52 protein-coding genes, 2 tRNA genes, 1 pseudogene and 1 riboswitch (1 of these 56 only partly in view) are annotated in these 56,343 nt (G+C 66.7%); of the genes and pseudogenes, 21 read left to right on the top strand and 34 right to left on the bottom strand.

Annotated elements, in window-relative coordinates; all coding sequences use genetic code 11:
• Both AC1D3B_RS05625 and rnr read right to left on the bottom strand, forming a co-directional pair.
• Positions 1–529: the 5' portion of an SDR family oxidoreductase gene (locus AC1D3B_RS05625; protein WP_478189680.1), read on the bottom strand. The gene continues 233 nt to the left of window position 1, outside the view; 529 of the gene's 762 nt are visible here — the first part of the coding sequence; its start codon is at positions 527–529; the stop codon falls past the left edge of the window.
• A 13-nt stretch (positions 530–542) separates the two neighbouring features.
• On the bottom strand, positions 543–2,795 hold the full coding sequence (rnr, locus tag AC1D3B_RS05620; protein ID WP_478190002.1) for a ribonuclease R: 2,253 nt from the start codon (positions 2,793–2,795) through the stop codon (positions 543–545).
• Positions 2,796–2,879: 84 nt separating this feature from the next.
• On the opposite strand from rnr, the gene AC1D3B_RS05615 reads away from it, so the two are divergent.
• A tRNA-Leu gene (locus tag AC1D3B_RS05615) sits at positions 2,880–2,964 on the top strand.
• An 87-nt stretch (positions 2,965–3,051) separates the two neighbouring features.
• Here the strand turns inward: AC1D3B_RS05615 and rimO are convergent.
• The 5 genes from rimO to AC1D3B_RS05590 all read right to left on the bottom strand — a co-directional run bounded on the left by rimO (position 3,052) and on the right by AC1D3B_RS05590 (position 7,945).
• Positions 3,052–4,458: a 30S ribosomal protein S12 methylthiotransferase RimO gene (gene rimO / locus AC1D3B_RS05610; protein ID WP_478189679.1), complete on the bottom strand. Its 1,407-nt coding sequence runs from the start codon at positions 4,456–4,458 to the stop codon at positions 3,052–3,054.
• Between the two features lie 40 nt (positions 4,459–4,498).
• Positions 4,499–5,032: a polyhydroxyalkanoate synthesis repressor PhaR gene (gene phaR / locus AC1D3B_RS05605; RefSeq protein ID WP_478189678.1), complete on the bottom strand. Its 534-nt coding sequence runs from the start codon at positions 5,030–5,032 to the stop codon at positions 4,499–4,501.
• Positions 5,033–5,129: 97 nt separating this feature from the next.
• Positions 5,130–5,498, bottom strand: a complete 369-nt coding sequence (locus tag AC1D3B_RS05600) for a hypothetical protein (protein WP_478189677.1) — start codon at positions 5,496–5,498, stop codon at positions 5,130–5,132.
• A gap of 179 nt (positions 5,499–5,677) precedes the next feature.
• Positions 5,678–5,754, bottom strand: a tRNA-Val gene (locus AC1D3B_RS05595).
• A 49-nt stretch (positions 5,755–5,803) separates the two neighbouring features.
• A complete protein-coding gene (locus AC1D3B_RS05590) occupies positions 5,804–7,945 on the bottom strand; it encodes a RelA/SpoT family protein (protein ID WP_478190001.1) in 2,142 nt (713 codons plus the stop codon).
• Between the two features lie 249 nt (positions 7,946–8,194).
• Here AC1D3B_RS05590 and AC1D3B_RS05585 point away from each other — a divergent pair, with 249 nt between their 5' ends.
• Positions 8,195–8,965, top strand: coding sequence for a 3-hydroxybutyrate dehydrogenase (locus tag AC1D3B_RS05585; RefSeq protein ID WP_478189676.1), 771 nt, complete (start codon positions 8,195–8,197; stop codon positions 8,963–8,965).
• Between the two features lie 13 nt (positions 8,966–8,978).
• Here AC1D3B_RS05585 and AC1D3B_RS05580 read toward each other — a convergent pair whose 3' ends face one another.
• Positions 8,979–9,641, bottom strand: coding sequence for an SIMPL domain-containing protein (locus AC1D3B_RS05580; RefSeq protein WP_478190000.1), 663 nt, complete (start codon positions 9,639–9,641; stop codon positions 8,979–8,981).
• A 95-nt stretch (positions 9,642–9,736) separates the two neighbouring features.
• On the bottom strand, positions 9,737–10,087 hold the full coding sequence (locus AC1D3B_RS05575; RefSeq protein ID WP_478189675.1) for a hypothetical protein: 351 nt from the start codon (positions 10,085–10,087) through the stop codon (positions 9,737–9,739).
• 171 nt (positions 10,088–10,258) lie between these two features.
• Between AC1D3B_RS05575 and ompR the strand changes: the two genes are divergently transcribed.
• Positions 10,259–10,990: an osmolarity response regulator transcription factor OmpR gene (gene ompR / locus AC1D3B_RS05570; protein ID WP_028250078.1), complete on the top strand. Its 732-nt coding sequence runs from the start codon at positions 10,259–10,261 to the stop codon at positions 10,988–10,990.
• 80 nt (positions 10,991–11,070) lie between these two features.
• Positions 11,071–12,501: a sensor histidine kinase gene (locus tag AC1D3B_RS05565; RefSeq protein ID WP_478189999.1), complete on the top strand. Its 1,431-nt coding sequence runs from the start codon at positions 11,071–11,073 to the stop codon at positions 12,499–12,501.
• Positions 12,502–12,505: 4 nt separating this feature from the next.
• Here AC1D3B_RS05565 and ispF read toward each other — a convergent pair whose 3' ends face one another.
• Together ispF and ispD are read right to left on the bottom strand one after the other, a co-directional pair.
• Positions 12,506–12,991 (bottom strand): 2-C-methyl-D-erythritol 2,4-cyclodiphosphate synthase, encoded by a 486-nt coding sequence (ispF, locus tag AC1D3B_RS05560; RefSeq protein ID WP_478189674.1) that lies wholly within the window; start codon positions 12,989–12,991, stop codon positions 12,506–12,508.
• Positions 12,988–13,698, bottom strand: coding sequence for a 2-C-methyl-D-erythritol 4-phosphate cytidylyltransferase (gene ispD / locus AC1D3B_RS05555; RefSeq protein WP_478189998.1), 711 nt, complete (start codon positions 13,696–13,698; stop codon positions 12,988–12,990). The genes ispF and ispD overlap by 4 nt, the downstream gene beginning before the upstream one ends.
• A 101-nt stretch (positions 13,699–13,799) precedes the next feature.
• Between ispD and mfd the strand changes: the two genes are divergently transcribed.
• The 3 genes from mfd to AC1D3B_RS05540 are packed head-to-tail and all read left to right on the top strand — an operon-like array spanning position 13,800 to position 19,245.
• Entirely contained in the window at positions 13,800–17,282 is a 3,483-nt protein-coding gene (mfd, locus tag AC1D3B_RS05550; RefSeq protein WP_478189673.1) for a transcription-repair coupling factor, read from the top strand.
• A complete protein-coding gene (serB, locus tag AC1D3B_RS05545) occupies positions 17,279–17,989 on the top strand; it encodes a phosphoserine phosphatase SerB (RefSeq protein WP_478189672.1) in 711 nt (236 codons plus the stop codon). The genes mfd and serB overlap by 4 nt, the downstream gene beginning before the upstream one ends.
• Positions 17,990–17,994: 5 nt before the next feature.
• A complete protein-coding gene (locus tag AC1D3B_RS05540; RefSeq protein ID WP_478189671.1) occupies positions 17,995–19,245 on the top strand; it encodes a cystathionine gamma-synthase family protein in 1,251 nt (416 codons plus the stop codon).
• 54 nt (positions 19,246–19,299) lie between these two features.
• Here the strand turns inward: AC1D3B_RS05540 and AC1D3B_RS05535 are convergent, their stop codons facing one another.
• Positions 19,300–20,490 (bottom strand): aminotransferase-like domain-containing protein, encoded by a 1,191-nt coding sequence (locus AC1D3B_RS05535; protein ID WP_478189670.1) that lies wholly within the window; start codon positions 20,488–20,490, stop codon positions 19,300–19,302.
• Positions 20,491–20,617: 127 nt separating this feature from the next.
• On the opposite strand from AC1D3B_RS05535, the gene AC1D3B_RS05530 reads away from it, so the two are divergent.
• The 5 genes from AC1D3B_RS05530 to nth all read left to right on the top strand — a co-directional run bounded on the left by AC1D3B_RS05530 (position 20,618) and on the right by nth (position 26,523).
• On the top strand, positions 20,618–21,487 hold the full coding sequence (locus AC1D3B_RS05530) for a hypothetical protein (RefSeq protein ID WP_478189669.1): 870 nt from the start codon (positions 20,618–20,620) through the stop codon (positions 21,485–21,487).
• Between the two features lie 14 nt (positions 21,488–21,501).
• A complete protein-coding gene (locus AC1D3B_RS05525) occupies positions 21,502–22,635 on the top strand; it encodes an AraC family transcriptional regulator (RefSeq protein ID WP_478189668.1) in 1,134 nt (377 codons plus the stop codon).
• An 82-nt stretch (positions 22,636–22,717) separates the two neighbouring features.
• Complete coding sequence (locus AC1D3B_RS05520) at positions 22,718–24,121, top strand: serine hydrolase domain-containing protein (RefSeq protein WP_478189667.1); 1,404 nt, start codon at positions 22,718–22,720, stop codon at positions 24,119–24,121.
• A 76-nt stretch (positions 24,122–24,197) separates the two neighbouring features.
• A complete protein-coding gene (locus AC1D3B_RS05515) occupies positions 24,198–25,871 on the top strand; it encodes a SulP family inorganic anion transporter (RefSeq protein ID WP_478189666.1) in 1,674 nt (557 codons plus the stop codon).
• Positions 25,872–25,884: 13 nt separating this feature from the next.
• The gene (nth, locus tag AC1D3B_RS05510) at positions 25,885–26,523 is read left to right on the top strand and encodes an endonuclease III (protein ID WP_478189665.1); all 639 of its coding nucleotides are present in this window, start codon (positions 25,885–25,887) and stop codon (positions 26,521–26,523) included.
• 7 nt (positions 26,524–26,530) lie between these two features.
• Here nth and AC1D3B_RS05505 read toward each other — a convergent pair whose 3' ends face one another.
• Genes AC1D3B_RS05505 through AC1D3B_RS05490 form a run of 4 tightly spaced genes read right to left on the bottom strand, consistent with a single transcriptional unit; the run spans position 26,531 to position 30,379 of the window.
• Positions 26,531–27,079 (bottom strand): histidine phosphatase family protein, encoded by a 549-nt coding sequence (locus AC1D3B_RS05505; protein WP_478189664.1) that lies wholly within the window; start codon positions 27,077–27,079, stop codon positions 26,531–26,533.
• Positions 27,076–27,873 (bottom strand): adenosylcobinamide-GDP ribazoletransferase, encoded by a 798-nt coding sequence (locus AC1D3B_RS05500; RefSeq protein WP_478189663.1) that lies wholly within the window; start codon positions 27,871–27,873, stop codon positions 27,076–27,078. The genes AC1D3B_RS05505 and AC1D3B_RS05500 overlap by 4 nt, the downstream gene beginning before the upstream one ends.
• Positions 27,870–28,913 (bottom strand): nicotinate-nucleotide--dimethylbenzimidazole phosphoribosyltransferase, encoded by a 1,044-nt coding sequence (gene cobT, locus AC1D3B_RS05495; protein WP_478189662.1) that lies wholly within the window; start codon positions 28,911–28,913, stop codon positions 27,870–27,872. Before cobT ends, AC1D3B_RS05500 begins: the two co-directional genes overlap by 4 nt.
• Complete coding sequence (locus AC1D3B_RS05490; RefSeq protein WP_478189661.1) at positions 28,910–30,379, bottom strand: cobyric acid synthase; 1,470 nt, start codon at positions 30,377–30,379, stop codon at positions 28,910–28,912. Before AC1D3B_RS05490 ends, cobT begins: the two co-directional genes overlap by 4 nt.
• A gap of 124 nt (positions 30,380–30,503) precedes the next feature.
• On the opposite strand from AC1D3B_RS05490, the gene AC1D3B_RS05485 reads away from it, so the two are divergent.
• The gene (locus AC1D3B_RS05485; protein ID WP_478189660.1) at positions 30,504–30,734 is read left to right on the top strand and encodes a hypothetical protein; all 231 of its coding nucleotides are present in this window, start codon (positions 30,504–30,506) and stop codon (positions 30,732–30,734) included.
• Between the two features lie 10 nt (positions 30,735–30,744).
• Here the strand turns inward: AC1D3B_RS05485 and AC1D3B_RS05480 are convergent.
• The 4 genes and pseudogenes from AC1D3B_RS05480 to AC1D3B_RS05465 all read right to left on the bottom strand — a co-directional run bounded on the left by AC1D3B_RS05480 (position 30,745) and on the right by AC1D3B_RS05465 (position 37,844).
• Positions 30,745–32,158: pseudogene (locus AC1D3B_RS05480) on the bottom strand (efflux transporter outer membrane subunit).
• Positions 32,159–32,197: 39 nt separating this feature from the next.
• Entirely contained in the window at positions 32,198–35,467 is a 3,270-nt protein-coding gene (locus tag AC1D3B_RS05475) for an efflux RND transporter permease subunit (RefSeq protein ID WP_478189659.1), read from the bottom strand.
• 24 nt (positions 35,468–35,491) lie between these two features.
• Complete coding sequence (locus AC1D3B_RS05470; protein ID WP_478189658.1) at positions 35,492–36,736, bottom strand: efflux RND transporter periplasmic adaptor subunit; 1,245 nt, start codon at positions 36,734–36,736, stop codon at positions 35,492–35,494.
• 247 nt (positions 36,737–36,983) lie between these two features.
• The gene (locus AC1D3B_RS05465) at positions 36,984–37,844 is read right to left on the bottom strand and encodes an alpha/beta hydrolase (RefSeq protein ID WP_478189657.1); all 861 of its coding nucleotides are present in this window, start codon (positions 37,842–37,844) and stop codon (positions 36,984–36,986) included.
• 165 nt (positions 37,845–38,009) lie between these two features.
• On the opposite strand from AC1D3B_RS05465, the gene AC1D3B_RS05460 reads away from it, so the two are divergent.
• The 3 genes from AC1D3B_RS05460 to AC1D3B_RS05450 all read left to right on the top strand — a co-directional run bounded on the left by AC1D3B_RS05460 (position 38,010) and on the right by AC1D3B_RS05450 (position 39,645).
• Entirely contained in the window at positions 38,010–38,924 is a 915-nt protein-coding gene (locus AC1D3B_RS05460; RefSeq protein ID WP_478189656.1) for a LysR family transcriptional regulator, read from the top strand.
• Between the two features lie 95 nt (positions 38,925–39,019).
• Positions 39,020–39,397, top strand: coding sequence for a hypothetical protein (locus AC1D3B_RS05455; protein ID WP_478189655.1), 378 nt, complete (start codon positions 39,020–39,022; stop codon positions 39,395–39,397).
• Between the two features lie 11 nt (positions 39,398–39,408).
• Positions 39,409–39,645 carry a hypothetical protein gene (locus AC1D3B_RS05450; protein WP_478189654.1) on the top strand — a complete coding sequence of 79 codons (237 nt, stop codon included), beginning with the start codon at positions 39,409–39,411 and terminating at the stop codon, positions 39,643–39,645.
• A 6-nt stretch (positions 39,646–39,651) separates the two neighbouring features.
• On the opposite strand, the gene AC1D3B_RS05445 is transcribed toward AC1D3B_RS05450, so the two are convergent.
• From AC1D3B_RS05445 to AC1D3B_RS05410, 8 genes are read right to left on the bottom strand one after another with little or no spacing between them, the layout of a single operon-like run.
• Positions 39,652–40,653, bottom strand: a complete 1,002-nt coding sequence (locus tag AC1D3B_RS05445; protein ID WP_478189653.1) for an aminotransferase class I/II-fold pyridoxal phosphate-dependent enzyme — start codon at positions 40,651–40,653, stop codon at positions 39,652–39,654.
• A gap of 2 nt (positions 40,654–40,655) precedes the next feature.
• A complete protein-coding gene (gene cbiB / locus AC1D3B_RS05440; RefSeq protein ID WP_478189997.1) occupies positions 40,656–41,672 on the bottom strand; it encodes an adenosylcobinamide-phosphate synthase CbiB in 1,017 nt (338 codons plus the stop codon).
• 5 nt (positions 41,673–41,677) lie between these two features.
• Positions 41,678–42,247, bottom strand: coding sequence for a cob(I)yrinic acid a,c-diamide adenosyltransferase (gene cobO, locus AC1D3B_RS05435; protein WP_478189652.1), 570 nt, complete (start codon positions 42,245–42,247; stop codon positions 41,678–41,680).
• Between the two features lie 20 nt (positions 42,248–42,267).
• A complete protein-coding gene (locus tag AC1D3B_RS05430; protein ID WP_478189651.1) occupies positions 42,268–43,059 on the bottom strand; it encodes an ABC transporter ATP-binding protein in 792 nt (263 codons plus the stop codon).
• Complete coding sequence (locus tag AC1D3B_RS05425) at positions 43,056–44,060, bottom strand: FecCD family ABC transporter permease (protein ID WP_478189650.1); 1,005 nt, start codon at positions 44,058–44,060, stop codon at positions 43,056–43,058. The genes AC1D3B_RS05430 and AC1D3B_RS05425 overlap by 4 nt, the downstream gene beginning before the upstream one ends.
• A 28-nt stretch (positions 44,061–44,088) precedes the next feature.
• Positions 44,089–44,952 carry an ABC transporter substrate-binding protein gene (locus AC1D3B_RS05420; protein WP_478189649.1) on the bottom strand — a complete coding sequence of 288 codons (864 nt, stop codon included), beginning with the start codon at positions 44,950–44,952 and terminating at the stop codon, positions 44,089–44,091.
• Positions 44,949–45,518, bottom strand: a complete 570-nt coding sequence (locus AC1D3B_RS05415; RefSeq protein WP_478189648.1) for a bifunctional adenosylcobinamide kinase/adenosylcobinamide-phosphate guanylyltransferase — start codon at positions 45,516–45,518, stop codon at positions 44,949–44,951. The genes AC1D3B_RS05420 and AC1D3B_RS05415 overlap by 4 nt, the downstream gene beginning before the upstream one ends.
• On the bottom strand, positions 45,515–47,398 hold the full coding sequence (locus AC1D3B_RS05410) for a TonB-dependent receptor domain-containing protein (protein WP_478189647.1): 1,884 nt from the start codon (positions 47,396–47,398) through the stop codon (positions 45,515–45,517). The genes AC1D3B_RS05415 and AC1D3B_RS05410 overlap by 4 nt, the downstream gene beginning before the upstream one ends.
• 82 nt (positions 47,399–47,480) lie before the next feature.
• Positions 47,481–47,718, bottom strand: a riboswitch (cobalamin riboswitch).
• A 39-nt stretch (positions 47,719–47,757) separates the two neighbouring features.
• Here AC1D3B_RS05410 and AC1D3B_RS05405 point away from each other — a divergent pair.
• From AC1D3B_RS05405 to AC1D3B_RS05385, 5 genes are all read left to right on the top strand, one after another.
• On the top strand, positions 47,758–47,982 hold the full coding sequence (locus AC1D3B_RS05405; RefSeq protein WP_286662689.1) for a DUF904 domain-containing protein: 225 nt from the start codon (positions 47,758–47,760) through the stop codon (positions 47,980–47,982).
• Positions 47,982–48,311 (top strand): cell division protein ZapA, encoded by a 330-nt coding sequence (locus tag AC1D3B_RS05400; RefSeq protein WP_478189646.1) that lies wholly within the window; start codon positions 47,982–47,984, stop codon positions 48,309–48,311. The genes AC1D3B_RS05405 and AC1D3B_RS05400 overlap by 1 nt, the downstream gene beginning before the upstream one ends.
• 281 nt (positions 48,312–48,592) lie before the next feature.
• Complete coding sequence (locus tag AC1D3B_RS05395; RefSeq protein ID WP_478189645.1) at positions 48,593–49,405, top strand: sulfite exporter TauE/SafE family protein; 813 nt, start codon at positions 48,593–48,595, stop codon at positions 49,403–49,405.
• 45 nt (positions 49,406–49,450) lie between these two features.
• Positions 49,451–49,894 (top strand): universal stress protein, encoded by a 444-nt coding sequence (locus tag AC1D3B_RS05390; RefSeq protein ID WP_478189644.1) that lies wholly within the window; start codon positions 49,451–49,453, stop codon positions 49,892–49,894.
• Between the two features lie 71 nt (positions 49,895–49,965).
• Positions 49,966–50,391: a universal stress protein gene (locus tag AC1D3B_RS05385; RefSeq protein WP_478189643.1), complete on the top strand. Its 426-nt coding sequence runs from the start codon at positions 49,966–49,968 to the stop codon at positions 50,389–50,391.
• A 3-nt stretch (positions 50,392–50,394) separates the two neighbouring features.
• Here AC1D3B_RS05385 and AC1D3B_RS05380 read toward each other — a convergent pair whose 3' ends face one another.
• The 6 genes from AC1D3B_RS05380 to AC1D3B_RS05355 form a co-directional block, all read right to left on the bottom strand.
• Positions 50,395–51,954, bottom strand: a complete 1,560-nt coding sequence (locus AC1D3B_RS05380) for a malonate--CoA ligase (protein ID WP_478189642.1) — start codon at positions 51,952–51,954, stop codon at positions 50,395–50,397.
• 7 nt (positions 51,955–51,961) lie between these two features.
• Positions 51,962–52,738 (bottom strand): enoyl-CoA hydratase/isomerase family protein, encoded by a 777-nt coding sequence (locus AC1D3B_RS05375; protein ID WP_478189641.1) that lies wholly within the window; start codon positions 52,736–52,738, stop codon positions 51,962–51,964.
• Positions 52,735–53,721: a Bug family tripartite tricarboxylate transporter substrate binding protein gene (locus tag AC1D3B_RS05370; protein WP_478189640.1), complete on the bottom strand. Its 987-nt coding sequence runs from the start codon at positions 53,719–53,721 to the stop codon at positions 52,735–52,737. The genes AC1D3B_RS05375 and AC1D3B_RS05370 overlap by 4 nt, the downstream gene beginning before the upstream one ends.
• A 71-nt stretch (positions 53,722–53,792) precedes the next feature.
• A complete protein-coding gene (locus AC1D3B_RS05365) occupies positions 53,793–55,229 on the bottom strand; it encodes a malonyl-CoA decarboxylase (RefSeq protein WP_478189639.1) in 1,437 nt (478 codons plus the stop codon).
• Positions 55,226–55,894: a GntR family transcriptional regulator gene (locus AC1D3B_RS05360; protein WP_478189638.1), complete on the bottom strand. Its 669-nt coding sequence runs from the start codon at positions 55,892–55,894 to the stop codon at positions 55,226–55,228. The genes AC1D3B_RS05365 and AC1D3B_RS05360 overlap by 4 nt, the downstream gene beginning before the upstream one ends.
• A 185-nt stretch (positions 55,895–56,079) precedes the next feature.
• Positions 56,080–56,343 (bottom strand): autotransporter outer membrane beta-barrel domain-containing protein (locus AC1D3B_RS05355; RefSeq protein WP_478189637.1); only part of this gene is annotated, 264 nt, incomplete at its 5' end.

Genomic DNA, 56,343 nt, shown 5'->3' with positions numbered 1-56,343 from the left:
GTCCGTCGAGCGACGCGGTCTTGGTGAGCCCTTCGACCGCATGCTTGGTCGACGTGTAGGCAATCGAATTGGGTCGCGGCGTCGTGGCGGAGATCGATCCATTGTTGATGATGCGCCCGCCTTGCGGCGTCTGGGCCTTCATCGTGCGGAACGCCTGCTGGATGCAAAAGAACATGCCGCTCAGGTTGATGTCGACCACACCGCGCCATTGCTCCGCCGTCCAATCCTCGAACGGGCCGGGCGGATTGCCGACGCCAGCGTTGTTGAAGAGCAGGTCCACGCGACCGAAGCGCTCGACCGCCGCAGCAAAAAGCGCCTGCACCGACTCCGGATTGGAGACGTCGGTCGGCACCGCGAAGACTCGCGCGCCGGCACCCGATTCCTCGGCCACTTGTTCCAACGGCTCAAGGCGGCGGCCCGCCAGCACCACGCTCCAGCCGTCGCCGAGCAGCGCCAACGCCGCGGAACGGCCGATGCCGGTGCCTGCGCCCGTGACGATCGCGATGCGGTTTCTCTTCTCAACGCTCATTCGTATCTCCTTTTCAACGGCGCGGCTTGCGCCCCTTCATCTTGTTGGCGGCCTTCTTGACCGCAGTCCTGAACGCCTGCATCGCCGATTGTGGCGCGCCGGCGGCGGCGCGATCGCCTCGCTCGACCGCGGCCTCGGGCCTGTTCCGCGAGCTGCGCTTGGCCGATGCCTTGGCAGGAACGCCAGTCGCTGAGACACCCTTGTCCTTCATGGCACGCGCGCTCAGTTCCTCGCCCTCCCGCACCAGGCGGAAGTCGATCTTTCGGCCGTCCAGGTCGACGCGACTCACCTGCACCCGCACCCGCGTGCCGATGGCGTAGCGAATGCCGGTGCGCTCGCCGCGCAGTTCCTGGCGCTGCTCATCGAACTTGAAGTACTCGCCGCCGAGTTCGGTGATGTGGACCAGACCCTCGACGTACATCGCATCGAGCGTCACGAAGATGCCGAAGGTGGTCGCCGCCGTGACGACGCCGCCGTATTCCTCGCCGAGATGCTCGCGCATGTACTTGCACTTGAGCCATGCCTCGACATCGCGGCTGGCTTCGTCGGCGCGCCGCTCGTTGGCGCTGCAATGCAGGCCGGCGGCTTCCCACGCCAACACTTCCTTGCTCGGCGCGACCGTGGCCTTCTGCGGCTTGGACGTCGGCGACTTCACGCGCGACGCGAGCCGCTTCGCCAGCTTGGCGTGCGCCTCGCCGGGCGTCGGCAGCATCGGCAACTGGTACTTGGTCCTGCCCAGGATGGCCTTGATCACGCGATGCACCAGCAGGTCGGGATAGCGCCGGATCGGGCTTGTGAAGTGTGTATAGGCTTCGTAGGCCAATCCGAAGTGGCCGCTGTTGATCGGCGTATAGATGGCCTGTTGCATCGAGCGCAGCAGCATGGTGTGGATCTGCTGGGCGTCGGGACGCTCCTTCGTCGCATCGGCGATGGCCTGGAACTCGCCGGGCTTGGGATCGTCCGTGATCGACAGGCCGACGCCCATCGCCTTGAGGTAGCCCCGCAGGATTTCCTTCTTCTCGGGCGTTGGCCCTTCATGCACGCGATACAGGCCGGGATGCTTGCCCTCGGCGATGAAGTCGGCGCTGCAGACGTTGGCCGCCAGCATCGCTTCCTCGATCAGGCGGTGCGCTTCATTGCGTGTGCGTGGCACGATCTTCTCGATGCGGCCGGCGTCATCGCAGATGATCTGCGTCTCGGTGGTCTCGAAGTCAACCGCGCCGCGCTTCGAACGCTGCTTCAACAATGCGCGATAGACGTCGGCGAGGTTCAGCAAGTCCTTGACGCGCTCCTTGCGCTTTTGCGCTTCAGGGCCGCGCGTGTTGCCAAGAATGGCCGCCACCTCGGTGTACGTGAAGCGCGCATGGCTCCACATGACCGCCGGATAGAACTGATAGGCGTAGATCTCGCCGTCGGAAGCCACCAGCATGTCGCACACCATGCACAGGCGTTCGACCTCGGGGTTGAGGGAGCACAAGCTGTTCGACAACTTCTCCGGCAGCATCGGGATCACGCGACGTGGGAAGTACACGCTGGTTGCGCGATCGTAGGCGTCGATGTCGATGGCCGAACCGGTCTGCACATACGCGCTGACGTCGGCGATCGCGACCAGTAGACGCCAGCCCTTGCCGCGGCCCACCTTCGCGGGCTCGCAGTACACGGCGTCGTCGAAGTCGCGTGCGTCCTCGCCGTCGATGGTCACCAGGGGGATGTCGGTCAGATCGATGCGGCCCTTCTTGTCGGCGGGGCGGACCTTGTCGGGCAATGCTTTCGCTTCGGCGAGGCACGCCTCGGAGAACTCGTGCGGCACGCCGTACTTGCGCACCGCGATCTCGATCTCCATGCCAGGATCGTCGATTTCGCCGAGCACTTCTTTCACGCGCCCGACCGGCTGGCCGAACAACGCGGGAGGCTCGGTCAACTGCACGACGACCACCTGGCCGACCTTGGCAGTGCCGGTCGCGCCCTTGGGGATCAGGACATCCTGCCCATAGCGCTTGTCCTCGGGCGCTACGAGCCATACACCCCCTTCGTGAAGGAGCCGGCCGATGATCGGTTGCTCGGGGCGTTCGACGATCTCGACCACTCGGCCTTCGGGACGGCCGCGCCGGTCCTGCCGCACGACACGCGCCTTGACGCGGTCCTTGTGCAGCACCGCACGCATCTCGTTGGGGGGCAGGTAGATGTCGGCTTCACCGTCGTCGCGTTGCACGAAACCGTGCCCGTCGCGATGTCCTTGGACCGTGCCTTCAACTTCATCCAGCAGGCCGCCGGGATGTCCTATATTTTTGATGATATGATCTCTTTCTTTCCTGAAATTCAAAACATAACTGCTTCGGCAGTTATGTGGGCCCAGATGGCGGAATTGGTAGACGCACTAGTTTCAGGTACTAGCGAGTAACATCGTGGAGGTTCGAGTCCTCTTCTGGGCACCAAGTTTAAATACACCCTTCCAGGGTCTCCAGATTCAAGCCACCGGTATCCGGTGGCTTTTTTCTTGGCCGTCTGGTTTGCCTGCGGCATCAGATGGGCAACGCGATCAGGTCGTGTCCCTCGGCACCGACGATGCGAGCCCGCGTGAACTCGCCGACCTTCAGCGTCTTGCTGATCTTTTCCGGCGGCAGCAGACGGACGATGCCATCGATCTCCGGCGCGTCGGCATAAGTGCGGCCCACGCCGCCCTTGCGCCCCATGCCGGGCGCCGAATCCACCAACACCTGCATCGTCGCGCCGATGCGCTTGCGCAGCTTGGTGATCGATACGGCTTCCGCCACTTCCATGAAGCGCGCACGCCTGGCTTCGCGCTCGGCCTCGGGCAGCATGCCGGGGATGTCGTTCGCGGCGGCGCCCTGCACCGGGCTGTACGCGAAACAGCCCGCGCGGTCGATTTCCGCCTCGCGGATGAAGGCCAGCAGATGTTCGAATTCTTCTTCGGTCTCACCGGGGAATCCGGCGATGAAAGTGCTGCGGATCACGAGCTCCGGGCACACCTCGCGCCAACGCGCAATGCGCTCAAGGTTCTTCTCCCCACTGGCCGGACGCTTCATTCGCCGGAGCACATCGGGATGGCTGTGCTGCAGCGGCACATCGAGATAGGGAAGCACCTGACCGCTCGCCATCAACGGAATGACTTCGTCCACGCTAGGATACGGATACACGTAGTGCAACCGCACCCACGCGCCGTACGGCTCCGCGATCTCGCCCAGCGTGCGCACGAGTTCGAGCATGCGCGTCTTGACCGGCTTGCCGTCCCAGAACCCGGTTCGGTACTTCACGTCGACCCCGTAGGCCGAGGTGTCCTGACTGATCACCAGGAGTTCCTTTACTCCGCCCTCGAACAGCGCCTTGGCCTCGGACAGCACATCGCCGACCGGCCTCGATACCAGGTCGCCGCGCATGGACGGGATGATGCAGAAGGTGCAACGATGGTTGCAGCCCTCACTGATCTTCAGGTACGCATAGTGGCGCGGCGTGAGTTTCAGGCCCGCTATGCCGAAGGCCTGCGGCACCAGGTCGATGAACGGATCGTGCGGCTTCGGCAGATTCGCATGGACCGCGTCCATCACTTCCTGGGTCGCATGGGGCCCCGTGACCGCGAGCACGCTGGGATGCATCTGGCGAACCAGGTTGCCGCCTTCATCGCCCGTCTTGGCGCCGAGGCATCCGGTCACGATCACGCGCCCGTTGCCCGCGAGAGCCTCGCCGATCGTGTCGAGGCTTTCCCTGACGGCATCGTCGATGAAGCCGCAGGTGTTCACGATCACGAGGTCGGCACCCTCGAAAGTCTTGGAGGTTTCGTAGCCCTCGGCGCTCAACTGGGTCAGGATCAGTTCGGAATCGGTCAATGCCTTGGGACAGCCCAGGCTCACAAAGCCGACTTTGGGGGCTGCCGGCGCGGCAATTCGTTCGGGGGATGCAACTTCGCTCATATCCCCCTATTGTCCCAGCTATCGGCCACCATGCCCCATTTCAGGGTCGCTTGATGCCGAACGCGCCCAGAACCTGCTCGGTGTTCTTCTGCATCTGCTCCTGCATCTGCAGGAAGACGTTCTTCGACTGCTCCACGTAGTTGCCCATCAACCCTTGCAGCATCGGGGACTGCATGGTCATGAATTTCGACCACATTTCGGGCGTAAGGCCTTCCGCCTTTTCGGCCAGTTGTGCCTGGACCTCGGCCATTGCCTGGATGTTCTTCTCCAGATAGGGGCCCATGTAGCTCTGCATTGCCTGACCGTAGAAGCGGATGATGCTGGCCAGGACCTGCTCGGTGAACATCGGCGCGCCGCCGGCCTCCTCCTCGAGGATGACCTGCAGCAGGATGCTCCGTGTCAGGTCGTCGCCGCTCTTGGCATCGCGGACCACGAACGACGCCTTGTTCATGACGAGCTGCTTCACCTCGGCAAGGGTGATGTAGCTGGAGGTTTCCGTGTCGTAGAGCCTTCGGTTCGGATACTTCTTGATCACCCGCTGGACCGGCTTTTCGCCGGACTTCTTGCTCTGCACTAGGAACTCCTTGAGGTTTCGCACCAAGACGCGCGAGCAATTCTAGGGAGCGGTTTTGTTACACCGCGCCAAGGTTTACCCTGACCGGCGGAGCGCTTCAGTCCAGTGACGTGGCGTACTCGGCGCCGCAGACCTTGCACGAGCCCGTTTCGGGGCGCTCGCCGGTCGCTTCCCGGTACTGGAGGGGGCTCTTGATGCCGTTGAAGACCCAGCAGCGGGGGCAGTGCTCCTGCCCCGCCATCGGCAGGTAGGCCCGAGCCCTTTGCTCGGCACGCTCGCGCGTGACGGGCGAACCCTGGCGCTCGGTGCGCGCCACGTCCTCCGCCGCCATGGTTCCGGCCCGGCCGTTCGCGCGATCGTTGAGCCCGTAGACCACGCGCGCGAACTCAAGCGGCGCCTGGCGCACCAGCGCTGCAATACGAAGCTCTTCCAGCGACGGATCGATCTCGGCTGCAGGAGTGTTCATCGGTTCCCTGAGACAGATGATGGGCTTGACGAGTGGTCAAGGTACCACAACTGGAGGCCCACTTGCCAGTCGCCGAATGCCATAGTTCCAGCGGGGGAGCCATGACGAGAAACTGGGGCTTGGGGAGTTTTTGATCCGCCGCGCGTCCGGTGGTTAAGCGGACGCTGGATCAGGAAGATTGGTAGGCGCGATTGGACTCGAACCAACGACCCCCACCATGTCAAGGTGGTGCTCTAACCAGCTGAGCTACGCGCCTAAGGATGTGTCCGAGAAGCAGCTATTGTAGCAGGCTGCGAGACCGCTTTTCAGCGACGTCGCGCAGAACGCACACCGCTCACCGCGGCGACCACGGCCAGCACCTGCTTGAGCCGCGTTGCGTCCGCGATCTCGATGGTGAAGGTCATCCACGCGGTGCCCTTCACCGACTGCGTCTGAACGCCGATCACGTTCATCTTCTCGCGCGCGAACACGTCGGAGATGTCACGCAGCAGCCCCTGCCTGTCTGCCGCCTCGACTGCGACATCGACGGCATAGACCGATCCCGCCTCGCCCTTCTGCGCACCCCATTCGACGTCGATCACGCGCTCGGCATCGCGACTCGCCATCATGCGGAAGTTGCTGCAGTCCGAGCGATGGATGCTCACGCCGTGGCCCTTGGTCACGAAGCCGCGAATGGCGTCCGGCGGCGCAGGCTTGCAGCACTTGGCCAGTTGCGTCATCAGCGACGAGACGCCCACCACCAGCACGCCGCCCCGCCCCGACTGCTCGCTGCCGCGTGCCTTCTTGATGATGACGCCGTCGTCCGGTCCGGGCGCAGGCTCGGGCGGACGCAACAGCATCTCGATATTGCGCAGCGAGAACTCGTCCTTGCCCACCACCTCGAACAGGTTGTCCGCCGACTTGAAGCCGAGCTGCGACGCGAGGTCTTCGAGCTTCAGTGCCGTCTTGCCTTCACGCTGGAGCAGCTTTTCGACCGCCTCGCGGCCGCGCGCCACGGTCTCGTGCGTGATCTGCGCGTTGAACCAGGCCCGTACCTTGGCACGCGCCCGATGGCTGGCGAGATAACCCAGCTCTGCATTGAGCCAATCACGCGACGGACCGCCTTCCTTGGCGGCGATGATCTCGACCGTCTGGCCGTTCTGCAGCGGCGTGTTGAGCGGCACCATCGCACCGTCGACTCGGGCCCCACGGCAGCGGTGGCCGAGGCTGGTGTGCACGGTGTAGGCGAAGTCCACCGCCGTCGCACCCTGGGGCAACTCGACGATCGCCGCATCCGGCGTCAGCACGTAGATGCGGTCGTCGAAAAGACCCTGCCCCTGCTGTCCGCCCGAGAGATCGCGCTCCCACGCCAGCAGTTGCCGCAGCACCGCGATCTTGGCGTCGTACTCGCCGGTTGCCCAGACGCCGGCATAGCCCTTGTGGCCCGCTTCCTTGTAGGCCCAGTGGGCCGCCACACCATGCTCCGCGTGGTCGTGCATTTCCTCGGTCCGGATCTGGATCTCGATCGGCTTGCCCGCATGCCCGTCGACCACTTCGCGCACCACCGTGTGGAGCGACTGGTAGCCGTTGGGCTTCGGTCTCGCGATGTAGTCGTCGAACTCCTCGTCGATCGGCTGGAAATGCGAATGCACCCACGCGAGCGCCGCATAGCAGTCCTTGACGTCGGCCACCACCACCCGCAACGCCATGATGTCGAACACCTGCGCGAAATCGAGCGACTTGCCGCGCATCTTCTTGACGATGCTGTAGATGTTCTTTGGCCGACCTTGCACCGTCGCCTTGATGCCTTCGGCCGCGAGTTCGCGTTCGAGGCGCGTGCGCAGCTGCTCAACATAGCCTTCGCGCTCGATGCGCTTCTCGTCGAGAAGTCGCGCGATGAGCTTGTAGGTTTCGGGCTCGAGGAAGCGGAACGAGAGATCCTCGATCTCCCACTTGACCTGCCAGATGCCGAGGCGGTTCGCGAGCGGCGCGAACACCTGCAAGGACTCACGGGCGACGTTCTCGGGCACCGGCCGCTTGCTGGCTGCCGCATGACGCAACGTCTGCAGGCGCGAAGCCAGCCTCAACATGACCACGCGCAGGTCGCGCGAGAACGCGAGCAGCATCTTGCGCACGTTCTCGGTCTGCGTGCCGGGACCATCCGCCAGATGCGAATGCGCGGTGGCCGAACGAGCCTGCTTCTGCACATGCACGAGCTTGGTGGTCTCCACCGCCAGCGCGGCGAAGTTGTCGCCGAACACCTTGGCGATCACTTCCTGGGGCCTGTTCAAGTGCTGGCACGAATAGACCAGGTAGCTGGCCGCCTGCATCGCCTCCGATCCGCCCATGGACGCGACGATGGCGGCGACCGCGTCGGCATGCGCGAGCGTGTTCTCGCCCGTGTCGAGCACTTCGTCGGCGATCAGTGGCTCGGCGAAAGCTCGCGCGCGCGCGAGCATGTTTTCCATGACCGGCGTGCGCTCTGCCGTCGCCGCCGACAACGGATAGTCGACCACGAGCGATTCCGACGAGGAAGGCACGTGCAGGTTGTTCTGTTCGCGCTTCACTGGTTCGGACGCCGGACGGATGACCGCCATCGTGCCTGCTTGCGTGCCTCGCCACGGGCGTTTTTGAAGGCAAGTGCGGTCATGGAAAAGGCGGGCTCGCGATGAAGATAATTCTCTCGTTGCATCCTAATTCATTCGGAGACTGTCATCATGCTCAAAGGCAAAACCGCGCTTGTCACGGGGTCCACCAGTGGTATCGGACTGGGTATCGCGAAGGCGCTCGCACAACAAGGCGCAAGCATCGTGCTCAATGGTTTCGGCGATGTGGAGGGCGCGAAGGCCGAAGTTTCGGCCTTCGATGTCAAGGTGGATTACCACGGCGCCGACATGAGCAAGCCGGCGCAGATCGAGGACATGATGAAGTTCGCGGCCTCGCGCTTCGGACGCGTCGACGTGCTCGTGAACAACGCCGGCATCCAGCACGTCTCGAATGTCGAGGACTTCCCGGTGGAGCGATGGGACGCGGTCATTGCCATCAACCTCAGCAGCGCGTTCCACACGACGCGGCTCGCCATCCCGGCGATGCGCGAGGCCAACTGGGGCCGCATCATCAACATCGCCTCCGCGCACGGGCTCGTGGCATCGGCGCAGAAGTCCGCGTATGTCGCGGCGAAGCACGGCATCGTCGGCCTCACCAAGTCGGTGGCGCTCGAAACCGCGACCACTGGCATCACGAGCAACGCGATCTGCCCTGGCTGGGTGCTCACGCCCCTCGTGCAGAAGCAGATCGACACCCGCTCCGAACGCGAAGGCATCTCCCTCGCGCAGGCTCAGAAAGATCTGCTCGGCGAGAAGCAGCCTTCGCTTCAGTTCACGACGGTGGAGCAGTTGGGCGGCCTCGCGGTGTTCCTGTGCTCGCCCGCCGCGGAACAGGTCCGCGGCGTCGCGTGGCAGGTCGACGGCGGCTGGACCGCCCAGTAGCGCCTGCCCGGCCTTACTTGAGCTGCACCGAGCCGGAGACGTTGACCATCACCGACGCCTTGCCGGCTTCGACCGGCACCGGGCTGTCGGAAGCGGCCTTCGCCTCCATCGCCATCATCCGGGGCTGGAAGGGTGCGCCCACGTTCGCATTGACCGACACTTCGCGCAACGTGTAGCCGCTGAAGCCGAATCGCTTGGCGAGTTCGTCCGCGCGCTGCTTGAAATTGTCGATCGCCAGGCCCTGGGCCTCGGTCTCGGCCTTGGCCTGCTGCTCGCGGCTCAGGCTGAAGCCGATGTTCCGGATGGTCATCGTGGAGATTCGGCCGGCTGTCTGCGCGATGCGCGGGAAATCGCGGCCTTCGAGCACGAGTTCGGCGGTGCCCTGCCATCCGGTCAGCGTGCCGTCGCGGTTGCGGCGGGGCGACAGGTGGAAGTTGCCGGTTCGCACGTCCATCTGCCCGGGTTGTGCATTCTTCCGGGCTTCGGTCAGGGCAGCATCGAGCGCCGTCTTGAGCTGTGTCTGAACTGTGGCTGCATCGGCGGCGTCGCGCGAGGTCGACAACGTCATGCTCAATTGGTCCTGCAGGACCTCCACGGTCGAATTGGCCGAGAGCTGGAGCACGTTCTGCGGCTGGGGCAAGGTCACGGTCTGGGCGGATACGACACCCGCAGTCATCCATGCGGCACAGGCCGCAATCCATTTGGCGTTTTTCAAGGCAGGAGATCCTCAGGTCGACAAGAAAGAAGAGAAGCGCCCGAACGGGGCGCCACTCAGGGGCGCTGGCTACTCGGCGCGGTCAGCGCGGCGCCCTTCACCCCAGGCGCTGGCACCACGCGCTCGGCCGGCTGCGATTCTGCCGACTGGACGACGTCATGGCGAGGCGACCAATTCTGACGCACCTGCTGCCTCAATTCGGCCAGCTCCGCGGGCGTCAGTCGGCGGCCGGCGGCCGCCTCTTCGCGGCGGACTTCGTCCCGGGTGGCCGCGCGATGGGCTTCCACCGCGTCGCGCACGTCGGCACGGCGCTGGTCGGCCACCGTCATGAAACCGGGCGTCCCGGCCAGCACCGGCAGACAGCAGGTGGCGATCAGCAAGGGAAGCGTCAGAGAGTTGGTTTTCATAAGGTGCGTGAGACAGCAGAAGTCACTTTGCCATCGCTTGACAAGGCGCAAACGTCTGGACGGCTAGCGCCCGCAAGTTTTGTAACTTTGTGTCAAACCTCTGTGTAAAGCACCTCAATGGGGCTTCAACGCCCTCAGAATTGGCGTTGTTACAAATTCGGCGTTGTAGAAATGAATCAAGCTCCCGCTCGCACAGACAAGATCGTGATCGTCGACGACGACGCACGCATCCGCGACCTGCTGCGCCGCTACCTGACCCAGGAAGGATTCGAGGTCATCGTGGCGGAAGACGGCAAGGCCCTGAACCGCATCCTGCTTCGCGACACGGTCGACCTGATCGTGCTCGACCTGATGATGCCCGGCGAGGACGGCCTCTCGGTCTGCCGCCGCCTGCGTGCCGCCAACGACCGCACGCCCATCATCATGCTGACCGCCAAGGGCGAGGACGTGGACCGCATCGTCGGCCTCGAAGTCGGCGCCGACGACTACCTGGGCAAACCGTTCAACCCGCGCGAACTGCTCGCCCGCGTGCATGCCGTGCTGCGCCGCCGTCCGCCGCTGGAGGCGCCGGGCGCCCCTTCGACCGACAACGAAACGGTCAACTTCGGCCCCTTCAGCTTCGACCTCGGCTCGCGCACGCTCAAGAAGGACGGCGAGGAGCTCTCGCTGACCACTGGCGAGTTTGCGATGCTGAAGGCGCTGGTACGCCATCCCAGACAGCCGCTGTCGCGCGAAAAGCTGGCCCAACTGGCGCGCGGCCGCGAATTCGAGCCCTTCGACCGCAGCCTGGACGTCCAGATCTCACGCCTGCGCAAGCTGGTCGAGTCGGACGCCGCGGCGCCGCGCTATATCCAGACCGTCTGGGGCGTCGGCTACGTCTTCGTGCCGGACGGCACTACCTGAAGCGCTGACCCGTGGCCGCCTCGATCGGCCCGAAGACGACTCAGCCGAGCCCCCTCGCCGAGGACAGCTCCCAGGCCACCCTGCCCAGCCCGCTGGAAGGCATCGGTTCCCGGCGGCGACGGTCCAGGATCCAGCTCGGCCTGAGTCTCTTCTGGCGGACTTTCTTCCTGCTGGTGCTGTTGCTTGTCGGCTGTACGGTCGCGTGGCTACAGACCTTTCGTGCGCTCGAATACGAGCCGCGCGCGATCCAGACGGCCCACCAGATCGCTTCGCTCGTGAACCTCACGCGCGCGGCGCTCGTGTATTCCGACGCCATCACCCGCGTCTCGCTGATCAAGACACTCGCCGACCAGGAAGGCGTGCGCATCCTGCCGCGCGAGCCGAACGACCGCTTCCTGCCCTACACCAGTGGCGCGCTGGACCAGCGGGTCACCGAAGAGCTGATCGCCCGTCTCGGCGAAGGCACGACCGTGGCCAGCCGCGTCAACGACGAGCCCGGCCTCTGGATCGGCTTCACGATCGAGAGCGACACCTACTGGCTGCTGGTCGATCCCACGCGCTTCAGCCGCCTCGACCGGCGCACCTGGCTGATCTGGCTCGCGACGACCATGGCGCTCTCGCTGGCAGGTGCGGCGCTGATCACTCGCCTCATCAACCGACCGCTGAAGCAGCTTTCCCAAGCCACCCTACAGGTGCGCGAAGGTGAATACGAGGCGCACCGGCTCGACGAGCGCGCCCGCACCAACGAAATCCGGGCGGTGAACGTCGGCTTCAATCGCATGGCCGACCAGTTGGCCAAGATCGAGCAGGACCGCGCCGTCATGCTGGCGGGCATCTCGCACGACCTGCGCACGCCGCTCGCACGGCTGCGCCTCGAAACCGAGATGAGCGTGGCCGACGAGGATGCCCGCGACCACATGGCGGCCGACATCGCGCAGCTCGACGCGATCATCGACAAGTTCCTGGACTACGCCCGGCCGGACCATGTCGACTTCAAGCCCGTGCTGCTGCGCGACGTGATCGACGCCTGCACCTACGCGGTGCAGGATCACGAGGACATCAAGATCACCGTCGACGTTCCGCCGGACCTGCGCGTCATGGCGGACGACGTCGAGCTCCAGCGCGTGATCTCCAACCTGGTCGAGAACGCGCGCCGCTACGGCAAGACACCGTCCACGGGCGTCGCGGACATTACGATCCAGGCGCAGGCGCACAACGATGCGGTGCTGATCAAGGTGCGCGACCATGGCGCCGGCGTCGCGCCCGCGCTGCTGTCGCAGTTGAGCAAGCCCTTCTTCCGAGGCGACGTCGCACGCACGTCGGCGGCGGGAGCGGGCCTGGGGTTGTCGATCGTCACCAAGAACATCGAGCGCATGGGCGGCACCTTCGCCCTCACGAGCACGCCGGGCCGCGGGCTGGCGGCGCACATCCGCATGCCGCGCGCCGCCTCGGCCAAGACCGACGCCCTGCCCTCGAAAGACAAGCCGATGCCGAAGGAAAAGGAAAAGTAGCTGTTCAGCGATGAAGGAGTGCTATGGCGCGGGCCTCCATCGCCCGCCCTTCGCCGATCGGGCCGAGCTTCTCGGCCGTCTTCGCCTTCACATTGACCTGATCTACGCCGACGCCGAGTGCAGCCGCGATGCGCTCGCACATCGCCGGAATGTGCGGAGCGAGCTTCGGCGCCTGCGCGATCACCGTGCTGTCGACGTTGCCGATCTGCCAGCCCGCCGCACGCACGCGACGCGCCGCCTCGGCCAGGAGCACCGACGAATCCGCGCCCCGGAACTGCGCGTCGGTGTCCGGGAAATGCCGGCCGATGTCGCCCAGCCCGGCCGCGCCGAGCAAGGCATCGGTGATGGCATGCAGGAGCACGTCGGCATCCGAATGCCCGAGCAGGCCGGTGCTGTGGGGCACTTCGACGCCGCCCAGGATCAACTTCCGGCCCGCCACCAGTTGGTGGACATCCCAGCCCTCGCCGACGCGCAGATGGAAAGCAGTCATGGTTCAGTGCGCCGGCTGTGCAGAAGTGCTTCAGCCAGAGCGAAATCCTCGGAGTAGGTCAGCTTGAAATTCTGCGCGCTGCCCGGCACCAGCAACGGCGCGAGGCCGATCCCCTCGATCGCGCTGGCCTCGTCCGTCACCGAATCGCCGGCGCGCCCCAGGGCGTCGAGGAGCATGCCGATGCGGAACATCTGCGGCGTCTGAGCCAGCCACTTGTCGGCGCGTGTCGCCGTGCTGACGACCCGACCCTCGGGCGAAGCGACCTTGAGCGTGTCCGCCAGCCGATGGGCCAGCAGCCCGCCGATGGGATCGCGCTCGCAGGCGGCGATCAAGGCCTCGATCTGCGTCGGCGTCACCAGGCAACGCGCCGCATCGTGCACCAGAACCCAGTCATGAGGCCCCGCGCCGGCATCCCGCAAGGCGCGCAGGCCGTTTCGCACAGTGGCGGCGCGCGTCGGACCAGCCACCCGAAACAGGTGCTCGCCCGCACCCGGAAAGCGCGGCAGCACGATCCCCACATCCGGGTCCTCCGGCGAAACCACGAGTGCGATCCCCTCGAATCGCCCGGCGAGCGAACGAAAGGCTTCGAGGGTGTGCTCGACCATCGGCCGCCCCGCGATGCGCTGGTATTGCTTGGGCCCCACGCCGCCGGCGCGACTGCCCGAACCGCCACAGGGGATCAACACGAAAAGACGGGAAGCGGACATGGGTGGAATGGCTGCCAGCGACAAAGGGGCAGCCATTCTAGAATCGCTCTTCACACCCCTCGCCCGCCGGCGCGGGGTGTTCTGCATTTCCCAGGCACTTCATGGACCTCCCCCATCTCACAGTCGGCAAGCGCTTCACGCTGCCGCGCCCGCCCCTGTCGGCCGATGCGCTGTTGTTGGCCCAACTGGCCGAGCGCGAAAAAGCGGCCGGCCGTGCGACGGCCGTGTTCACGGCCGACGCGAACGACGCCCAGCGCCTGATCGACGAGATCGCCTTCTTCGCGCCCGAACTCCGCTGCGCCCTGTTCCCGGACTGGGAGACGCTGCCCTACGACAGCTTCTCGCCCCACCAGGACCTGATCAGCGAGCGTCTCGCCACCCTCTGGCGGATCAGCCAGAAGGAGGCCGACGTGGTGCTGGTGCCTGCGACGACCGCGCTCTACAGGCTGGCGCCACCGGGCTTCCTGGCCGGCTACACCTTCCATTTCAAGAGCGGCCAGAAGCTGCAGGAATCGAAGCTGAAGGCCCAGCTCACGCTGGCGGGCTATAGCCACGTGACGCAGGTCGTGAGCCCCGGCGAATACGCCGTGCGCGGCGGCCTGATCGACCTGTTCCCGATGGGCTCGGCGGTGCCGTTCCGGGTCGACCTGTTCGACGACGAGATCGATTCGATCCGCACCTTCGACCCGGACACGCAGCGCAGCCTCTATCCAGTGCCCGAAGTGCGCCTGCTGCCGGGCCGCGAGTTTCCGATGGACGACGACGCCCGCGCACGCTTCCGCAGCCGCTGGCGCGAGTTGCTCGAAGGCGACCCCACGCGCAGCCGCATCTACAAGGACATGGGCAACGGCGTCGCCACGGCCGGCATCGAGTACTACCTGCCGCTCTTTTTCGAAGAGACGGCAACGGTGTTCGACTACCTGGGCGCCGACACCACGGTGGTCCTGCACGGCGAGCTCGAACCCGCCTTCCAGCATTTCTGGCAGGACACGGGCGAACGCTACCGGCTCGTGCGCGGCGATCCCGAGCGGCCGGCGCTGCCGCCCGAGGCGCTGTTCCTGAACGCCGAGCAGTTCTATCAGCGCGCCAAGCCGCATGCCCAGCTGGCCATCCGGGGCGATGCCGCCGCCGATGCGCCCTATGCGGAGTTCGACGCCCTGCCAGCCTTTGCCGTCGTTCGCGGCGCCGACGATCCGCTGGTCAAGCTCAAGGAGCACATCCACGCTACGCCGCACCGCGTGCTGGTGATCGCCGAGAGCGACGGCCGGCGCGAGAGCCTGCTCGACTTCCTGCGCGCCAGCGGCGTGAATCCGCCCGCCTTCGACTCGCTCGCCGAGTTCGAGGCCTCGCCGGACGAGAAGATCGGCATCGCGACCGCCGCGCTGGTCGCCGGCTTTGCATGGCGCGAACAGGCCATCGACTTCGTCACCGAGACCGAACTCTTCGCCACCGCGCCGTCCAGCCGTCGTCGCAACAAGCGGCAGGAACAGGTCAGCGATGTCGAGGCGCTGATCAAGGACCTGAGCGAACTCGCCATCGGCGACCCGGTGGTGCACTCCGCCCATGGCATCGGACGCTACCGCGGACTGGTCAACATGGACCTCGGCCAGGGCGCCGATGCCGACGGCAAGCCGCTGATGCAGGAGATGCTGCACCTGGAGTACGCCGACAAAGCCACGCTCTACGTGCCGGTGTCGCAATTGCACCTGATCAGCCGCTACACCGGCGTCAGCGCCGACGAGGCGCCACTGCACAAGCTGGGCTCCGGCCAATGGGAAAAGGCCAAGCGAAAGGCCGCCGAGCAGGTGCGCGATTCCGCCGCCGAGCTGCTCAACATCTATGCCCGTCGTGCGGCGCGCGAAGGCCATGCCTTCCGCTTCTCGGCCGCCGACTACGAAGTGTTCGCCAACGACTTCGGCTTCGACGAGACAGCCGACCAGAAGGCCGCGATCCATGCCGTGATCCAGGACATGATCTCCCCGCAGCCGATGGACCGGCTGGTCTGCGGCGACGTCGGCTTCGGCAAGACCGAGGTGGCCCTGCGCGCCGCCTTCATCGCCGTGACCGGCGGCAAGCAGGTCGCCTTCCTCGCGCCAACCACGCTGCTGGCCGAGCAGCACTTCCAGACGCTGGTCGACCGCTTCGCAAAGTGGCCGGTCAAGGTGGCGGAGATGAGCCGCTTCCGGTCCACCAAGGAGATCACTACCGCTGCAAAGGGGCTGGCCGACGGCACGGTGGACATCGTGGTCGGCACACACAAGCTGCTCTCGCAGTCGGTCAAGTTCAAGAACCTGGGCCTGCTCATCATCGACGAGGAACATCGCTTCGGCGTGCGCCACAAGGAGGCGATGAAGGCGATGCGCGCCGAGGTCGACGTGCTGACGCTCACCGCGACGCCGATCCCGCGCACGCTGGGCATGGCGCTCGAAGGCTTGCGCGACCTGAGCGTGATCGCCACCGCGCCGCAGCGGCGGCTCGCGATCAAGACCTTCGTGCGCAACGAAGGCACCGGCGTGATCCGCGAGGCCGTGCTGCGCGAGCTCAAGCGCGGCGGCCAGGTCTACTTCCTGCACAACGAGGTCGAGACCATCGAGAACCGCCGGCAGAAACTCGAGGAAATCCTGCCCGAGGCACGCATCGCCGTCGCCCACGGCCAGATGCCCGAACGCGAGCTGGAGCGTGTGATGCGCGACTTCGTCGCCCAGCGCTACAACATGCTCCTGTGCTCGACCATCATCGAGACCGGCATCGACGTGCCCACCGCCAACACCATCGTGATGAGTCGCGCCGACAAGTTCGGCCTCGCGCAACTGCACCAGTTGCGCGGCCGCGTGGGCCGCAGCCACCACCAGGCCTATGCCTACCTGATGGTGCCGGACATCGACGGCCTGACCAAGCATGCCGCGCAGCGGCTCGACGCCATCCAGCAGATGGAAGAACTGGGTTCCGGCTTCTACCTGGCGATGCACGACCTCGAGATCCGCGGCGCCGGCGAGGTGTTGGGCGAGAACCAGAGCGGCAACATGATGGAGATCGGCTTCCAGCTCTACAACGAGATGCTCGCCGAGGCCGTGCGCTCGCTCAAGGCCGGCCAGGAGCCCGACCTGCTCGCACCGCTGAGCGTGACGACCGAGATCAACCTGCACGCCCCCGCCCTGCTGCCCGACGACTACTGCGGCGACGTGCACTTGCGCCTCTCGTTCTACAAGAAACTCGCGACGGCCAAGACACCCGATCAGATCGACACGCTGCTCGAAGAGATCGTCGACCGCTTCGGCAAGCTGCCGCCGCAGGCGCAGACGCTGATCGACGTGCACCGGCTGCGCGTCCTTGCAAGGCCCTACGGCGTGGTCAAGGTCGACGCGGCGCCGGGCGTCATCAACATCACCTTCAAGAAGGACCCGCCGGTCGATTCGATGAACATCATCCAACTGATCCAGAAGAACAAGCACATCAAGCTCGCGGGCAACGAGAAGCTGCGCATCGAGCGCGAGCTGAAGGAGCCCAGGGAACGTGCACAGATGGTGCGCGACATCCTCCGCAGCCTGGGCCAGCCCAAAGTACAGGAAGCCACACCGGTATGACCGCCAAGGAAATCGCTCCCGGCCTGATCGTCCAGCGGTTCACGCCACCGCTCGCGCTCGCCGATTTCAAGCTGATCGCGTTCGACATGGACTCGACGCTGATCAACATCGAATGCATCGACGAGATCGCCGATGCGGTGGGCAAGAAGGCCGAGGTGGCCGCCATCACCGAAGCGACGATGCGCGGCGAGATCAAGGATTTCAAGGAAAGCCTGCGTCGCCGCGTGGCGCTGCTGCAAGGCGTGCCGGTCGATGCGCTGCAAAAGGTCTACGACGAGCGCCTGCGGCTCAGCCCCGGCGCGGAGCAACTGGTGGCGGCTTGCAAGGCCGCCGGCATGAAGGTGCTTCTGGTCTCCGGCGGATTCACCTTCTTCGCCAACCGGGTGAAAGACCGGCTCGGCATCGACTTCGCGCGCTCCAACCTGCTGGACGAAGCCGACGGAAAACTCACCGGCCAAGTCGTGCAGCAATCCTGGGGCGACATCTGCGACGGCGCGGAAAAACGCCGCACGCTGCTGGAAGTCGCTTCGCTGCTCGGCATCTCGCCGGGCGAGACCATCGCTGTCGGCGACGGCGCGAACGACCTGCCGATGATGGGCGAGGCAGGTCTCTCCGTCGCCTATCACGCCAAGCCGAAGGTGCGCGAGCAGGCGATGGTCGCCATCAACGAAGGCGGGCTCGATCGCCTTCTCGACCTCTTGAGATGAACACCATGAGTGACGCTGACAAGGACAAGGGCCTGCCGGTCGCATCCGACACGGTGCACGGCGACCGGCGCTTCGGCGTCGAGCACGGCAGCATCCACAAGCCGATCCACACGTCGGTGCAGTACGGCTACGACCGGGTGGAAGACCTGATCGGCGTGTTCCAGGGCACGCTCAAGAACAGCTTCAGCTACGCGCGCCAGGGCACGCCGACGACGGCGGCGCTCGAAGCGAAGATCAGCCAGCTCGAAGACGGCATCGGCACCGTCTGCTTCTCCACCGGCATGGCCGCGCTCAGCGCGATCTTCCTGACGCTGCTGCGCGGCGGCGACCATATCGTGTCGAGCCAATTCATCTTCGGCAACACCAACAGCCTCTTCGGCACGCTCGGCGAATTCGGTGTCGAGGTCAGCAAGGTCGATGCGGGCTCGGTGGACACGGTTCGCGCCGCGTTGCGTCCCAACACGAGAATGGTGTTCGTGGAGACGGTCGCGAATCCCGGCACGCAGGTCCCCGACCTCGAAGCCATCGGCAACCTGTGCCGCGAACGCGGGCTGCTCTACGTGGTGGACAACACAATTACCTCGCCCGCCCTCTTCCGTCCGAAGTCGATCGGCGCGGGACTGGTCATCAACTCACTCACCAAGACCATTGCCGGCCACGGCGCCGCATTGGGCGGGGCCGTCACCGACACGGGCCTGTTCGACTGGCAGGGCTATCCGAACATCTCGCCGAGCTATCGCGGCGTCGATGCGCGCCAGCAAGGCCTCCAGCAATTGCGCAAGAAGGGGCTGCGCGACATGGGCGCGACCCTGTCGCCCGAGCAGGCCCACCGCATCAGCCTGGGCGCGGAGACGCTCGGGCTGCGCGTTGCACAGACCAGCGCCACGGCCCTGTCGCTCGCCCGCTTCCTGCAGGGCCATGCCGCAGTGGCTGCGGTGCACTACCCGATGCTCGAAAGCCACCCGCAGCACGCGCTCGCCGTGCGCCACTTCAAGGCGGGCTCGTGGCTGCTGGCCTTCGAACTGCGCGACAGCGCGAACGTGCCTGCCATGCTCAACCGCCTGGAGCTGCCCATCAAGGCAACCGGCCTCGGCGACAACCGCACGCTGGTCATCCCGGTAGCGCCCACGATCTACTGGGAAGCGGGACCGGCGGTCCGCGCCCAGATGGGCATCGCCGATGGGCTGGTGCGCGTGTCCATCGGGCTGGAGTCGGCGGATGAGCTGATCGAGGACTTCGGCCGCGCGCTCGGCTGACGCAGACGACCGGATCGGGGGCAAGCCCCTATCGCGCCCGGCGACGCCAAAGGTTCAGAGCGCCGCGCCGAGGCGCGCGATGCCTTCCTGGATCTTCTCGACATTGGCCGTGGCGAAACTCAGGCGCAGCGTCGCGAGATCGGGCTTCTCCGCGAAGAACGGCGCGCCGGGCACGAAGGCCACGAGCTTTTCGATCGCGCGCTTGGCGAATATGTTGGCGTCGGCGATCTTGCCGTTGGCACCCGTGAGGCGCGCCCAGAAGAACAGGCCGCCGCCCGGCTGCGTGAAGGTGATGGCATCGCCGAGATCCTTCTGCAACGCGGCGCCCATGGCTTTCGCGCGTTCGCCGTAGACCTTGCGCACGTTGGCCAGCGTGGCGGGCATGCGGCCGCTCTTGAGGTATTGCGCAGCCGTCGCCTGTGCGAAAGTGCTGGTGTGCGCGTCGCTGAACTGCTTGCACATGGTCGCCTTCGCGAGCAGTTCGGCGGGGCCGATCATCCAGCCGATGCGCAGGCCGGGGCTCAGCACCTTGCTCAGGCTGCCGCAATGCACGACCAGTTCGCGGCTGCCGGGCACGTCCTTGGTGAGCGACAGGATCGACGGCGGCGGCGCCTTGTCGTCGAAATAGAGATCGCCATAGGGGTCGTCCTCGACGATCAGCGTCTGGTACTTCACCGCCATCTCGAGCACCTTCCTGCGGCGCTCCAGGGTGAGCATCGCACCGCTGGGGTTGCCGAAGGTCGGGATGAGATAGACGAACTTCGGCTTGTGTTCGGCGATGAGCTTTTCGAGCTCGTCGGTGCGCACGCCGTCGGCATCAATCGGCGCGCTGATCAGTTGCGCGCCGTAGAGGCGGAAACACTGGATGGTGGCCAGGAAGGTCGGGCCTTCGACGATCACCTTGTCGCCGGGAGAGATGAGCGTCTTGCCGAGCAGGTCGAGCGCCTGCTGGCTGCCCGTGGTGACGATGAGGCCGCTCGGGTCGACATCGACGCCCTTGGTCTTCATGAAGGCGCTGAGTTGCGTGCGCAGCGGCTCGTAGCCTTCGGTCGCGCCGTATTGCAGGGCGCCGCCGGGCTCTTCCGCAAGGGCCTTGGCGCTTGCTTCCTTCAGCCCTTCGACATCGAACATTGCGCTGTCCGGAAAGCCACCCGCAAAGCTGATGATGCCGGGCGTTCCGAGCAGCTTGAAGAGTTCGCGGATGGCGGAGGTTTCGACGTTGTCGAGGCGAGAGGCGAATTGCATGGATACCTTCTGTCGGTGAGTTGCAGCCGCCATTGTCGCAGCGAGGTCGGTTCACGAAGTCGTGTCCGCGGTGTATGGTCCTGACTCGCGGCGCCGCACCGGCGCTGGCTGCCAGGAGGAGTCCGCCGTGGCCCTGCGAAGGTTGTTTGCTGCCCTGACCGTGGCCGTTGCGGCCGTCGGCGCGGCATGGGCGCCCTCGGCCGCGGCGCAAGCCAGCGCGGCCAGCTTGCGAGCAGCCTACGAAAAGCTCGGCCCCGACCTGGCAAAAAGCCCGTTCGGGCGACCGATGGTCCTGAATGCGGCGGAAACCGAGAGCAGCCTGAAGGGCGAGGTGTACGGCATCCTGGACCGTCCGCTGGACAAGATCAGTGCCTCCCTGAGCCAGCCGAAGCAGTGGTGCGAGATGCTGATGCTCCATCTCAACAACCGCGCCTGTCGCGTCGACACGGCCAAGCAAACGCTGACGTTGAGCGTGGTGCGGCGGTACGACGTTCCCGTCAAGGACGCATTCGAACTGACTTTTCGCTTCCAGCTCGTCAGCGCGAAGCCCGACCACTTCTCCGCGAAGCTGACCTCCGGCAAGGGTCCTTTCGGCACGCGCAACTATCGCATCCAACTCGACGCCATCCCGGTGGGAACCGGCAAGTCCTTCGTTCACTTCGCCTACGCCTACGACCAGGGTTCCGCAACCCGCGTGGCAACCCAGAGCTACCTGGCCACCATGGGACGCGGCAAGGTGGGCTTCACTGTCGTGGGCAAGCAGGCGAACGGCGACCCCGAGCTCATCGGCGGCATGCGAGGCCTGATGGAGCGCAACGCCATGCGCTACTTTCTGGCGCTGGACGCCTACCTGGCGGCGCCTGACGATTTCGAGAAGCGCCTGACGCTCTGGTATGCGGGCACGGAAAAGTTTCCGCGGCAATTGCACGACCTCGGCGAGGCCGAGTACCTCGAACTGAAGCGGGCAGACCGGCAGCGCCAAGGCCAGCCCCGCTGACCGCAAACCCACCGATGATGCTGAACCTTCTGCTTCGCGGCGGTGCGGCTGGCGTACTGGTCCTGGTTGCGATCGCCCTCTGGCGCGACCACCCACGGTCCATCGCCGCGCGCCTCGGCTCGGCTTTCGCAGTCTCGGTCGCGGCCGCGACGCTGGCTGCCGCGCCCAGCTTCACGGCGGAGCCCGACATCGGGTCCATGGTCGTCGTCGCGCTGGCATCGGGCGGCATGTTCGTGTTCTGGCTCTTCACTTGCGCGCTGTTCGACGACGCCTTCCGGTTGCGCGGTTGGCACGCCCTGGTGTGGGCAGGCATGGCAACGATCGGCGTACTGCACTGCATCGGACAAAAAGGCGGACACGCACCATGGGAACCCGCCGCAGGCGTTGCGCTGGGCGTCATGCCCGTCGCATGGGCCCTCCTGGCCATCGCGCAATCGGTTGCGAACTGGCGCGAGGATCTGATCGAGGGAAGGCGCCAATTGCGCTCGCTGATCGTCGCGGCCACGGCGCTCTACACGGTCGCGCAGCTGATGGTGGCACTGCTGGCGGGCCTGACTTTGAAGGAGGTGGTCGAAAGCACGGCCAACGCCGCCGGTACCGCCGGCCTGACCTTGTTCGTTGCATGGCGGCTGCTGCGCGCCGGTCACGAAGCATTGTTCGGGGTCGCGGTATCGGGCACCGATGCCGCCGAGGGCAGCCTGATTGCGCCCCCGGCCTCCATGCCCTCTCCTGCCGCGGAAACGGTCCCGGCACCGGACCCGAAGCAGGTGGCCGCGCTCGAAGCGCTGATGGCGGTGGAACGCGTCTACCGTGAATCCAACCTCACGATCGGCGTCCTCGCCGAGCGAATGGGCATGCCGGAGCACAGGTTGAGGCGCCTGATCAACCAGGGCCTCGGCCACCGCAATTTCACCGCCTTCCTGAACACCTACCGCCTGGCCGACGCGCGCCGCTGGCTCGCGGACCCCGAACAGGCGGAAACGCCCATCCTCACCATCGCGATGGATGCAGGCTTCCAGTCGCTCGGCCCCTTCAATCGGGCTTTCAAGAGCGACACGGGCCTGACGCCCAGCGAATTCCGGCGCCGAGGCGGCGCGATGATGTTCGCCGCGCCGGGTCCGGGACTGGCCGAATCCGAAATCGGCTAGCCGAACACCGAATCCAGCGAGAAGCGCGGCACGACAGCGCAGAAAGTGGCCGAGCCAATCCCGGCCGCCAACTGCCCTGAACATGCAACGCCTCTTCATCGCCGCCCCGGTCCTGTCCACGTTCCTGCTGACTGCGTGCGGTCATGTTTCGCCAGGCAGGGCGGCGGCCGTGACGACCGGCTATGTCAGCCACCAACTCTGTTCGGCGGTATTCGTCGCCGGGAGGGAGCCGCAAAGCTACTACCGCGAGGCGATCGAGCCGCTCTCGGGTCCCGCGGCACTGCTGATGAGCCACACCATCGACCACGAGCGACGCGAAGTGCGGGCGACCTTCGCCGGGCTCGCCGAAAGCCGCGCGGTCTACCGACCGCAGTTCGGGTGTGTCAATGCGACCGACGGCGTCCCGGACGACAACGCGGAATCACCGGCGACACCGCCTGCAGCACCCGCGTTGCTCGGGGACATCGCCGGCCCCGCACCGGTCCACCCCACCGATCCGGCACTGATTGCTGCGCTCGACCACGCGTTCGAAGAGACGGCGCAGGCACCGCACCGCTACACCCAGGCCGTGGTGGTGGTCCACAAGAACCGGATCGTCGCGGAGCGCTACGCCTCCGGCGTCGGCGTCGAGACGCCACTGGCCGGCTGGTCGGCCACCAAGTCGGTCACAAACGCCCTGGTCGGCATCCTGGTTCGACAAGGCAGGCTCGACATTCACGCACCCGCGCCCATCCGCGCCTGGGCGGATCCGGCGGACCCGCGCCATGCCATCACCATCGATCAGCTCCTGCGGATGACCAGCGGCCTCGCCATGGGACAGTCGCTCACGTCGAGCGTGTGGTCCGCTTTCGACCCCTCGGCGCAGATGATCTTCGTCGACCCGGATTCCGCGGCGGTGGCCGAGCGTGCCCCGCTGGCGCACCCTCCGGGCTCGACGTGGAACTACACCAACGCGAACACGCAACTGCTGTCGCGCATCGTGCGCGACCAGGCCGGTGGCACGCCCGCGGCGACCCTGGCCTTCGCGCACCGCGAGTTGTTCGACAAGCTCGGCATGCGTGGCGTGACGCTCGAATTCGACCCGGCCGGGACGCCGATCGGGGCAAGTCACACGTGGGCGCCGGCGCGTGACTGGGCACGCTTCGCGCTGCTGTACCTGAACGACGGTCAGATCGATGGGCAGCGCATCCTTCCGGCGGGCTGGGTCGCCTATTCGGCCGCACCCACACCCGGTTCCGAAGACTACGGCTACGGAGCCGGCTTCTGGACCAACCGCGGCCCCGGCGCGGGGGCTCGCTACCGCGTGCTGCATGGAATGCCGGCGGATGCGTTCATGGCCCGTGGCAGCAATGGCCAGTACTTGGTCATCGTCCCTTCGAAGAATCTCGTCATCGCGCGATTCGGCCCCGCATGGACGCCGCGCGACGACATGGAGACGGTCGCGCAACTTGCGCGAGAGGTGATCGCGACGATCAAGCCGGATTGAAGCCCCCAGGGGCCGCCAGCCCTCGAAGTGCGCTGTCTATACTGCGCCGCTTCAAGTCTTCCGACGGGGCTTCACCATGCAGGGCCGGATCTTCGTTTCGCTCCGGGGCTATCGGATCGAATGGCTGTCGCGCGATTTCATCGCCGGGCTGATGCTCGCCGCCATTGCCATTCCAGGGCAGCTTGCGACCGCGCGACTGGCGGGGATGCCCCCGGAGACGGGCATCTATGCCTTCGCTGCCGGTTCGATCGCATTCGCGGTCTTCGGTGCCAACCGCTTCATGTCGGTCGGGGCGGACTCGACCATTGCGCCGATCTTCGCCGGTGGGCTGGCATCGATCGCGGTGGCCGCCGGTCATGGCCATGCGCAACTGGCGCCGCTCTTCGCGCTGCTGGTCGGCGCCGTGCTGATTGCGATCGGGCTGCTTCGCGCCGGATGGCTCGCAACGCTGCTGTCCGTTCCGGTCACCACGGGCTTTCTTGCCGGCATCGCCTTCCATATCGTCGTGGGCGAACTGCCCACCTTGCTGGGCGTCCCAGACGAGAAGGGGCACGTGCTCGTCCGGCTCGCCCACGTCATTGGCGAGGTGCCGCACGCCAACCTCATTTCATTTGCGCTGGGCGCCGGCGTCCTGTGCATCACTCTGGTTGCCTCTCGCATCAGCCCGCGGATTCCAGGGGCCTTGTTGGGACTGGTCGGAGCCGGCGCGGCCACGGCGCTGTTCCATCTCGAGTCACGCGGCGTCAGCCTGCTGGGACCACTCTCGGTGACGCTGCCGCACCTCACCTTGCCGGTCATGCCCGGGATGGAGGAGTTCGGCCGCATGGTGCAGCTGGCCCTGGTGGTCGCCATGGTGTGCGTCATGCAGACGGCGGCGGTGGCAAGCACCTTTCCTTCCGACGAAGGCAAGGTCGAGGATGTCGGTCGCGATTTCGCCGCGGTCGGGGCCGGCAGCGTCGCGGCGGCGCTGATCGGCTCCTTCCCGGTCAACGCCAGTCCGCCGCGCACTGCGATCGTGCGCGAGTCCGGCGGGCAAAGCCAGGTGGCGGCGCTCGCGGCCGTCGCGCTCGTGATCGCACTGGTGATCGCGGCGTCAGGATGGACGGCCTACGTGCCCCATTCCGCCCTGGCAGGCATCCTCCTCTATATCGCCTGGCGCATCTTCCGCATCAAGGAGATGCGCGAGATCTACCGCCGCGGCGGGCTCGAGGTCCTGCTGGTGGCGGCAAGCGCAGCGCTCGTCATTGCGCTGCCCATCGAGACCGGCATGCTGCTGGCCATCGTGATGTCCTTCGTGCACAGCCTGTACATCGTCGCGAAGCCTTACTGCGTCGAGCTGGCGCGCGTGCCCGGCAGCACCGTGTGGTGGCCACCGCTGCCGGATTCCCCCTTCGAGCACGAGAAGGGCGTGCTCGTCTTCGCACCGAGCGCCCCGCTCAACTTCACCAACTGCGAGCAGATCTGCGCCGATATCCGCTCGGCCCTCGACGGGAAGCGACAGCCCGTGAAGCTGCTGGTCATCGAGGCCAACGGCATGATCGACATCGACTACACCGGCTCGCAAGTCCTGCGTCGCGCCATCGCCGAGTGGCAGGACGCCGGCATCGTCGTGGCCATCGCGCGGCTGTCCGTTGGGCGGGCGCGTGAGCAGGCGCATCGCACCGGCGTGATCGAAACGATCGGCCCGGACCACGTGTTCATGTCCGTCGAAGAGGCGGTGCGGAAGCTCGCGCCCATGACGCCCGCCTAAACTCGCGGCCACGATGAAAAAAGCCGAGATCGAATCCTTCTTCGCGACGCTGCAGGCCGCCAATCCGACACCTGAAACCGAACTCGAATACAGCACGCCCTTCGAACTCCTCGCGGCCGTGCTGCTGTCTGCGCAAGCGACCGATGTCGGCGTGAACAAGGCCACGCGCAAGCTGTTCCCGGTCGCGAACACGCCGCAGGCGATCCTGGACCTGGGCGTCGAGGGGCTGGAGGGCTACATCAAGACCATCGGCCTCTACCGCAGCAAGGCGAAGCATCTGATCGAGGCCTGCCGCATGCTGGTGGAACAGCATGGCGGTGAGGTGCCGAGGACGCGCGCCGAACTCGAAGCCCTGCCGGGCGTCGGCCGCAAGACCGCGAACGTGGTGTTGAACGTCGCTTTCGGCGAAGCCACGATGGCGGTCGACACGCACATCTTTCGTGTCGGCAACCGGACGGGCCTGGCACCGGGCAAGACGCCGCTGGAGGTCGAACTCAAGCTCGAGAAGCGCGTGCCCGCGGCGTACCGGCTGCACGCGCATCACTGGCTGATCCTGCACGGACGCTATGTCTGCGTGGCGCGCAAGCCGCTGTGCTACCAGTGTGCCGTAGCGCCCTACTGCGATTTCAAGCCCAAGACGCCGGCGCCCTGAAAGCCGCTCAGGCCTCGATCGTCACGCATTCGCCGTAGGCGATCGGATGCGCCGGCCACTGGTCGGCGCGTTCCACGCAACGCAGGCCGCCGCGCAGCAGCGAGACCGCGCGGATCACCCCGGCATGCGTAACCCAGATCGCGTCACGACCACCTTCGAGCCACTCGTCGTAGGCCACTCCGACGCGCTGCATGAACTGTCGCGTGCTGTCGCCGCTGCCGCCCGCGCGCGTGTCGGCGAAATTGAGCGTCCAGTGCTCGAACTCGGCACGATCGATCGCGGTCCATGCGCCGCCCTCCCAAGCGCCCATGTCCATTTCGGCGATGCGCGGATCCATGCGCACACGAAGGTCGGACCGCAGCTTCAGGATGGCTTGCGCAAGATCGGCACAGCGCATCCGCGGGGAACAGCGCATCTCGATGTCCGCAGGCAGCAAGGGCGCAACGCGCTCGGCCACGGCCAGCGTCACCTTGGGAAGCACGGACACATCGGTGCGGCCATAGCACTGGCCTTCTGGCGCGGTGGTCTGCGCATGCCGGACGAGCAGGAGCTTCATGCGTGCCACGCCAGCGCGAGGTAGATCGCGAGTTCGCAGACTTGCTGTGTCGCGCCCAGGCCGTCGCCGGTGAAGCCCTGGAGCCTGCGCATGAAGAGTCGCGCCATGGTCCACGCGGCCAAGGCGCAAAGCCCAAGCGCCGCCAGGCCATGCAACGCGCCTTGCGACATCAGGAGCAGCGCAATGGCCGGGATCGACCACGCGATGCCGACCATCAGCGCGCCGCTGCCGATCGCATCGGCCAGCGGCTTGGACTTGCTCGCGGCGCTCTCATCGCCGACATAGGGCAGCCAGCGGATCAGGAAAAGCGGTGCGAGTCGCGAAAGCACGTGGGCGCTCAGGAGTGCCATGGCCGCAGCCATCGCGCCTTGCTCCGTCAACAGGGCCAGCAGCGTGAACTTCAATCCCAATGCGAGCACCAGCGCAATGGCGCCGAAGGCACCGATGCGGGAGTCCTTCATGATCTCGAGCGCGCGCGAGCGGTCGGCCGAGCCGCCCAGGCCGTCCGCCACGTCGGCCAGTCCGTCCTCATGGAAGGCGCCGGTCATCAGCACGGTCGCGATGGTCGACAGCACTGCCGCCACCAGCGCACCGCCTAGCCCCGGAAGCCCGGCCTGCGCCAGCCACAGCACACCCGCCCCGACCACGCCGACCAGCCAGCCGACGCCGGGAAAATGCGCTGCGCTCGCACGCAGCATGGCCGGGCTGAACCCGACCCAGCCGGCCAGCGGACCCGTGACCGGGACGCGCGTGAAGAATTGCAGCGCCAGCAGGAAGTGGCGCACGCCGTTCATGGCGTGTCCTGCCTGGACACGCCGGCCGATTCGAAGCTCGCCATCTCGCGCAGGATGCGGCAGGCCGATTCGAGCAAGGGCCATGCGAGCGCGGCACCGGAGCCCTCGCCGAGCCGCAGGTCGAGTTGCAGCAGGGGCTGGAGCCCGAGCCGGTTCAGCAACAGGCGATGCCCAGGTTCGACCGATTCGTGCGAGGCCACGCAACGCTGCACGACATGCGGCCTGAGAACCTGTGCGACGAGCACCGCCGCGCTGGCGATGAAGCCATCGAGCACGATCACCCGCCGTTCGTGGGCCGACTGCAACACGACGCCAACCAGCGTCGCGATCTCGAAGCCACCGAAGGCGGCCAGCGCATCGAGCGGCGCAGTGGCATCGGCATGCCGTTCGAGCACTTCCCGCAGCACCTTGCGCTTGTGGGCGCGGCCCGCCGCGTCCAATCCGGTGCCGGCGCCCGTGCAGGCATCGATGTCCTGGCCGGCGAGGCGCGCCAGCAGCATCGCGGCGGCCGACGAATTGCCGATGCCCATTTCGCCCAACAGCACGGCATTGCCCGGCAGATCGCGCACGAGCGCCATGCCATTGGCGATGGCGGCCTCGCACTGGGCCGAGGTCATGGCCGGCCCGATGGAGGCGTCCGCCGTGCCGGCCGCCACCTTGCGAATCAGCAGTCCGTCGCGCGGTGCGAAGTCGTGCCGCACGCCGCAATCGACCACCGTCAGCGCCAGCCCGTGCKGGCGCGCCAGCACGCTCACGGCCGCGCCGCCGGCGAGGAAGTTCTCGACCATCTGCCAGGTCACGTCGCTCGGATAGGCCGACACGCCGCGCGCGGCCAGGCCATGGTCGCCGGCGCAGACGACCATCTGCGGCGCCGCGAGCGATGGCGCATCTGTGCCGAGGACCACGCCCAGCCGCAGGGCCAGCGCCTCCAGCCGCCCCAGCGCGCCGAGCGGCTTGGTCTTGCCGTCGAGCAGGTGCTGGAGGCGCGCGGAAAGCGCGGCGTCGTCGATGTCAGGGACGGTGGGAAGTTCAAATGTCATTCGATCAGCGAGCGCAGCACGCCCGTTTCAAAGTGGGAATCGATGTGATCGGCCAGTCCGTCGAACACGGTGTCCAGCGTACGCGCCGCGACACCGAAGAGCGCGTGCAAGGCGGAAGCGTCTTCGAACAGGCCGTGGAGGTAGAGCCCGAGGACGTTGCCCGCCACGTTCTGCCACGCCAGTTCGTCCGGCATCACCGCCGAAACGCGATCGCCGGCCGCCGCCATCGCCGCATGTTCCGCGGTCTGGCCATGATGGATTTCGTAGCCTTGCACGGTGACGCCGGACAGTGCCGCCCAAGCCCCCGAGAGCGGCGAGAAGGTCGCCTCGCGCTGGCGAACGGTCTTGTCCGGCGCGAACACGGTGACCAGCGGGAGCAGCCCCAGGCCAGGCCCGTTGCCGTCGACGCCGTGCGGATCGATCAACGCCTCGCCCAGCATTTGCAGGCCGCCGCAGACGCCAAGCACCATGCCACCGCGCGATGCATGCGCGGCCACCGCGCGGTCGAGCCCTTGGGCGCGCATCCAGGCCAGGTCGCTGCTGGTGTGCTTGGAGCCCGGCAGGATGATCCAGTCCGCGCCCGCCACGTCGGCCGGGCTGCGCGCCCATCGCAGGCGCACGCCGTCGATGTTCCTGAGCGGCTGGAATTCGTCGAGGTTGCTGATGCGCGGGTAGGCGATGACGGCAATGGTCCGCGTGACCTCGCCGCTCGATACGCTGCGATCGTCGAAGACGCCATCTTCCTCCGGCAGGCCGTGGCGCCACCACATGGGCAGCGTCGCGACGGTGGGTACGCCGGTCAACGCCTGCAGCTGCTGCGGCGCCGGCGCCAGCAGGGATGCATCGCCGCGAAACTTGTTGAGCACGAAGCCGGCGAGCAGCTCGCGGTCGGCCTGCGGCATCAGCGCCCAGGTGCCGTAGAGATGCGCGAAGGCGCCACCGCGATCGATGTCGGTCACCAGAAGGCAACGTGCATCCGCATGCCGGGCGACGCGGAGGTTGACGATGTCGCTCGCCATCAGGTTGATCTCGGCAGGCGAGCCCGCGCCCTCGATCACGACCACGTCGTTCTCCGCGCGAAGCTGGTCCAGCGCCTGCGCGATCTGCGGCCACACGCGCTCGCTGCGCCCGCGCCAGGGCAGTGCCGACAGTTCATTGCTCACCTGCCCCATCAGGATCACCTGGCTGTGGGTGTCGCGCTCGGGCTTGAGGAGCAGCGGGTTCATGCGTACGTCGGGTTCGGCCCGCGCCGCCAGTGCCTGGAAGTACTGCGCGCTACCGATCTCGCCGCCCACGACGACGCGCGCGTTGTTGCTCATGTTCTGCGCCTTGAACGCAGCCACCCGCAGCCCCTGCCGCGCATACCAGCGGCACAGCGCGGTGGCCAGCCAGCTCTTGCCGGCACCGCTGGTGGTGCCAAGGACCATGACGCAGCGGGCTGGGCCGCTTACCACATTGGGAATCATGGGCGCGATTGTCCTTTACGTGAAGTTCGTCACGCTTCAGGACGCGTCCTTCAAATGAGGTCAAAACTATTCATTCGTTTCGCCCGTAGCTTCAGGACTTGTTCAGAAAAGGGAGCCTCGGCGAATGCCAGCTTTACGAGATATCGCCCTCACGGTAGAGGAACGCGCACCGAACCAGTTCTTCTGGGTCCTCCTGGAAGCGTCCAGCAGCGACGCCGTCGAAGCGATCCACTACCAGCGGATCCACACCGCCTCGATGGCGCAGGCCAGCTATTCCAGCGCGCTGGTCATGGGGGCGAATGCGCTTCGCCGGTTGATGGACTCGAACGCGGTGCGGCTCGACACCGGGTTCTAGCCGCAGCGGCCTATTCCAGGCTGCGAAGCTGCGTAGCCGCGACCTGCGCCTTGCCGGTCGCGTTGTCGGCGACGGGCGTCGCCTCCCAGCTTCCTCCGATCGCGCGGATCAGCCCGACCGTCGACTGGTATTGGGCCGACTTCACCTGCAGCGCCTGCCGCCGGTTCTGCAGTTCCTGCCGACGCGCATCGAGCAGGTCCAGCTGGCTCACCAGGCCGTTGCGATAGCGGGAATTTGACAACGTCGTCGCCCTCGTCGCCGATTCGACCGCCTTCGCCTGCACGCCCGATTGCTGGTCGAGGATACGCAGCGAAGAAAGCTGGTCTTCGACCTCCTTGAAGGCGACAAGCACTTGCGATCGGTAGGTCGCCAACGCACCGTCGAGCTGCGCCGAAGCGTTCTGGACGCCCGCTTCGCGGCGTCCGCCGTCGAAGATCGGCAAGGAGAGCAGCGCGCCGATACCCCATGAACGAGCCGACCACTTCACGAGATCGCTGAAGTCCGAAGTCGCATAGCCGCCACCCGCGGTCAATGCAATATCGGGGAACCACGCCGCCTGCGCGACGCCAACACGCGCCTGCGCAGCCAGCACCGCCTTCTGCGCGGCGGAGATGTCGGGCCGGCGCGCGAGCACCGTCGCCGGTACGCCCGCCGGGATCGAGGGCAACGCGGTCGACCAGTCGTCCGAGTTCACCGCAAACTCCGTTGCGACGTCGCCGGCCAGCACCGCGAGCGCGTGCTCCAGTTCGGCGCGACGCCGGTCGAGCGTCAACGCATCGGACTCGGTGGAAGCGACCTCGGTCTCCACGCGCGCGACGTCGAGCTCCGGCATCGAGCGCGCGCAAGGCCAGGTAGGTCTGCGCCACCTCGGCCTCGACCAGCAGGCGCGTGCTTTGCAGCAGGCCCTCGCGCGAATCGGCATCGAGCCGCGCGGCATCGCTGGCGCGCGACAGCTTTCCGAAAAGGTCTGCTTCATAGGAGACCTCCAGCCCTGCGGTAAACAGCGAGGACGGCCGGGGCGTCAGGTTGCGGTCCAGGCCGGCGCTGCGCACGCCGCCGGCCACCGCGTTGACCTGCGGTGCGCGATCCGCTTCGGCATTGCGTGCCAGTGCACGGGCCTCGCCCAGTCGCGCGGCCGCCGCCGCGATGCTGGTGTTGCGGGCATCTGCGCTCGCGATCAGCTTGTCGAGCACCGGATCGTTGAACGCGCGCCACCATTCGCCGCGCGGCTGCGCTTCGGCGGGCTGCACGCGCGTCCACGCACCTTCCGGCGCGGCGACCGCCTGCTCCTTGAACTGCGCAGGCGGCGTGAAGGCGGGAAGCTCCGTCGGCGCCGTCGCACAGCCCGCGAGCACTAGCGCCGCCAGCAGCGGCGCCAGCGCCGCACGCCATGGAAGGCCTCGGGATGGAGATGTCTGATTCATGATGAACTTTCTTGAGGTTCTGGAAGCAGGCCGAAGCCCCTACTCGATAGACTTGAGAGGCGCCGCTGGCGACGGCCGCAGCGGGCCGCCACCACCGGTGACCGGATGCTCGACCGCCACGGGCTGATCCGCGGAGACGAACGCGTCTCCGTGCGGCACTTCGCCATGCAGCTTCAGTGGCCGGTTGCCGGTCAGGCGGCGCAGCAGCACGTAGAACACCGGTGTGAGGAACAGGCCGAAGGCCGTCACGCCGATCATTCCGGAGAACACCGCGATACCCATGGCCTTGCGCATCTCGGCGCCCGCGCCCGAAGACAGCACCAGGGGCAGCACACCCATCACGAAGGCCATCGAGGTCATCAGGATCGGGCGCAGGCGCAGCCGGCTCGCCTCGATCGCGGCCTGGATCGGCGTTCGCCCGGCAAACTCCAGCTCGCGGGCGAACTCCACGATCAGGATCGCATTCTTCGCGGACAGCCCCACCAGCACCATCAGCCCGATCTGCGTGAAGATGTTGTTGTCGCCATGTGACAGCCACACCCCCGTCATCGCGGCCAGCAGCCCCATCGGCACGATCAGGATGATCGCGACCGGCAAGGTCAGGCTTTCATACTGCGCGGCCAGCACCAGGAACACCAGCAGGATGGCGAGCGGGAACACCCACAGCGCCGAGTTGCCGGCCAGGATCTCCTGGTAGGTCAGCTCCGTCCATTCGAAGCTGATGCCCGGTGGCAGCGTCTCGGCCGCGATGCGCTCGATCGCGTCCTGCGCCTGCCCCGACGAGAAGCCGGGCGCCGGGCCGCCGTTGATGTCGGCCGCAAGGAAACCGTTGTAGCGCAACGCACGTTCAGGCCCGTAGCTGGGCTGGATGTTCATCAGCGCCGACAAGGGCACCATCTCGCCGCTGTTCGAACGAACCTTGAGCAGCCCGACGTCCTCGGCACGCGCGCGGTACGGCGCATCGGCCTGCACGCGCACGCTGTAGGTGCGGCCGAAACGGTTGAAGTCGTTCGCGTAGAGGCTGCCCAGGTAGATCTGCATGGTGTCGAACACCTCGGTCACCGGCACGCCGAGCTGGCGCGCCTTGGTGCGATCGATGTCGGCATAGAGCTGCGGCACATTGACCTGCCAGCTCGTGAACATGCCCGCGAGTTCCGGCGTCTGGCGGGCCTTCGTCATGAAGGCCTTCACCGCCTTGTCCATCTCCGCATAGCCGAGCGAGCCGCGATCCTCGATCTGGAGCTTGAAGCCGCCCGTCGTGCCGAGGCCCTGCACCGGCGGCGGCGGGAAGATCGCGATGTAGGCGTCCTGGATCTGGCCGAACTGCGCGTTGAGCTGTCCCGCGATGGCACCCGCGCTCAGGTCCTTCGACTTGCGCTGGTCGAAGTCCTGCAGGCCGACGAAGACGATGCCCGAGTTCGAGCTGTTGGTGAAGCCGTTGATCGACAGGCCCGGGAAGGTGATGGCGTGTTCCACGCCCGGCTGCTTCATGACGATGTCGTTCATGCGGCGCGTCACTTCTTCCGTGCGGTCCAGCGTGGCACCGTCGGGCAGTTGCGCGAAGCCGATGAGGTACTGCTTGTCCTGCGCCGGCACGAAGCCGCCGGGCACCGCCTTGAAGAGCCCGAATGTCACGGCCGCCAGCGCGAGGTAGATCACCATCATCAGCGCCTTGCGCGAGATGGCGCCCTTCACGCCCGCGCTGTAGCCTTCGGCGCCGCGATGGAAGACGCGGTTGAAGCCGCGGAAGAAGCGGCCGAGCACGCGGTCCATGCCGCGCGTCAGCGCATCCTTGGGCGCGTCATGGCCGCGCAGCAGCAACGCAGCGAGCGCGGGCGACAGGGTCAGCGAGTTGACGGCCGAGATCACGGTCGAGATCGCGATCGTCAGCGCGAACTGCTTGTAGAACTGCCCCGTGAGGCCGCTGATGAAGGCCAGCGGCACGAACACGGCGACCAGCACCAGCGCGATCGCGATGATGGGCCCCGACACCTCGCGCATCGCACGGTACGTGGCCTGGCGCGGACTGAGCCCCGCCTCGATGTTGCGCTCGACGTTCTCGACCACCACGATCGCGTCGTCCACCACGATCCCGATCGCCAGCACCAGCCCGAAGAGGCTCAGCGCGTTGATCGAGAAGCCGAACAGGTGCATCACCGCGAAAGTGCCGATCACCGAAACCGGGACCGCGAGCAGCGGGATGATCGATGCGCGCCAGGTCTGCAGGAACAGGATCACGACCAGCACGACGAGGGCGATGGCTTCGAGCAGCGTGTGCACGACGGATTCGATGGAGGCCCGCACGAATTGCGTCGGGTCGTAGACGATGCTGTAGTCCACGCCGTCGGGCATGTTCTTCTTCAGCTCGGCCATGGTGGCGCGCACGTCGCTGGAGATCTGGAGCGCGTTGGAACCCGGCGCGGCAAAGATCGGCACCGCCACCGCATCCTTGTTGTCGAGCAGCGAGCGCAGCGCGTAGGTCGACGCGCCGAGTTCGAGGCGCGCCACGTCGCGCAAGCGCGTCACCGCGCCATCGGCGCTGGTCTTCACGATGATGTCGCCGAACTCTTCCTCGGTCTGCAGGCGGCCCTGCGCATTGATCGAGATCTGCATGTCCACGCCCTGCAGGCCGGGCGATGCGCCCACGACCCCGGCCGCGGCCTGCACGTTCTGCTCGCGGATCGCACGCACCACGTCGCTGGCGGAGAGGCCGCGCTGGGCGACCTTCTGCGGATCGAGCCAGACGCGCATCGAGTAGTCGCCCGAGCCGAACAACTGCACGTCGCCCACACCCTGCACGCGCGCCAGGCGGTCCTTGACGTTGAGCACCGCGTAGTTGCGCAGGTAGGTCATGTCATAGCGGCCGTTGGGCGACAGCAGGTGCACCACCATCGTGAGATCGGGCGAGCTCTTGATGGTCGTGATGCCGAGTCGGCGAACTTCCTCGGGCAGGCGCGGCTCGGCTTGCGAGACGCGGTTCTGCACGAGTTGCTGCGCCTTGTCGGGATCGGTGCCGAGCTTGAAGGTCACGGTCAGCGTCATCAGGCCGTCGGTCGTGGCCTGGCTGCCCATGTAGAGCATGCCTTCGACACCGTTGATCGATTCCTCCAGCGGGGTCGCCACCGTCTCGGCGATCACCTTCGGGTTGGCGCCGGGGTAGTTGGCCCGCACCACGACCGATGGCGGCACCACCTCGGGATACTCTGAAATCGGCAGCGCGCGCAGCGCGATCAGCCCCGCTATCAGCATCAGTAGCGAGAGTACGCCGGCAAAGATCGGCCGGTCGATGAAGAACTTGGACAGATTCATGATGTTTCTCCGGGCGTCCCGCGATCAGGACTTCGCAGCAGCCACGCGCTGGGTCGGCTGCGGAACTTCGGCCTTGGCGTCCATGGTCACGGTCTGCGGCTCGACGAGCGCACCCGGACGAATGTGCTGCAGGCCATTGACCACCACGCGCTCGCCGGCCTTGAGGCCCTTGGTCACCACGCGCAGGCCGTTGACCGGCGCACCGAGCGTGACCTCGCGGTACTCGGCCTTGTTGTCTTCGCCGACGACCATCACGAACTTCTTGCTCTGGTCCGTGCCGACTGCGCGTTCGTTGACCAGCAAGGCCGTGTCGCTGTGCGCCTGGCCCATGCGGATGCGAGCGAACTGGCCAGGGATCAACGCGCCGTCCTTGTTCTCGAAGGCGGCGCGCACGCGCACCGTGCCGCTCTTGGCGTCGACCTGGTTGTCGATCAGTTGCAGCCGGCCTTCGTAGGGCGTGCCTTCGATGCCTGCCGTGCCCATCTGCACCGGAATGCCTTCGATGCGGGTCCGGGCGCTGGCGCCGCCGGGCAAGTCCTTCAGCGCACGCACGACGATCTGCTCGTCCGCGTCGAAGCTCGCGTAGATCGGGCTGACCGACACCAGCGTCGTCAGCACCGGCGCACCCGGCCCGGCCGCGACGAGGTTGCCCACCGTCACTTCCAGCTTGCCGATGCGGCCCGCGACCGGCGCACGGACTTGCGTGTAGCCCAGGTTCAGGCGTGCACTCTGCAGTGAAGCCTGTGCCGCGCGCAGGTTGGCTTCGGCTTCGCGACCGGCATTGACGCGTTCATCCAGCTCGCGTTGCGCGATGGCCTTCTCGTCCCAGAGACGGCGTGCCCGCTCCTGCTCGCTGCGGGTGAAGGACACCCGGGCCTGCGCCGACGCGACCTGTGCTTCGGCACGGTCCACCTCTGCCGCATAGGGCGCGGGGTCGATGGTGATGAGCAGCTCGCCTTGCTTCACCAGCGCGCCTTCGCGGAAGTGCGCGGCCTGCACCGCGCCGGCGACGCGCGATCGCACATCGACGCGCTCCACCGCTTCGAGACGGCCCGAGAACTCGTCCCAGGTGTTGACTTCGGTCGAGGCCACGGTGGCCACCGAGACCGGCGTGGCGTGCGGTGCCGAAACGGCCTGGGCGTTGGTCGCCTCGGCATTGAAACTGTGGAAGCCGAGCGCCGCGGATGCGATCGCCACGATCGCGGTGACACCGGTCACCGCGGGCCAGAGGCCACGGCGGGCCATCGAGGAAAGTTCAGTGTTCGACATGATGAAAGGTCCTTTTGGTGACTCTTGGGATACAAAGCGCCCTCCCGCGCGGGTAGCGCGGGACAGCGGGGAAACGGATATCGGGTGGGAGCGCGTCGCCAGCTCACCGAGGATTCACGATCGCGCGGACAAAAGCCTCCCCGCACGGCGTTCTTGTCGCCATGTCGATCGAGGTGCATTCACCTCGCCTTCGGGGTGATCCCGCGCGACGGGATCCTTCAGTGCACGGGGCGCCGTGCTACGCCGCTCAGTGAGGCGGCGGTGCCGCGCTGAAGAACTCGCGGAAGTGCTTCTGTACGACCGCCTCGCAGGCCGCACAGCCAGAATCGTCAGGCCGGTAGAGCGCTTCGGGCCAGTTCGAAGCGCCGGGCAACACGCTGCTGGTGACCGGGATGCCTGCGTCGCTCAGCCGTTTGGCGAAGCTCATCGCCTCGTCCCGCATCGGGTCGTCCTTGCCGACCAGCACCAGCGTCCTCGCCAGTTCGGACAGCCGGAGCGAGCCGCCGGGCACGGCGTACGGGTGCGTAGCATTCATCGGCCGGCTCAGGTACTCCTGCCAGCCCGATGCCCATTTGCACTGGATGGCGTCACCCTTGGCCTGTCGCAGCGAAGGCGTGCCCGCGCACGGGTCGAGCATCGGCGACAGAAGGATCTGCCCGGCCAGCGGCGGATGCGCCCTGTCTCGCGCCATCAGGGCCACCGCGGCTGCGAGGTTGCCACCGGCTTCCTCGCCTGCCAGGAACAACTGCGCCCCCCGCCCCGCGAGCTTCATGCGCTGCTTGTAGACCCATTCGAGCGCGGCGAAGCCGACTTCGATCGGCTCCGGAAACGGGGCCTTCGGCGCCAGCGGGTAGTCCAGCGAGACCACCACCGCACCTGCTCCGGCGAGCAGGCGGCCCACGTTGCGGCCGTTGTCCAGGTCGCCGCACACGAAGGTGCCGCCGTGGAAGTGCAGGACCAGCGGCGCCGTGGTGCCCCGGACTCGCTCGCCATACAGGCGCGCCCGCACGGGCTCGCGATCCGGCAGTTCGATGCGGATGTCGGTTTCGGCTCCCCGCGCGGCAGCCGGTGGGGCTTCAGCAGTTTGCAGGGTGGGACCAGTGGACATGGACAACCTCGGTGTGAACGATGTGTTGAATATAAGTCGGCCTTGATATGCTTCAAACAGGAACTCGGACCTCACTCTGTTTCCATTCGGCTAACAATCGCCTCGGAAGCCCATGTGAGAATTCCGCTCCCCCCCGGCCTCAAGCCACCCCAGGAGCAAGCATAGATGGATCAGATCCAGGCCATGCGGATCTTTGTCCGCGTCGTCGAAGCAGGCACATTCACCCGTGCCGCCGATTCGCTCGGCCTGCCCAAGGGCACGGTCACGAAGCAAATCCAGGCGCTGGAGTCGCGCCTGCACGTCAAGTTGCTCAACCGGACCACGCGCCGGGTCACCGTCACGCCGGACGGCGCCGCCTATTTCGAGCGGACAGCACGCCTGCTGAACGATTTCGACGACATCGAGGCCAGCATGACCAATGCGCAGGCCAATCCCACCGGCCGCCTGCGCATCGACGTGGGGTCGTCGATGGCGAGGCTGGTCATCCTCCCTTCGCTTTCGACCTTTTGCGACCGCTATCCGGACATCCAGGTCGACGTCGGCGTGAGCGACCGCACGGTCGACCTGATCACCGACAACGTCGACTGCGTGATCCGCGGCGGCGAATTGACCGACCAGTCGCTGGTGGCGCGCCGCATCGGCAACCTGCCCTGGATGACCGTGGCCTCCCCGTCCTACCTCAAGCGCTATGGTGCGCCGCAGCATCCGAGGGACATCGAGAAGCGCCACCTGGTGGTGAGTTTCTTCTCGGGCAGCACGCGCCGCGTGTACCCGCACGAATTCCAACGCGGCGAAGAGCAGTTCGAGATCTCCGGCCCCTACCGCGTTGCAGTCAACGACAGCAACGCCCACATGACGGCGGTGCTGGGCGGCTTCGGCCTGTCGCAGGTGATTACCTATATGGCGGAGCCCTACATCGCCAGCGGCGAACTCATCGAGATCCTGTCGGACTGGACGCGGCCGCCCTTGCCGGTGCACGTCGTCTATCCGCCCAACCGCCACCTGAGCGCCAAGGTCCGGGCCTTCGTGGATTGGGCCGCCGAACTGTTCGCGAAGCACCCGCAGCTACAACGGATCTGAAGAAAAGTCATCCACAGATCACGCCACATGGCTGTTTGACATCGGTTCGCGCCCAAGCGCAATATGCAACGCATCCAGTCCGCTTGGAGCGTCCGATGAAAATGAAACCGCAGTTGCGCACGGCCGTCGCCGCGACGTGCATGGCATTGGCAATGGCCGCTGCCCCGGTGCGTGCCGACGTCCAGATCGTCAATGGCGAACAATGGACACAGTCGAATGAGGCCGTCAAGAAAGCCTACCTCGTCGGCCTTGCCAACATGGTCCAGGTGCAGACCGCGTACCACGGCACCAATCCGCCGCCTGACGCCCAGAGCTTCATTCCGCGCCTTGCCAAGGGCATGCAGGGCGAGACGCTGGACAGCGTGCGACTCAAGGTCGACGGCTGGTATGCGGCGAATCCGACGAAGCTGAAGCGACCGGTGCTCGACATCATCTGGTTCGAAATGGCCGTTCCGGGCCTTCAAAAGAAGTGATGGAGGCAACCATGAAACGACTCGCACGCTGGACGGCTGTTGCGTCCCTGGCGCTCCTGGCCGCCTGCACGAACATGACGCCGCAACAACAGGGGACGATGAGCGGGGCCGGCCTCGGCGCACTGGGCGGCGCTGGTATCGCGGCGATCGCGGGTGGCGATGCCTGGACGGGTGCCGCGATCGGGGCGATTGCCGGCGGCATCGCCGGCAACATCAAGGGCGGGCAACAGCAGCAGTCCGGCTGGTAGCGCCTTTCAGGATTGCGTCGCGGTCCACGCGCGCTGCAGCGCCGCCTGGCTGGCGGGCGACAGCACCCCCAGCCGGACGTGGCCGGGAATGCCGAACGAGGCGGTGTCACGCAGCTTGATGCCGGCAGCCCTCAGTTCGGCGACGCGTTCGCCCGCATAGGGCAGGTTCGGCTTCGCGCAGAAGAAGCTGGCGACGCTGGGCTCGCAGGTCCAGCCGAGCGATTCGCAGAGCGCGCGCTGCTCGGCCTTCCAGGCCTTGAGCGTGACCCGGCTCTTGCCGAGCCATCGCTGCGAAGCTTCGCTCGTCCACGATTCGAGCAGCGCGACGCCATACGCGCCCAGCGGCCAGGATGGCGCGAGGCGTTCGAGTCGGGCGGTCATGTCGCCTGCCTCGACCGGTGCGATGGCGTAGGCGGCGCGGATGCCCGTGAGGCCCAGCGCCTTGTTGGGCGTCCAGAGTTGCCAGAGGCGATCGAGTTGGTCCCGGGTCAAGGCGAGCGCTCCGTGCAGGCGCAGCGGTTCGTACGCAAGATCGAGCACGCAGGTGGCCTCCCCGCCCGACTGCACGATGGTCGCGAGTTCGGGACTCGGCTGGCCGAGCGGGCTGGAAGGATCACCGCACCACACCAGATCCGCACCGGCCGGCTCCGGAACCGGCTCGAAGCGCCAGGCGCTCGCGGCGCGAAGGTAGTCGCCGTAGCAATGCGGAGGCACCCAGACGCGCCGGCTGTCGCCCTGCGCCACGGCCGATGTGATGCGGGCGATGAATTCGCTGGCGCTCGCAGCGATCACGATCCGCTCGACATCGACCTGGTGGAAGTGCGCAAGCCGTTCGCACAGTGCCGTGTAGACCGGGTCCGGGTAGCGAGCGGGGTCCACGCGCTGGAGCGCCAGCCGCGTCGCCGGGCAAGGCCCGCAGGCATTGGCGTTGGTGGAGAAGTCGTGCGGCGCCGCGCCCTGGGCATCAGGCCCACCGTGCAGAGACTCGAAGATGTCGAAGGACGTCATGTTCAACCCATCGCCGCAAGACAGCCGATCGCAAGTGCCGCACACAAAGCGGACATCGCAACCACCCTGTTTCCCAGCGCCACCGCGCGCAGCGTGTCGGATCCGGATGGCTGGCGCCCCGTGGCGTTCAGTGCGTAGACGCCGGGCTTCGCGAGCCTGACCCCGAGTATCAACGCCATCGCGCCCATGGGCCAGCCACTATTGGGGGATGGGGTTTTTCGCGCTTCGGCGCGAACCGCCCCCACGCCCATCCGCCTGCCGGCAAGAAGGGAGCAGCAGTGGAGCAGCAGCGCGGTGAGACGGGCCGGCAGCCAGGACAGCACGTCGTCGGCCCGGGCGGCCCACTTGCCGGCCCATTCCCATTCCCGGCCCTCGCGTTCGCCGCGATAGCCCCACATCGCATCGGCCGTGTTGGCGAAGCGGTAGACCGCCGCGCCTGGAAGGCCGAAGAGCGCGAACCAGAAGACCGGCGCGACCAGCGAGTCGTTGAGGTTCTCGGCGAGCGATTCGATGGCGCTCTCGCGCACCTCGCTGGCGCTCAGTACGCCGACATCGCGGCTCACGAGCCGTGCGAGCTGTGCACGGCCTGCATCGAGCGATTCGCCCAGCGCGGCTTCGACCGCGAGCACTTCGTCACGCAGCATGCGCCATGCGAGCAGTGGCTTGAGCGCGAATCCGATGAGCAATGTGGCGGCCCATGGCGGGAGTCGGATCGCAAGTTCGGCGATTGTCCAGGCCACCAGAAGTACGCCTGCAGCACCGACGCACCAAGCGATCGCGCCAGCGGCAAGGCGCGCAAGGTCACGCGGCGCTGCCATGCCTGCGAGCGGTGCGATGCGTCGGCCGGCCGCTCCGAGATAGCGCCCTATCCAGACCACCGGGTGCCATCGCGTTGGCGGTTCACCCAGCCATCGATCGACGACCAGCGCGAGGCACAGGGCCGCAACCGAGATCAAGGCTGGTGTGCCCCCACCCCAGCCCTCCCCCAAAGGGGGAGGGAGCCATGCGCGGTCAAGCAGGGTGGTCAATCCTCGATGCCGCGTTGGGCAGGAACGCCGGCCTTGAAGGCGTGCTTGATCATCTGCATCTCGGTCACCGTGTCGGCGAGGTCGATGATTTCCTGGGGGCAGCGACGCCCCGTCAGGACGACATGTACGTCTTTCGGCCGTGCGCGAAGCGTCTCCAGAACGCCTTCGAGCGGCAGCCAGCCGTAGATGAGCGGATAGGTGATCTCGTCGAGCACGACGAGGAAATATTCGCCCGACAGGATCGATGCCCTGGCCTTCTCCCAGCCGTCGCGCGCCAGTTGTGCGGAATGCTCGAGGTCCTGGCTCTTCCAGCTGAACCCGTCGCCCAGCCCTTCGATCGGGATGCCGATCTGCTCGAACATCCGGTGCTCGCCAAAACGCGCCGTCGGCACTTTCATGAACTGGTAGATCTTCACGGCCTTGCCACGGCCGTGCGCGCGCAGTGCCAGCCCGAAGGCTGCCGTGCTCTTGCCCTTGCCGTCGCCGGTGTTGACGATGACGATGCCGCGGCGTTCGCCTTCAGGCTTCTCGTACGGCTTCTCGCTGGGTGGATTCTCGATGTGCATGAGTGAGGTGATCTGAATTCCTATTTGGGGACAGCCATCCAATGGTCCGCGACACGATGCACGACGACACGGTGGTCGAACACGGCTTCCAGCGCGCGATGCGTGGCCGCATCCTTGCATTGGCCGTGGTGCAGCACGCGGCCACGTGCCATCACGACCATCGTATCGGCAGCAAGCGCCGCGTTGAGTTCGTGCAGCACGCTGATCACCGTGCGGCCTTCGGCGACGAGTTCGCGCACGGTCTGCATCCAGTCGGCCTGGTGAGGCGGGTCGAGATTGGCCAGCGGCTCGTCCATCAGCAGCACCTCGGCTTCGACGGCAAGGGCGCGCGCAAGCAGCACGCGCTGGCGCTCGCCGCCGGAGAGTTGGCCGAGGGGCCGCTCTCGCCAGTCCCACGCCTGGGTGCTGCGCAGCGCGCGCTCGACCGCCGCACGGTCCGCTTCGCTTGGCGTCGACAGCCAGCGCTGGTGCGGCAGGCGGCCGAGCATCGCCACGTCGTAGACCATCAGGTCGTCCGCGCTGCCCTCGCCCGCGCCACCCTGGCCGAGCCAGGACATGCGGCGCGCACGCGTCCGTCCGGGCAGGTCACCGAGCGGCTGCCCGAGCAGGCGCACCTCGCCGCCATGCGGCAGCAGGCCGGCGAGCACCTTGAGCAAGGTCGACTTGCCCGCGCCGTTCGGCCCGACGATGCTAGTCCAGCGTCCTGCCTCGAGTGCGAGGTCGATGAAATGCAGCACCTCGGTCGTGCCGAGCGTGGCACTGACCCTTCTCGCTTCGAGCGCCGATGCACCGAGCTTGTCCGGCGCGCTCACAGGCCACCCCGCGCGCTGCGTCGATGCATGAGCCACAGAAGATAAGTACCGCCGAGCACCGCGGTCAGCACCCCGACCGGCAGTTCCTGCGGCGCGATCAGCCAGCGCGCGAGCAGGTCCGCGGCCATCAGCAGGAGTCCGCCCATCGCGCTCGACAGCACGAGCAGCCGGGCGTGCGTGGTCTTGACCACCGAGCGCACCAGGTGCGGCGCCGCGAGCCCGACGAAGGCGATCAGTCCGGTCTGCGCCACGGCCGCGCCGGTGGCCAGAGCCAGTACCGCGACCAGCGCGGCGCGCATCGCCCCCAGCGGAAGACCGAGGCTGCTGGCTGTCGCCTCGCCGAGCGCCATGGCATCGAGCACCGGCGCGAGCGCCCAGGCGAGCAGCACGCAGATCGCGCCGAGACCGCCCATCACCGCGCAAGCGCTCCACCCGACCAGCCCGGTGCTGCCGAGCATGAAGCCCTGGATGGCCTGGAGGATGTCGGCCGAGGCGATGGTGATCAGGTCCTTGGCAGCACCGAGCACCACGCCGACGATCACGCCGGCCAGCAGCAGCCGCAGCGTCTGCTGCACCCCGCGCGCCAGCGTCAGCGTCAGCAGCACGGCCAGCACCGCGCCGACGAAGGCTGCGCCCGTCAGGCCGAGGCGCACGACCCACTGCGTGCTGGCGGGCGACGCGCCGAACATCATCAGCGCGATCGCCATGCCGAGCGATGCGCCCGATGCGCTGCCCAGCAGATAGGGATCGGCCAGCGGATTGCGGAACAGCCCCTGCGCCACCGCGCCTGCAAGCCCGAGCAGCGCGCCGGCGAGCCACGCGCCCAGCGTGCGCGGCAGGCGGATGTCCCACACGATCTGCAGCGCAACCGGATCGTGGCGCGCCGCGAGCACGCTCTCGAAGCCCGTGCTTCCGACGCCGGCACCCACCGCCAGGAGAACGGCACCGAGGGCCAGTAGCGCGATGCCCAGCGCCAGCGCACGGCGGTGCTGGCTCTTCACGCGTGCCGTCCTTGCGCGATGGCGGCCATCACCTGGCCTGCTCCAGCAGGCACTTCGCCATCAACTGCGCCGCCTCGCCCATGCGCGGACCGGGGCGCACGAGCACGTCGGATTGCTCGGCCGTGAAGCGGCAGATGCGGCCCTCGCGCACCGCCTTGATGTTGCCCCAGCCCGGCCGCTGCTCCAACGCGTTCCCGCTGCGCTCGCCGACCATGATCAGGTCGGGATTGGCGCGCACGACGAACTCGGGATTGAGCTTCGGAAAGGGGCCGAGCGATGCCGGCACGATGTTCCTGACGCCGAGCCGCGTCAGCGTCTCGCCGATGAAGGAGACTTCGCCCGCCGCATAGGGCGTGCTGTTGACTTCGAAATACACGCGCGTGTTCCTCACGCCGGCGGGCAGCGACTGCGCCGCCGCCGAGACGCTGGCGTCGATGGCGCGCCACACGCGTTGCGCATCGTCGGTGCCCAGTACCTGGCCGAGCGCATCGAGCACACGTCGCACATCCGCATGATTCTTCGGCTCGAGCACCAGCACCTTGAGCCCCAGGGCTTCGAGCCGCTCGGTGACGCGCGATGATTTCGCGAGCAGCACGACATCGGGCTTGAGCGCGACGATGGCCTCGACATTCGGATCGATGCCGCCGCCCAATTGCGGCAACGCGCGAACCGAATCGGGCCAGTTGGAATAGCGATCGACACCGACCAGCCGCTCGCAAGCGCCCAGCGTGCAGACGGATTCGGTCAACGACGGCAGGAGCGTGACGATGCGCTGCGGTGGCCGGGGAAGCTCCACGCGGACGCCGCGCTCGTCGGTCACGACGATCGCCTGCGCTGCCATGGCCAGGAGGGCAAAGGCTCCGGCAAGGGCAAGCCTTGCGATCCGGTTCATTCGGGTTCCTTCAGGCTCAGGGGCAAGCCTGCCACCATCATCGTGACACGGTCGCACGTGGCGGCCACTTCCTGGTTGAGCCGGCCCAGCGCATCGACGAAGGCGCGCACCTCGCGGCCGAGCGGGATCACGCCCAGGCCGATCTCGTTGCCCACCAGCACCAACGGGCCGGTCGACTCCCTGATCGCGCCGAGGAGTTCGACGACTGCCGGGTCGATCGAAGGCGTCGTATCCGCCGATGCGTTCACGGGCATGAGCAGGTTCGTGAGCCAGAGCGTGAGGCAGTCGACCAGCACCAGTGTTTCCGCGGCGCTGTGCTGGCGAATGGCCTGCGCGAGCGCGATCGGTTCTTCCACCGTCGCCATCGCAGGCACCCGCAGCGCACGATCGCTGCGATGCCGCTCGATGCGCGCGCGCATCTCGTCATCGTGCGCATGCGCCGTCGCGATCAGGACCGCCCGGTGCGCAGGCGACTGTGAAAGCCACGCCGTGGCGAGTTGCTCGCCGCGGCGCGATTTGCCGCTCTTCTGTCCGCCGAGGATCAGTTCGCGGCGTGCGATGCTCACTTTGGTTGCCACCGCAAGGTCACGTAGAAGGCGCGGCCGGACTGGTTGTAGCCGTAGGCCGTTTCGTACGCCACGTCGCCGACGTTCGCAATGCGGCCCTGCACGGCCCAATCCTTCGCGAAGCGGTATTCCGCATAGAGGTCGACCGTGGTGTAGCTCGTGAGAAAACGGGTGTTGGCGGTGTCGTCGTAGCGGCTACCCACGTACAGCGCCGAGCCGCCGACCTTCCAGGCACCCGTCGTGTAGTCGACGCCGAAGGTCGCCTGCTCCTGGGCGCGCCGCGCCAACTGCTTGCCGGTCACCTCGTTGTGCGGATCGAGCGAGTCGTAGCTCGCGTGCAACCCGAGGTTGTCGAACTGGCCGTCGTAGCTCAGCGTCCCGCCCTGGATGCGCGCCCGCGGAACGTTCTGCGGGAGCGTCTCGTTCGTGATGAAGCCATCGATCTTGTTGTCGTAGCCCACCAGTTTCACGGTGTGGGCGCCCTGGGTCCAGGTGATGCCGACATCGGTGTTCTTGCCCTCTTCCGGCCGGAGCGCGGGGTTGCCGAAGCCCGGGTAGTAGAGCTGGTTGAACGACGGCGCGACGAAGCTGGTGCCTTGCGAGATGCTGACCCGCCAGTTCGGCGTGATCCGGTAGGCATAGCCCGCGAACCAGTTGTCGTTGTCGCCGAACTGCGAATTGCTGTCGTGCCGCACGTTGAGCTGCCAGCTGTGCGGCCCGGCATAGCCGTTGAGACCGACGAACCCGGAGTTGATGGTGCGATCCGTCACCGTGTACGCGGTGTCGCTGTCCACCTTCTGGTCGCGGCTCTCCAGGCCCGCGATCACCGTGCCGATCGGCGTGGCGATGTTGTTCTGCCAGAGGTACTGGTTCTCCACGGTCTGGAACAGGCCCGGCAGGTTGAACGGGTCCGCGATGATGGCCCGGGAGTAATCCTTGCTGCGCGAATAGCGAAGCTGGGTGGTCCAGTCCGTCATGACCTTGCCGTTGACGCCGATGTAGGTGGTCTGGGTGCGTACGGTGCCACGGGTGTCGCGGTCCGGGCCGTCGTCGTAGTGGTTCAGCCCGTCAGCGTACAGCATGCCGCCGTCGATCTTCCAGTCGGGATTGAGCTGGTAGCCCAGCGACAGGTTGGCCGCGCTTTGCGAGAAGGGATCGCGGTCGGGGTTGAACTGGCCGAACGGGACCTTGCTGTTGGTCGCCGAAATGCTGTTCTCGGTCGTGCGCTGGACGTCCAGCGAATAGGTCAATGCCCCCGAAGCACCGCTGAACCCGCCGGTGATCTGCCGGTAGCTGTCGCTCCCGAGGGTGGCTGTCGCACGCGGGCTGAAGGCCGGATCGCCCGGGTTCGCCTTGCGGGTGAAGATCTGCACCACGCCGCCCACGCCATCGCTGCCGTACAGCGCGGAGGCCGGACCCTTTACGACCTCGATCCGGTCGATCAGCTCCACGGGGATGTTGTCCCAGGACGGCGTGCCGAGCGTGGCCGACCCGTAGCGCACGCCGTCGATCAGCAGGATGGTGTGCCGCGCTTCCGCGCCACGGATGTAGACGTTGCTTTGCTTGCCCAGGCCGCCGGTGGACGACACCTGCACGCCCGCCAGGCGGGCCAGGATGTCGGGCAAGGTGCGATTCGCCAGTTGCTCGATCTGGGCGCGCTCGATGACGACGGTGTCGGACACCAGTTCGTCGATGCGCGTCGGCGTGCGGGTCGCGGTCACGACCGTTTCGGCAAGCGCGGGTGTGGAGTCCTGCGCGGATGCCGGGAGCGCGAGCCCCGCCAGCAAGGGAGCGACCGACAGGGACACGGCATGGGCACGCGAAAGCGGCCACGGCGAAGCGCACCGGTCGGCGCAGGTGGAGGAAACACGAATTTTCATGGGAGCGACAAAAGATCAATGTCCTTCACCGGCTTCCCCGCCGGCGCTTGGACGTCATGGCCGCGCGCATGCTTTCAGGCATGCGGCGGCCGCCTCGTTGGCCGGTATCCGGGCTGGCAGCGCGACCCTCGTCGCCTTCCCAGGCGCCTGTTTCAGGGCACCCAGTGGCTGATTGACGAGGGCGGCGCCCGATGGGCGCCGTCTGCTTGACCGTTGCGGGGGCAGCGCAGGCTGGCTCGGCCCGGGGGGCTTCGACTCCTGCTTCCCGTTGAACTGCGACGCGTGAACCGCGGCGCGAGCACCAACGCGCGGGATTTTAGGTGGAAACCCGCCACCGCCGGAATCTACAATCGCCACCCATGCCTGCATCCAGCCGTATTGAACAGATCGCCGAGCGTGTCGAACGCCTGCTCGTGCGCCATGAAGAAGTACAGCGCACCAATGCGTTGCTGCAGGACCAGGTGGACGCGCTCACGCGCGAACGCGATGCGCTCAAGTCCCGGCTCGCCGCGGCGCGCACACGACTCGACGCCCTGCTCGAGCAGCTGCCGGCCGATCCCTCCCAAGACGCATCCTCCACCTGATGAAACAAATCGAAGTCCAGATCATGGGCCAGAGTTACCTGCTCGGCTGCCCCGAAGGCGGCGAAGCGCAATTGCGCGAAGCGGTCGAACGAGTCGATGCCGCCATGTGCAAGATCCGCGACGCCGGCAAGGTCAAGGCGCGGGACCGCATCGCGGTGCTCGCATCGCTCAACCTGGCTTTCGACCTGGTGCAACGCGAAGCTGCGCCCGCGCCCGCCCCCGCCGCGGCCCCGGCTTCAGCCGCCGATTCCAACGCCGACGACCTGCGTGCCGAACAGCTTGTCAAGCGCCTGGATCAAGCACTGACGGGCGACGGACATTTACTCTGAAGTGCTTCGCCGGAGACTTGCGCGGGCGTAAAATCCACTTTGTCTGCGATGCGCGTCGGGCTCTATATGTCCTTGTTCCAATGCTCTACGGAGCAGGGCTTGGTATATCGCTTGGCGGGTGTGATCATCTCGCGTCAGATGAACCCGAAGCCTTGCTGCCCTCGCCCACCTGAACCCCGGTTCAGGATGCGAGTCCGGCCCACATTCGCAGACACCTATTCTTGACGGCCACGGCCCCTTCATCGGGGCCGTGGCTTTTTTCTGGTCCGCTTCTGCCTTCCATGACGATCGAACCCCTCCTGATCGCCGAACTCGCCGTGCTCGGCGTCGGCACCGGCTTCCTCGCAGGCCTTCTGGGCATCGGCGGCGGCATGCTGATGGTGCCTTTCCTGACGATCATCCTGGGCGACCGCGGCGTGCCCGCCGACCTGGCAGTGAAGATGGCGATCGCGACCTCGATGGCGACGATCATCTTCACCTCGATCTCGAGCGTGCGCGCCCACCACCAGCGCGGCGCCGTGCGCTGGGACATCGTGCGCCGGCTGGCACCGGGCATCGTCATCGGCAGCCTGATCGGAAGCCTCGGCGTGTTCGCGCTGCTCAAGGGCACCGCCTTGGCGATCTTCTTCGCGCTGTTCGTCGGGTTCTCGGCGACGCAGATGTTCCTCGACAAGAAGCCGAAGCCCACCCGCCAGATGCCGGGCACATCCGGCCAGTTTGCCGCGGGCGGCGCGATCGGTTTCATCTCCGGGCTGGTGGGCGCGGGGGGTGGCTTCATCAGCGTGCCCTTCATGACCTGGTGCAACGTCGCGATCCACAACGCGGTGGCGACCAGTGCCGCGCTGGGCTTTCCGATCGCCGTGGCCAACGTCGTCGGCTATGTGTGGAGCGGACAGGCGGTGCAGGGTCTGCCTGCAGGCTCGATCGGCTACATCTGGCTGCCTGCGCTCGGCGTGATCGCGGTCTGCAGCTTCTTGATCGCACCGCTCGGTGCCAAGGCCGCGCACAGTCTCCCGGTGTCCAAGCTCAAACGCGTGTTCGGGAGCATCCTCTATGTGCTCGCGGCCTACATGCTCTGGAAGGGGCTGTCCTGAGCGCGCGTGGCTTAAAGTCCGCACATCCATCCTCAGGAGAACCCCATGTTCCAGCGCATCCTCGTCGCCACTGACGGCTCAACCCTTTCGAAGAAGGCCGTCGCAAGCGCCATCGAGCTTGCCTCGCAGAACGGCGCCGAGCTGGTCGCGCTGACGGTCGTGCCGCGTTACCCCAAGAACTACTTCGATGGTGCCGCAGTCTTCTCGGTCGAGGACATCGCGCGCATCGAGAAGCAGTGGGCGGAATCCGCGCAGGAAACGCTCGACGCCGTCGCCAAGCGCGCCAAGGCCAGCGGCGTGAAGATCAAGACCGTCACGGTGAGTTCGGACCTCATCGCCGAGGCGATCGTCAATGCCGCGAAAAAGCACAAGATCGACCTGATCGTGATGGCATCGCATGGCCGCAAGGGCATCAAGCGCCTGCTGCTCGGCAGCGAGACCCAGCACGTGCTTACCCACTCCGAGTTGCCGGTATTGGTACTGCGCTGAGTCCGGTTTATATATAACGAGGGCGCGCGGCGCTTTCGCCGCGGATTGTTCAACGACCAAAGAGGTAGTCCATGAAGATCCTGATCGCCATCGACGGCAGCTCCCACACGCAGAAGGCCATCGAGTACCTGGCCAGCCACCGGAACATGTTCGTGGACGGCAACGAGCTGGTGCTGGTGCACGTGTGCGCCGGCGTTCCGGGACACGTGGCACGCCATCTCAGCAAGGGCGTGATCACGGATTACTACGCCGAGGAAACAGGCAAGGTGATCGAGCCGGTGAAGGCGCTGCTCGCAACGAGCGGCATCACCAACTACGTCATCGACCAGCGCCACGGCCACGCGGCGGAAGAAATCCTCAAGGCCGCCACGACGGCCAAGGTCGAACTGATCGTGATGGGCACGCACGGCCATGGCATCTTCGGTCGCGCGCTCATGGGTTCGGTCGCCACCAAGGTGGTCGCTGAGACGGATATCTCCGTGCTGCTGGTGCAGTAAGGCTCAGGCCTCGAACAGGCGCTTGTGCTGCTCCCGCAGCAGCGCCTTCTGCACCTTGCCCATCGCGTTGCGCGGCAGTTCGTCCACGACGAAGCAGCGCTTGGGAATCTTGAAGTTCGCGAGCTTCGACTTGAGCGCCGCGATGATCACCTCGCCTTCGAGCGTCGCCCCCGGCCTGGCGATCACGATGGCCACGCCCACCTCGCCAAAGTCGGCATGCGGCACGCCCACGAGGGCGCTTTCGGCCACGCCGGCCATCTCGTTGATGTAGCCCTCGATCTCCGCCGGATAGACGTTGTAGCCGCCGCTGATGATGAGGTCCTTGCTGCGGCCGACGATGGTCACGTAGCCGAGTCCGTCGATCTTGCCCACGTCGCCGGTCTTGAAATAGCCGTCGGCGGTGAACTCTTCCTTCGTCTTCTCGGGCATGCGCCAGTAGCCGGCGAAGACGTTGGGGCCGTCGACCTGGATGTGGCCGATTTCGTCGGTCGGGCACGGCTCGCCCGCATCGTCGCGCACGCGAAGCTGCACACCCGGCAGCGGGAAGCCCACCGTTTCGCCCCGTCGCTCCCCGGATACGGGGTTGTAGGGATTGGAGGTCAGCATCACCGTCTCGCTCATGCCGTAGCGTTCGAGGATGGTGTGGCCGGTGCGTTCGCGCCATTCGTTGAAGGTCTCGATCAGGAGCGGCGCGGAGCCCGAGATGAAGAGACGCATGTTGGCGCACGCCTTGCGCGTCAGGCCGCGCTCGGCCAGCATCCGCACATAGAGCGTCGGCACGCCCATGAACACCGTGGCCTCGGGCAGGCGCGACACCACGCGCTTCGGGTCGAAGCGATTGAGCCAGATCATCCGGCTGCCGCTGATCAGCGCGCCATGGATCGCGACAAAGAGGCCGTGCACGTGAAAGATCGGCAACGCGTGGATCAGCACATCGCCGCCCGCGTCGCCGGAACCCGCGGTCCGCCAGCCCCAGTAGTCCTTCAGCACCTCGGCATTCGACAGCAGGTTGCCATGCGTGAGCATCGCGCCCTTGCTGCGGCCGGTGGTGCCGCTGGTGTAGATGATGGCGGCAAGGTCGTCGTCCGCCTTGCGCGCGACGGTATGGCGGTCGCTGCATTGCGCGGCCACTTCTAGCAGGGTGCCCGTGCGGTCGTCGTCGAGCGTGAAGACATGCTGCGTGCCGGCCGCGGTGGCGATCGGGCCGATCCACGAAGCGTTGGCGCTGCTGCAGACCACTACGGCAGGCTCGGCATTGCCGATGAAGTATTCGATCTCCGCCTCACGGTACGCAGTGTTCAGCGGCAGGAAGATGTAGCCCGCACGCAGCGTCGCAAGATAGAGCAGCATCGCTTCGACCGATTTCTCGACCTGCACCGCGATGCGCGCGCCCTCCTCGAGCTTCAGCGCGTCGAGCAGGTTCGCGATCATCGCGCTCGCGCGGTCGAGGTCGCGCCACGAATACAGGAGGCCGTCATCGGTCTCGACGGCAATCTGGTCGAGGTCGGACGGGAATGCCGCGCGCAGTGCGGCAAAGAGATTGGCGTTGTTCGATTCGGTCATGGTGATTTCAGAAGACGGGTGCGCGCTTGGAGAGGAAGGCCGCGATGCCTTCGCGATGCTCCGTCGAGTCGGCATAGTCATAGGCGGATGCAACGAGTGCCGCCATCGATTCGTGTCCCGCGGCTCGGCGAAGGGCCGCGAAAGTGCGCTTGTTGAGTCGGGCGGCCTCGGGGGCCAGCCCGGCCATGCGCTGGGCGTGCGCCAGCGCTTCGGCAGCCACGTCCGCATCGGGCACCACGCGCAGCAGGAAGCCCGCATCGTAGAGCCGATCGGCGCCGTGAACGCTCGCGGCCAGCAGCATGTCGCGCGCAAGGGCATCGCCGATGGCACCGTGGACGAGCGCTGCTTCGCGTGGCGCCATCGGGAAGCCCAGCTTCGCGATCGGCGCGCCAAACTTCGACGACGCACCGGCCAGGCGGATGTCGCAGCAGCTCGCGATCTCGATGCCGGCGCCCATGCAGGCGCCCTCGATGCTGGCCACCAGCGGGAGTTCGCAGGCCAGCATGGCGGCCAAGGCGGCCCACACTTCGTTCTCGTGGAATTCGCGCAGGCTCGCTTCATCGAAGCGGAAGGACGGGTACTCCGAGATGTCGCCGCCGGCGCAGAAGGCATCGCCCTCGCCCGCGACGACGACGCAGCGCAGCGACGTGTCCTTTGCCAGTCCGTCGAAGACCGCACGCAGGTCTCGCCACATGGCGCGCGTCATCGCGTTGAGGCGGCCCGCATTCGCGAGCGTCACGAATGCGATCGGACCCTCGCTGTGCAGCCGGATCGAGGGCGTCATTCCAGCTTGGCTCCCGAGTCCTTGACCACCGCCGCCCAGCGCTTGATTTCCGCGTTGACGAACGCGCCGTACGCGGGCCCGACGAGGGTCGGAATCTCCGAGCCGTTGCTGGCCCAGATCGATTTCAGGTCTTCGGTCGCGAGGGCTTTCCTCATGTCTTCGATGATCTTCGCCTGCACGTCCGCCGGGGTGCCCTTGGGGGCCCAGAGCCCGTACCAGGTGGTCACCGTGTAGTCGGGCAGTCCCACTTCCGCCGCGCAAGGCACGTCGGGGAACGCGGGATTGCGCTTGGTGCCGGCCACCATCAGCGCCTTGATCCGCCCGGCCTTGATGTGCTGCGCCGACGAACCGAGCCCGTCGAACATCACGTCGACGTTGCCGGCGATCAGGTCCTGCAGCGCGGGGCCTGCGCCCCGGTAGGGGATGTGCGTGATGAAGGTGCCGGTCTGCAGCTTGAACAGTTCGCCCGCCAGATGGTGCGAAGTGCCGGCGCCCGCGGAGGCGTAGTTGAGCTTGCCGGGATTCTGCTTGGCGGCGGCGACGAACTCCTGGAGCGTCTTCGCAGTCACGCGCTTGGGATTGACCACCACCACCTGCGGCACGTCGGCCAGCAGCATCAGGGGGACGAAATCCTTGACGATGTCGTAGTCCAGCTTGGGATAGACCGCAGGCGCAATGGCATGGTGCACGGCGCCCATGAAGAGCGTGTAGCCATCCGGCTGCGCCTTCGCCGCGATGCTGGCGCCCAGGGTGCCGCCGGCGCCGCCGCGGTTGTCGATCACAAGCGTCTGGCCCGTGATGCGGGTGAACTGCGCCGACAGTGGCCGCGCAAAAGCGTCGGTTCCGCCGCCCGCGGGGAACGGAACGATCATCGTCACCGGCCTCGTGGGCCAGCCCGCCTGGGCGCGCACGCCGCCGGACAGAACTGCGACCGTGGCCGCGGCAAGGCGCAACACGTCGCGCCGCTGGAAGTTGGGGTTCATTCTTTGTCTCCTGTCGTTGTGAACTGTCTTTCGCCGGGACCCTCGGCGCTCTGGAATCGGCCCGATAGGGATCAAGCCTTGAGAAAGAGAGCGTCGATGTCGCCGGACACCGCCACCTTGCCCTGCGCCAGCAGCGCCCGGTGCTTGTCGAGCCGCTTCAGGTCGTAGAGATAGTTGACCATGAGGCCGTAGGACTGCTTCAGTCCCTTGGGCGAGGGATCGCCGGCCCAGTTGAGCCGTTCCACCCGCGCACCATTGCCGAGATGGAAGCGCGCAACCGGGTCCACTGGCTTGCCGTCCGCAGTGGCGCGACCGAGGAACTCCGCGGCAGAATTCAACAGGAGTTGGCGCACCGGCGACTTGGCGTCGAGCGTGCCGGTCTCGTCGGCCGCGGCGAGGAAGCGCTCGGCGGTCGGCGGCAGCGAGCCGACCACACGGCCCAGTTCCGTCGAACGCTTTTCGTCGAGGCGCTCCACCATGCCGGCCGCGTTCTTGCCGAGCCAGGCGCGAAATCCCGGGATCGGTGACAGCGTGGCAAAGGTCTTCAGGCGCGGCAGTTCTTCCTGCAGCGTCTCGACCACGCGCTTGATCAGCGAGTCGCCGAAGCTCACGCCGCGCAGGCCGGTCTGGGTGTTGCTGATCGAATAGAAGATCGCCGTCGTGGCCTTGTCCGGCTTGACCAGCGCCGCGGCTTCGTCGAGCAGCGGCACGATGCCCTCGCTGACGCGGTCGACCAGCGCCACCTCGACGAAGATCAACGGCGTGTTCGGCAGGCGCGGATGGAAGAAACCGTAGCAGCGGCGATCGCTGTCGAGGCGGTTCTTGACGTCGGCCCAGCTCTTGATGTCGTGCACGGCCTCGTACTCGATCAGCTTCTCGATCAACGAGGCCGGTGAGTCCCAGCTGATGCGGCGCAGGTCCAGGAAGGCCACGTCGAACCACGTCGAGAAGAGGTGTTCGAGTTCCGAATCCAGCGGCAGCAGGCGGCGGTCGCCCTTGAGATGCGGCAGCAGCTGGGCGCGCAGGTCGACCAGGAAGCGCATGCCGTCGGGGTCGATGGCAAAGCGTTGCAACAGGCGCGCACGCGGCGAGACCAGCGCGCGCCGCAAGTGCACCTCGGCCTGGCCTTCGTCGGGCGTGCCGACGGCGGCCTCGTGTTGGTCGCGGGCGTCGCTGAGCTTCTGCACATCGGGCGCGAAGCGTTCGCTCATCAGCAGCCAGATGTCGCGCCGCTCGTCCAGGTCGCGGCCGGCGTACCACTGCACGACCGCGTGGGCACGACGCCCGGCCTCGACCTCGCTCACCTGAGGATCGACCACCGCCTGCAGTTCGACCAGCGCGCGGCGCAGCGCACGTGGCGCGAGCGCTTCGCCGTTGCGGCGCAAGGTGGCTTCCAGCCGCTCGGACAGTGGCCGCGGGCCGGAGGTGGATGCGTGCTTTCGTGCGCCCGGCTCGCTGCCCGGGCGCAGGCGCGAGACGCTGCGCGTGATCCAGTCGGTGGCGTTCATGAGATGAGCTTGGCCTTCTGTTGGAGCGCGACCGCCCGCAGGGCCTCGCGCTGTCGGTTGAGGTGGGTGCGCATCGCGGCCTCCGCGCCATCGCTGTCGCGCGCCTTGAGCGCGGCGAATACGGCGAGATGCTCAGACAGGCTCTGTTCGAGGCGCCCCGGCGCATGCAGTTGCTGCAGTCGTGCCAGTTTCAGGATCTTGCGCAGGTCGCCGATCACCTGTGCGAGCCAGCGGTTGTCGGCCAGCATGATGATCGCTTCGTGGATCGCGAAATTGGTCGCGTAGTACTCGTTGATGCGCTTGGCGCGCGCGTTCTTTGCAAGCCGCACGTGGAGCGTTTCGAGCGCATCGATATCGGCATTGCTCGCGTTGCGCGCGGCTTCCCAAGCGCAACGGCCTTCCAGCAGCGCGATCACCGGGAAGATGTCGTCGAGGTCGCGCTGGGTGACTTCGGCCACGAAGCACCCGCGCCGGGGCTCGTGCCGCAGCAGCCCTTCGGCCGTGAGCACCTTGAGCGCCTCGCGCAGGGGGGTGCGCGAAATCTCGAGCCGCTCGCAGAGGGCGGCCTCGTCGACGAAGCTGCCCGGCGCCAGCGCCCCGTCGAAGATCTCCTCGCGCAAGGTAGCCGCCACTTCGTCGTGCAGGGAGTTGTGGACCAGGCGCATGGCAGGGAGGCAACGGGAGCGGATTCAGGCTGTCGGTGATTTCTGGAAATTACGCGTAATTATGAGAACTTGATGCCCGCGCGCAAGGCATTTCTGGTACCTGGCCGGCGAAAAACACGGGGAACATCAGCGCGGGAGCCGACATTGCGATCAGCGCGGCAAAGTCCTGGCGACTGGATGGAGACTTACCAACGCACCTTGACACCGAGTGACGCTTGCACGGAAGACTTGACGCTGGTATCGCCGCCGATGTCCCACAGGTGGCCAATTTCGCCATAAAGGCTCGTCGCGAGCGTCAGCGCCAGGGTCGCGCCGGCAGCCACTTCGGCGGCGCTGTAGCCGCCTGCGCTCGCGATGACGGTCGCTCCCGCCGGTCCGATGAAGGTGGCCGCGTCGTCGCCGAAGCTGGCGTGGTACAGGTTCAGGCGTCCATAGGGTTGCAGCTGTCC

It is taken from the genome of Variovorax sp. P5_A3, assembly GCF_056400665.1.
Note: the sequence above shows the minus strand (reverse complement) of the source record. Positions and strands in the feature narration are given on the sequence as shown.

Coding starts and splice junctions, on each gene's coding strand:
- AC1D3B_RS05360 (WP_478189638.1), bottom strand. CDS start 55,894: ATGCGCCTGGTCCACAACTCCCTGCACGACGAAGTGGCGGCTACCTTG.
- AC1D3B_RS05600 (WP_478189677.1), bottom strand. CDS start 5,498: ATGAACACTCCTGCAGCCGAGATCGATCCGTCGCTGGAAGAGCTTCGT.
- AC1D3B_RS05535 (WP_478189670.1), bottom strand. CDS start 20,490: ATGCAATTCGCCTCTCGCCTCGACAACGTCGAAACCTCCGCCATCCGC.
- AC1D3B_RS05410 (WP_478189647.1), bottom strand. CDS start 47,398: ATGAAAATTCGTGTTTCCTCCACCTGCGCCGACCGGTGCGCTTCGCCG.
- mfd (WP_478189673.1), top strand. CDS start 13,800: ATGGACCTCCCCCATCTCACAGTCGGCAAGCGCTTCACGCTGCCGCGC.
- AC1D3B_RS05385 (WP_478189643.1), top strand. CDS start 49,966: ATGAAGATCCTGATCGCCATCGACGGCAGCTCCCACACGCAGAAGGCC.
- AC1D3B_RS05420 (WP_478189649.1), bottom strand. CDS start 44,952: ATGAACCGGATCGCAAGGCTTGCCCTTGCCGGAGCCTTTGCCCTCCTG.
- AC1D3B_RS05450 (WP_478189654.1), top strand. CDS start 39,409: ATGAAACGACTCGCACGCTGGACGGCTGTTGCGTCCCTGGCGCTCCTG.
- AC1D3B_RS05370 (WP_478189640.1), bottom strand. CDS start 53,721: ATGAACCCCAACTTCCAGCGGCGCGACGTGTTGCGCCTTGCCGCGGCC.
- ompR (WP_028250078.1), top strand. CDS start 10,259: ATGAATCAAGCTCCCGCTCGCACAGACAAGATCGTGATCGTCGACGAC.
- ispF (WP_478189674.1), bottom strand. CDS start 12,991: ATGACTGCTTTCCATCTGCGCGTCGGCGAGGGCTGGGATGTCCACCAA.
- AC1D3B_RS05590 (WP_478190001.1), bottom strand. CDS start 7,945: ATGGAAAACATGCTCGCGCGCGCGCGAGCTTTCGCCGAGCCACTGATC.
- AC1D3B_RS05395 (WP_478189645.1), top strand. CDS start 48,593: ATGACGATCGAACCCCTCCTGATCGCCGAACTCGCCGTGCTCGGCGTC.
- AC1D3B_RS05485 (WP_478189660.1), top strand. CDS start 30,504: ATGCCAGCTTTACGAGATATCGCCCTCACGGTAGAGGAACGCGCACCG.
- AC1D3B_RS05500 (WP_478189663.1), bottom strand. CDS start 27,873: ATGAACGGCGTGCGCCACTTCCTGCTGGCGCTGCAATTCTTCACGCGC.
- AC1D3B_RS05455 (WP_478189655.1), top strand. CDS start 39,020: ATGAAAATGAAACCGCAGTTGCGCACGGCCGTCGCCGCGACGTGCATG.
- AC1D3B_RS05525 (WP_478189668.1), top strand. CDS start 21,502: ATGATGCTGAACCTTCTGCTTCGCGGCGGTGCGGCTGGCGTACTGGTC.
- AC1D3B_RS05580 (WP_478190000.1), bottom strand. CDS start 9,641: ATGACTGCGGGTGTCGTATCCGCCCAGACCGTGACCTTGCCCCAGCCG.
- AC1D3B_RS05465 (WP_478189657.1), bottom strand. CDS start 37,844: ATGTCCACTGGTCCCACCCTGCAAACTGCTGAAGCCCCACCGGCTGCC.
- nth (WP_478189665.1), top strand. CDS start 25,885: ATGAAAAAAGCCGAGATCGAATCCTTCTTCGCGACGCTGCAGGCCGCC.
- AC1D3B_RS05365 (WP_478189639.1), bottom strand. CDS start 55,229: ATGAACGCCACCGACTGGATCACGCGCAGCGTCTCGCGCCTGCGCCCG.
- AC1D3B_RS05475 (WP_478189659.1), bottom strand. CDS start 35,467: ATGAATCTGTCCAAGTTCTTCATCGACCGGCCGATCTTTGCCGGCGTA.
- AC1D3B_RS05520 (WP_478189667.1), top strand. CDS start 22,718: ATGCAACGCCTCTTCATCGCCGCCCCGGTCCTGTCCACGTTCCTGCTG.
- AC1D3B_RS05405 (WP_286662689.1), top strand. CDS start 47,758: ATGCCTGCATCCAGCCGTATTGAACAGATCGCCGAGCGTGTCGAACGC.
- rimO (WP_478189679.1), bottom strand. CDS start 4,458: ATGAGCGAAGTTGCATCCCCCGAACGAATTGCCGCGCCGGCAGCCCCC.
- cobO (WP_478189652.1), bottom strand. CDS start 42,247: ATGCACATCGAGAATCCACCCAGCGAGAAGCCGTACGAGAAGCCTGAA.
- AC1D3B_RS05505 (WP_478189664.1), bottom strand. CDS start 27,079: ATGAAGCTCCTGCTCGTCCGGCATGCGCAGACCACCGCGCCAGAAGGC.
- AC1D3B_RS05380 (WP_478189642.1), bottom strand. CDS start 51,954: ATGACCGAATCGAACAACGCCAATCTCTTTGCCGCACTGCGCGCGGCA.
- AC1D3B_RS05490 (WP_478189661.1), bottom strand. CDS start 30,379: ATGATTCCCAATGTGGTAAGCGGCCCAGCCCGCTGCGTCATGGTCCTT.
- serB (WP_478189672.1), top strand. CDS start 17,279: ATGACCGCCAAGGAAATCGCTCCCGGCCTGATCGTCCAGCGGTTCACG.
- AC1D3B_RS05460 (WP_478189656.1), top strand. CDS start 38,010: ATGGATCAGATCCAGGCCATGCGGATCTTTGTCCGCGTCGTCGAAGCA.
- AC1D3B_RS05515 (WP_478189666.1), top strand. CDS start 24,198: ATGCAGGGCCGGATCTTCGTTTCGCTCCGGGGCTATCGGATCGAATGG.
- AC1D3B_RS05585 (WP_478189676.1), top strand. CDS start 8,195: ATGCTCAAAGGCAAAACCGCGCTTGTCACGGGGTCCACCAGTGGTATC.
- AC1D3B_RS05540 (WP_478189671.1), top strand. CDS start 17,995: ATGAGTGACGCTGACAAGGACAAGGGCCTGCCGGTCGCATCCGACACG.
- AC1D3B_RS05400 (WP_478189646.1), top strand. CDS start 47,982: ATGAAACAAATCGAAGTCCAGATCATGGGCCAGAGTTACCTGCTCGGC.
- AC1D3B_RS05375 (WP_478189641.1), bottom strand. CDS start 52,738: ATGACGCCCTCGATCCGGCTGCACAGCGAGGGTCCGATCGCATTCGTG.
- AC1D3B_RS05390 (WP_478189644.1), top strand. CDS start 49,451: ATGTTCCAGCGCATCCTCGTCGCCACTGACGGCTCAACCCTTTCGAAG.
- AC1D3B_RS05575 (WP_478189675.1), bottom strand. CDS start 10,087: ATGAAAACCAACTCTCTGACGCTTCCCTTGCTGATCGCCACCTGCTGT.
- ispD (WP_478189998.1), bottom strand. CDS start 13,698: ATGTCCGCTTCCCGTCTTTTCGTGTTGATCCCCTGTGGCGGTTCGGGC.
- AC1D3B_RS05470 (WP_478189658.1), bottom strand. CDS start 36,736: ATGTCGAACACTGAACTTTCCTCGATGGCCCGCCGTGGCCTCTGGCCC.
- AC1D3B_RS05445 (WP_478189653.1), bottom strand. CDS start 40,653: ATGACGTCCTTCGACATCTTCGAGTCTCTGCACGGTGGGCCTGATGCC.